Here is a 57,671-nt window from a genome sequence, read left to right as displayed (position 1 = left end):
CATTCTCGCGGGCTTGCTGTTGCCGGCGTTGAGCAAAGCCAAGGCAAAAGCCATCCGCACTTCCTGTCTGTCCAACATCAAGAATCAGGCCGTCGCGTTCCTGATGTACGCCGACGATTACAAAGGCATTTTTCCCACCGCCGACAAGACCACCCGGTACCCTCCACCCGCCGGACCGCTTTACGTCATGAGCAGCAATCAAGCAATCGTGCTGGTCTCCTACGGCCTGGCGAGCGCCAGGTTCACAACAGGCACAAAAGTGGCCGACGACAAACCGCTGACCGTGTGGAAATGTCCGGCGCGCCCCGACCTGCCAAGGTTTTTTCTTGATGAAGGATTGTTTCACATCGATCACTTTGTCGTGCTGACCGGTTTGTCCGGTAACTTTTTCAAAGGAAAGAATTCGCCGTCCAAATCGACCGACCGGGTCGGCCCTCTGACCTCTGACCACACACTGGTGATTGACAGCGAGAAGCGCTGGGCCTCCAACCATGGACCGCAGGGCACACTGGGCACGCCGGATGGCCACAACCAATCGTTCAGTGACGGCCATGCCGAATGGTTTCCACAAAGCAAATTTCTCCGTTCCCCGGGCAACACCTACCCCAACCCGCTTTGGGTTTACCCCTGGCCGTGGAGTTGGACTTGGGTTGAGTGAACCCTGAAATCGACAGTGAAGTTCCTGATATGCCAACGAGGGTTGTACTCCTGACCATTGCCATACTTGGGTCAAGTGCGGTCGCCATTTGGGGACATGAGACGCATTCCGCAAGCCGTTGGGTGGTGTATTTATTCAAGCCGCTGAGCACAGGGCTGATTCTCCTTCTGGCATTGATCGCTCCGGGGCCGGGGTTGGCGCGCTACAAATGGGCGATCGTCACCGGCCTTGCTTTCTCGCTTGCTGGTGACGTCTTCCTCATGTTGCCCGGCAATTTGTTCCTGGCCGGGCTGTTGAGTTTTCTGGTCGCCCACATTGCTTATCTGGTGGCGTTCACCTCCGATGTTCGGTTTGGCAAACGGCCGCTGGTATTTCTCGTCTGGTTCCTGGTCGGTGTGCCCATGCTCCTGCTCCAATGGCCCGGAATTCCCGCCGCCCTGCGGATTCCCGTCGTCCTTTACACGATATTCATCCTGGCGATGGCGGGCCAGGCTACGAGTCGGGCGTTGAGCTTGAGCGTTCCCGGCGCCTGGGCCGCTGCCGTTGGCGCCGCACTGTTCGTCATGTCCGATACCATGCTCGGACTTGACCGGTTTCGACCCGGTGTAAATCTGTCGCCGACTCTGGTGCTGGGCACTTATTACGCGGCCCAATGGCTGATTGCCATGTCAATCCGGCCATCGCGTCCGGCGAGCTGACCGAGCGTTGCGGTGGCGGTTCTGCACCGCGCTGCAAAAAGAAAGCGAGGACTCTTCAGCCCCGCTCGTGTTGGTTTGCTCTCGAATCGGACTCGCCTTACATCGCCATGTGCGAAACCGGATCGCTCCAATCGCTGTAGGCAGTGCTCCCGCCGACGGCGTGGGGCTGAATGTTATAGCTCGTCCCTGGCGTCAGGTTGCTCAGCACGATACGCCGGGCTTGCGTGAAAACCCCTACCGCCTGCCAGAGGTGTAATCAAAGTTTTCGAGCTGAGAAAAAAGTTTCAGGACGTTCCCAGCCAACGAAAATCCTGAGTCGCGCGCTGACCTGGGAATGTGAATCTTGAAAGTTCCCGGTTCCGAGACAGGCAATGTCTAAAGCATCGTTTGGAAATAAGCCAGAGAGAGTTTGATCTGAATCTGGAACTCAGGAAGTCAGCGATGTAGCTAAGATTTTCTGAAAGATTTGTCGTTTCCCTCCGAAAGGGGGTCAGTCCCGCAGAAACAACAGTCTGGCGATTGACAAAGCGCCACGCCGACGCAAGCTCGGTGCATGGCTCGCAAAATCCGAGTCGAGTATCCCGCGCGATCTATCACGTCATGAATGGTGGCGCCCGCCGCGAACCGACCTTCCTCAAAGGCACCGACCGCAATCGCTTGCGTACCACGCCGAAGTAGTTCCATCACGCCCAAGCGGTCACCTACAATTTGGCAGTGGCTTGGCAACTCTCATTCGCCACTCGACGTGCCCCTTTTCTTCATCTAAAACCTTCAGCCATGCCGAATACTTCGCAGCCAGGCTGGCGGTTTGTTTCGTTCAACGAAGCCGAGGTCGAGCAAGTTCCCGGGCGGACGCATCATTGGTATTTCAAGCCGGGCATGGTGCCGGACACGAACCTGTTGTTTGTCCGCGCGCACTTGCAGCCGGGTCAGGCGCATCGGTTTCATTATCATCCGCAGATGGAGGAAATTCTCTACATGCTTTCCGGCACGGCCGAACAATGGGTGGAAAAGGAAAAGCGCATCATGCGCGCGGGCGACTCGCTTTATCTGCCGGCGGGCGTGGTGCACGGCACTTACAACATCGGCAGCGAGGTGCTCGACTTTCTGGCCATCCTCTCGCCCGCCAAAAGCGCCGAGCCGCCCACGGTGGAGGTCGGCGACCAGGAGCCGTGGAAATCATTGCGCGGATAAGCCCGCGAATCTCCGCACGCCGGCATGAAGACATTGCATTTTTATCTGACGCGGCAGGTGCTGACTTCGTTGGTGCTGACGGTGGCGGTGTTTGCCTTCGTGCTGTTGCTCACCAATGTGCTGCGGGAAATCCTCACCCTGCTGGTCAACCGCCAGGCACCGTTGAGCATCGTGTTGGAGGCGATCGGCCTGCTGCTGCCGTACGTGCTGGTTTTTGCGCTGCCGATGGGGATGTTGACGGCCACGCTGCTGACGTTCGGCCGGTTCAGCGCGGACCAGGAACTGACGGCGGTGCGGGCCAGCGGCATCAGTTTGTTGGCGCTGAGCACACCGATCCTGCTGTTGAGCGTGGCGCTGTGCGTCGTCAGCGCGCTCATGAATTTGCAGATCGCGCCGCAGAGTCGCGCCGCGTATCACAAATTGATCTACAGTTTGATCCTCGAGATGTCGAACGTCCTCATGCCGGAGGGACGGTTGGTGAAGGATTTTCCCGGCTACAATTTTTATGTCAGCAAGAATAAGGGAGGAGAATTGACGGATGTTTTCGTGTATGAACTGGACAAAGACGAAAAGGTCAAAACCAGAACCCATGCTGAACGTGGCAAGATTTTGCGTGGCGATGACAAACAGTTGATTCTGAATTTGTTCAATGCTCGCGGCGCCACGATTGATTCAGACGGGAAATGGCACACCGACGCGACCGGCGGAGAGGTATCCATACCGCTCGAATTCAAGCCGCCCAAAGTAAGAAAGCCGCACCTCAGCGACATGACTTTCTTCCAGTTGCAAAACGAGCGACTGGCTTGGGAACAAAAGGGCATCGATGCCACACCGGTGCTCACCGAGATCAACTCGAAAGTCTCTTTTTCATTCGCCTGTCTGAGTTTCACGCTGGTCGGCATTCCGCTGGCGATTCGCGCGCACCGCCGCGAAACGAGCATCGGCGTTGCCCTCGCGCTGATCCTGGTGGTGGTTTATTATGGCTTCACGATTCTGGGAGACGCGCTGGCCACCAAGCCGGAGTGGGGGCCATACCTGATTGTCTGGCTGCCCAATTTTATTTTTCAAGCCATTGGCATGGTGTTGCTCTGGCGGACGAATCGCGGTGGTTGATCCATAGTGACTACCAAAATTAATTTCCGGATTGCCCCTCACCCTTTCCCTCTCTCCATCCGATCGGGAGAGGGTGGCCGAAGGCCGGGTGAGGGGTTTGCCCATTTCTATCCCGAGATTTATTCTGACAACCGGTCTGATTCTCTAATTGTGTTCAGTGCGCAAGCGACTGCAACTTGCTGCCAACCCAACCCACCCCTGTCCCCTCCCAAGAGGGGAATAATCCACCGTGCGCCGTTCCTTTCCAAAGAGGGGCTGGCCGTAGCAGCCGACGTGAGTCGGCTCTGACTTCCAGCGAGTTCAGATGGAGCGGACTCACGTCCGCTGCTACGAGGTCATGAAGCGGGTGGCCGAAGGCCGGGTGAAGGGATCCGAACCGCCCAGGTCTCATTCACAGTTTGTAGATGACGCGGGATAGCACCGCCTGAAGAGCCAGTCCTTCGGTTTTGTCATTGACGCCGGCGATAAGTTCGGTTGCATTACTGCCCATGATCCAAAAAATAAAATCCACCGTGGTTTTTCTTTCGGTCGTTCTGACTCTCACACTTCTCCCCACGCCAAGCGTTCGGGCAGATGTCCGATTGCCCGCGCTCTTCACCGACAACGCCGTCTTGCAGCAAGGGATGCGCGTGCCCATCTGGGGCTGGGCGGATGACGGCGAAGAAGTCACCGTGAGTTTTCGCGGCCAAACAGCCAAAGCCAAAGCCAAGGACGGCAAATGGATGGTCAAACTCACCAACCTCAAGGCTGGTGGCCCGGACACGCTCACGATTTCCGGGAAGAACAAGATTGAGTTGAAGAATGTGCTTGTGGGCGAAGTGTGGATTTGCAGCGGCCAGTCGAACATGGAGTTCCCGTTGAAATCGTCTTTTGAATCGCAGGCGGACATCGCCGCCTCCGCCAATCCAAACATTCATCTGTTCACCGTGCCGAAGTTGAAGGCCAACGAGCCAGTGAGCGATGTCAAATCCAGTTGGGTCGAATGCAACCCGCAAACCACGCCGGGGTTCTCCGCCGTCGCGTATTATTTCGGCCGCGATCTGCAGAAGGCGCGAAACGTGCCTGTCGGTTTGATTCACACATCTTGGGGCGGTTCACCGGCGGAAGTCTGGATGAGCGAGAAAGTTCTTTCCGCCAATCCCGACTACAAAAAGGACATCCTCGACAAATACCGCGCCGACATGAAAAAGCATGAGGCCGCGGTGGCAAAGTTCATTCAGGAAAGCGACGAGTTGAAAAAACAGGGCCAGACCCAGACCAGGAAACCTCCCACCCCGCCGTATTGGAGGCCGACCGAGCTTTACAACGGCATGATCGCGCCGTTGATTCCCTACGCCATCGAGGGCGCGATCTGGTATCAGGGCGAGTCCAACGCCGGTCGCGCCCATGAATATCGGACTTTGTTCGCCGACATGATTCGCAACTGGCGGCGGGATTGGGGGCAGGGTGATTTCACATTCCTCGCGGTGCAAATCGCGCCGTGGGACAAGGGCAAGAAGCGCACGCTGGAACAAATCACCGAGAAACCAGTGGAAAGTGACTGGGCGGAATTGCGGGAGGCGCAAGGCATCGCCACCAAGGTCTTGCCCAAAGTCGGAATGGCCGTGATCACGGATGTGGGTGACAAGGATGACATTCATCCCACCAAGAAGGCGCCGGTTGGCGCGCGGCTGGCGCTCGCGGCGCGCGGCATTGCCCATCGCGAAAAGGTGGAATATTCCGGCCCCCTCTATCAAAACATGAAAGTGAGAGGCGATAAGATCATCCTCAGCTTTAGTCATGTCGGCAGCGGACTGGAAGCGCGCGATGGCGAGTTGAAAGGATTCGCCGTATGCGGCGAGGACAAAAAGTTCGTGTGGGCGAAGGCAGAAATTGAAGGCAACAGAGTGGTGGTAAGCAGTCCCTCAGTCCTCCACCCTGTCGCCGTGCGCTACGGCTGGTCGGACTTTCCCGTCGTCAATCTCTGGAACAAGGATGGGCTGCCCGCGTCACCGTTCCGGACGGACGACTTCCCCATGGTCACGGCACCGAAGAAGTAGATTGCGGCTGGCGAAAGGATTTTGAAGTGGTGCCAGAGGAGGGAATTGAACCCCCGACCAACCCCGACATCCGATGTCGGGGCTGCTCTACCGCTGAAACCATGCCAGCGCACGTTGCGGATTCTTCCAACGCTTGAAGATTCTTTCCTGCTGGCGTGCTTCATCGAGGAATTCAAACTCACGACTGGCGGCGAGTTGCCACGGTCCATCTTTGGCAGCGGTGGCGGTGTGCCCGCGTGCGTGTTGTTCGAGTCGTCTGGCAAGGTCTGTCGTCGAACCGTAATAGTAACGGCCAGTTCATGATCGAAGCATATAAAGGGTCGCAGCCATCGTGGTTGGATGGTGCCAGAGGAGGGAATTGAACCCCCGACCAAAGGCTTATGAGTCCTCTGCTCTACCCCTGAGCTACTCTGGCAGCCGCCCGAAAAACTATTCACGCGCTAGCATTGATCAATGGAAAAACAGTCAGGTTCTTCTTACCCGACCAACCCCGACATCCGACGTCGGGGCTGCTCTACCCCTGAGCTGCTTTGGCAGCCGCCCGATAATATTTCTGAGAAAATCACGGCTGTCAAAAGGAATGGCGACCACCCGGCACGACGGCGCATCCCGGCAATGCCCCTGTGCGCGTAGCGCAGCCGTCCTCGGCTGCGGGTTCGCGGGGTGTCCGCGCCCCGTGAACTGGGGTTTGGCCGCGAGACGCAGCCAGAACTCGCAGGCGTGGACGCCTGCGCTACGCTTCAGACCTTGATCTTCCACGGCGAGCGCATGGGCTGCTGAATGTAGGCGTTGGCTTTCGCGTCCTCGATGAAGCGCTGGGTCTTGGAGTTGAAGCGCAGTGGACGACCAGTTTCGACGGCGATCTTGGCGAGATTGATCAAGGTGCAGGAGCGATGTCCGTTGATTTCGTTGAGAGCGAATTTCTTTCGCGTCTTGACCGCTTGCACAAAATCGGTGAGCTGCGGCTCCGGGTCCGGCAGTTCGCGGAGCTTGGTCGCGAGGTCGGGAATGTCGGACTCGAAGTCCTTGGAGAGTTTGCCTTTCGGGCCGGCAATGAACGCGGCGCTGGTCTCTTTGTTTTCCCCGTCGAGGAGAATTTCACAGCCGTCGGCATACTTCAGCGAAATCTTGCGCCAGGGAAGAACGGCGTCGGCGTCTTGCGGACCGGTATCAGCTTCGACTTTCACCGGACTCTCGTCATCCTTGCCAAGGATGTATTGGATCGGGTCGAGGTAATGCTGACCCATGTCGCCCAGCCCGCCGCCGTCGTAATCCCAATAGCCACGGAAGGTCTGGTGGACGCGGTGCGGATGATAGGGTTTCTTGGGGGCCGGGCCGAGCCAGAAATCGTAATCGAGCTCGGGCGGCACCGGTTGCGGAGTAAGATCGGTGCGACCGCACCATTGATTCTGTTTCCAATCGAAACCGGTCGGACCACCCACCGTGACTTTGAGCGGCCAACCCAGAAGTCCCGCGAGCACCAACTTCTTGATCGGTTTGACTGGAATGCCCATGCCGTAGAAGTTGCCTTCAAATCGGAACCACGTATTGAGCCGGAAAATGCGTTTGTACTTGGCGATCGCCGCCTTCACGGCTTCACCTTCGGCGATGGTCCGGCTCATGGGCTTCTCGCACCAGATGTCCTTTCCGGCTTTGGCGGCGGCGATGGAAATCAGCGCGTGCCAGTGCGGCGGGGTCGGAATGTGAACGATGTCGATGTCCTTGCGGGCAAGGACCTCGCGGAAATCCTTGTAACCCTTCACGTCAGGGCCTGCCGCCGTAAGCGCAGTTTGAAGATGTTTTTCGTCCACGTCGCAAACGGCGAGCAGTTTGCAGGCGGTGTTGATGGACTTGACGTGGCCCATGCCCATGCCGCCGGTGCCGATGACCGCGCGGGTCAGCACTTCACTGGGCGGAGTGAATCCTGGACCGCCCAGAACGTAGCGCGGAAGGACGGTCAGCGTCGTGAAGGAGGCGATGGAAGTTTTGAGAAAGCTGCGGCGGGTGAATTGGTGGCGCTTGTTCATGGCTTTGAGTTAGCAGAAGGAAACCGGAAAGGCCACTGGAAATTTATCTGCCGGCTCAGCGGTTGTGGCTGGTGAGGTCGCGGATGATTGCGGTGAAGATATTTTTGCCGCGGTGGCTGGTTGTGCCGAGGGTCATTTCGACCAGGAGATGTTCGCCGCTTTGGTGACGAGCCGGCAGTTGGACGGCTACCGCTTTCTTGCGGGTGTCGAGGCTGCGCTTCAGGTTCGTGAGTTGCTCGCGGAAACCGTCGCCCGGCAGGAGGAGATTCAGGTTTTGGCCGAGCAACTGGCTGGCCTGGCCGCCAAAGATTTTTTCGGCGACGGGATTGACGTAAAGGATTTCGCCCTGCTCGTCGATCACGATGATGGCGTCGGAGGCGGTTTCGGCAAGCAACCGGTAACGCTCTTCACTGTCGAGCAAATGATTTCGCTCGCGGCGAAGACCGGCGACGAAGGAACTGACCAGTATGGCCACCAGTACGAACCCCACCATCTGCTCCATCCCTTCGAAATCGCCGCCGTAATGAAGCTTGGCCACGGGATGGATGAACAGCAGGCGAATCAGCAGCGAGGACAGGGCCGTGGAAACGAAGGCCGGGGCGAGACCGCCATTGGCGGCGCTGAGCACAATCACGCCGAGGAAAACAAAAAATGGCGTCTCGGTCAGCGCCGATCGCAGGTAAACGACCAACGCAGCGATCAGCGGCAGCACCATGGCAACGCCGTAACGGCGGAGCAGCGACTCTCTCGTCGCTTTGGTGGGCGGCTTCCAAAGTTTCCATTGCTCGTGGTTCATAACCAACCCAAGTTTTGCCGTACGCAGTCTCGCTTAACGAGTACAGCCGGTTCAGGCAAGCATATTTCCAGACACCGCCCGCTCGCGTTCCATCTCGCTTGGGTAAGGCCGTTGGACCGACGCCGGCTCGCAACGCGACTCCCCAATGCGCAGGCACGATGAACAAGTGCCACCGCTATTCGACGACCTACACCGGAGGGCAGTTTCTCTAACACCTAAAACAACCCGCTCGACCGATTCAAATATCTCCTTGACGAAAAAATGTCCGGCGGCAGACGCAGGTTGCAACCTTTGCTTGCTTCGGACGACCAGATGCGCGGTCAACCGGTTTGCACTGATTGAATGAGGACTCCGGGAATTTTCGGCATAAGGTGTACCCCATGTGGCACCCGCACTTGTTATCCACGAATTTAACTCCGACTTCAGCCCGGCCTTGGAACACGTCTCCTTCCCGCAAACCATCGACGCTATCTTTCAGTTCAGCCGGTCCAGCAGTGGGCTGAGGAACATACTGCACGACAACTTAACGCGCGTAATGCCGCACACAGGCCGGCGCCGGGCGAGTAAAGGTGGATGGCCAGACATGGCGCCCGCACTCCCCTTCGCTTCCAAACATTCTTGAAAGATTTCCGGAAACTCTCACGATCTCTTATTGCCATGTCGTCACGTTCTGACCTTTCTCCAAACCGGGAGGTGCTGCTGCCCACCCGCCGCAGCCTGCTCGATCGGCTTCGCGATTGGGAAGACCAGGCGAGCTGGAGGGAGTTCTTCAACACCTACTGGAAATTCATCTACGGCGTCGCCATCAAATCGGGCCTCAGCGATTCCGAGGCGGAAGATGTTGTTCAGGAAACCGTTCTGTCGGTTGCGAAGAAAATGCCGGACTTCGCGTACGACCCGGCCCGGTGCTCCTTCAAGGGCTGGCTTATGCACGTGACCCGGCTGCGAATCATGGATGAGCTTCGCCGCCGCCAACCAGCCTTTCAGCAGGCGCCGGCCGGCGACGCGGATTCCCGGCGAACGGCCACCGTCGAACGTGTGCCCGATCCCTCCGCCAGCGTCCAGCAGGACGCCGCCTGGGACGAGGAATGGGAACGCAACCTCGTGGACGCCGCCATGGAGAGGGTGAAAGTTCGCGTGAAGGCTGAACACTACCAAATCTTCCACCTCAGCGCGGTGAAGGGACTCAAACCGAGCGAAGTCGCCCGGATGCTTCAGGTGAGCATCGGGCAGGTTTATCTCGTCCGCCACCGACTGGCGAAGGAGGTGAAACGCGAGGTCGAACGACTGAAGGAGAAACCACTTTGAACTGGCTCAACAAACTCCGTGAATATCTGCGCCGGCTGCGTCCGTTGCGCTTTGCCAAATATCAACCGGCACCCCGCACCGGCACGCGCCGGCTTGAGCGCCGGCTCCTACGCCGGATTGCATGGGGCAGGATGGAGAGTGTGCGATGAATAGTTGTCGCTCTTACTGGCGTCACGTTTCGGAAAGCGGGACAGGGCTCCCGCAGTCCAAGACGCTGGCGCGTTTGCCGTGTGCCTCCGAACCGCAGCGAGGTCTTGGAGTGCGCCGCCCCTGCGGCGCTTTCGGAAAACGGCGCAAGTCAGTCGCGCTCCAAAACGCTCGCCCGGTGAACCGCCGCTGACCTCCCATGCCGCCTGAGCCTCAACCCAAAGCCACCGACGCCACCAGCGCGCCGTCCTGGATGGCGCCGGTGATGCCGGCTGTGCCCGACCACGAACTGATCCGGCGCATCGGCGGCGGGAGTTACGGCGACGTGTGGCTTGCCCGCACCACCGTCGGTACCTGGCGCGCGGTGAAGGTCGTGTTCCGCGATCGCTTCACCGACGCCCGCCCCTACGAACGCGAGTTCCACGGCATCCAGAAATTTGAGCCGCTCTCGCGCGGCAACGAAGCCTTCATTGACATCCTCCAGATCGGTCGCAACGACGCCGAGGGCTATTTCTACTACGTCATGGAACTGGCGGATGATGCGGCGGAGCCGCAGGTTGAGAGCTCAGAGTTGAGAGTTGAGGGTGAAGCGAAAGACGCGGACAAACTCTCAACCCTTAACTTTCAACCCTCAACCTACATCCCCAAGACCCTCTCCAAAGTCCTGCTCCAGCGTGGCCGCCTGCCGCTCGGCGAATGCCTTGAACTCGGCCTCACGCTCAACCTCGGTCTCGCTCACCTGCACCGCGCCGGCCTGATCCACCGCGACATCAAACCCTCGAACATTATCTTCGTCGGTGGCGTGCCCAAGCTGGCCGACATCGGCCTCGTCATTGAAACCGCCGAGGCGCGCTCCTACGTCGGCACCGAAGGCTTCATCCCGCCCGAAGGACCGAACTCGCCGCAGGCCGACCTCTACAGCCTGGGCAAAGTTCTTTACGAAGCCGGTATGGGAAAGGACCGGAAGGATTTCCCAGAGCCGTTCACCCAGATCATTGACGCGCCCGACAGCGCGCAACTGCTCGAATTCAACGCCATTCTGCTCAAAGCCTGCGCGGCGAATGTGCAAGAGCGCTACCAGTCCGCCGAGGAAATGAACGCCGACCTCGCGCTGCTCCAAAGCGGCGGCTCCGTGCGCCGCCAAAGGAAGCTCGCTGGTCAACTGCGTTTCGTCCAACGCGCCGGCGCCGTCGTAACCGCGCTCGCGGTCGTCATCGCCCTCGGTTGGTGGTGGCAGGCGAAACAAACCCGCGTCGTGCGCAACCTTGCCGCCGAGAAAACCAAGCTGGCCAAAAACCTCACGAAGCTCGGTGATGAAAACCGCACACGCATCGTCCGCTTGCGTGTGGCCAACGGCGTGCGTTTGCTCGACGAAGGCGATCCCGCAGGCGCGTTGTTGTGGTTTGCCGATGCGCTGCCGCTCGTCACCAACCAGCCTGCCGAGGAATCCATCCACCGGATCCGCATCCAACAAACCCTGAATCAGATGCCGCACCTGCTCCAAGTACTGCCCCATGACTCCGGCGTGATGTCCAGCGCCTTCAGCCCGGATGGCCGGTTCATTGCCAACGGCACCTACGACGGCAAACTGACCGTCTGCGATGCGGGTTCGGGTGGGCGGCTCTGGGGGCCGAAAGCGATGGGGAGCTTCATGGGTTACGTCCGCTTCAGCAGGGATGGTGAACGCCTGTTCGCCTGTTCATCGCCGCAACATTTGCCATTCGACGGCCCCGGTCGGATGTCGAACTTCTTCGCCGTCCTGGATGCGAAATCAGGTCGCGAAGTATTCTCGTCCGCCGAGGTGTGGCCCGGCATGTCCACCAACCTGCTGTGGTCCACCTTTAGTCCGGACGAGCGGTGGCTGGCGGTTTCCCAGCGCGGCTCGGTGGTCCGGTTGCTCGATCTCCGCGACGGCCATCTGGTGACCGAACTTCGAGGGCACCAGCAAGAGGTGTGGTTCCTGTCGTTCAGTGCGGACGGAAGCCTGCTGGCATCGGCCAGCGCGGATAAGACCGTCCGCCTCTGGCGACTGCCTTCCGGGGAACCGGTCGGTTCACCGCTGGAACATCGGCTGCCGGTGATGCGGGCGATTCTGACGGATGATGGTCGCCACCTGATCAGCGGTTCACAGGCCGTACGCGAGTGCGAGCTCCAGGCGTGGGAGGTGCAGACGGGCCGGCGGGTGGGCGACCCCCTCAAGGGCGGAGGGCAGATGGTCATGTTTGTAGAGCCGGGGGCGGGAGGACGGTTCTTTGGCTGGATGCATGGTGGCAAGGACTATTTCACCCGCGCCTGGTATTGCGATTCATTCCGAGAAGCGCTGCCAGCATTGGAGATTACCTACGCGCAATGCTGGGCCTTCAGCCCGGACGGGAAGCGCCTCGCCAGCGGCGGCGATGATGGCGCCGCCCTGGTCTGGAGCTTGGAGTCGGGCGAACAGCTGCGCGATCCGATCTGGCAGAATCTCTGGCTGAACTCAGTCCAATTCAGCCCCGATGGCCAGCGCCTGCTGACTGCTGGTGCTGATGGCAACGCACGGGTCTGGGATATGAAATCGCTTCCGACCGAGTCGGCCAGGGTCCAAATGCCGGAGCCGCTCCAGACGGGGACGGCGGAACGCTTCAACGCCTGTGGTCGCAATCCGGGTCCGGTGTCCGTTCCATTGCAGGACGGAACGATGCTCCTCATGGATCCGGATAGTCTGAAGGAGCTATTTCGGCTGAAACCTCCCCATCCCTATCATTCATTTACTGGGTTCCTGGAAGGAAACTCTGGTCGCTGCTGGGCCATAAACCCGGTCAGCCTTACGAATGACGCTCCGGCCCCGGTGATTCTCGTCCGCGAGGAAGGCGGCACGTTGTGGAAATTCAGTCTCGAACACCCGGGCGGCATCGCCCGGATGCGCTTCACGCCCGATGCCGGTCAGCTCGTGACTTGTGGCACGGACCACGTGATCCGCTTCTGGCGAACCACGGACGGCACCCTCGACCGAACCGTAGAGGCTCCGAAGTCAGAAGGTCAGGTGGTGACGATCAGTCCCGATGCCAAAATTGGAGTCTGGACTCGTGGGATGCAAATCAGCCAAGGAGATATCCTCGAATGGCTCGACTTGGACTCCGGGAAGCTCATCGGAGCGCCCTACACCCTCACAGGTTCGATCATCCAGTCCGAGTTCTCCCCCGACGGCAAACGCCTGGCCTTGGCTGACCATGGCGGGCCGGTCACAATTCTCGACGTCCCAAGCGGAAAAGTCGCTGTTTCAGGTATCAAACACACAAGGAATCTCTACTCGGTGGAATGGTCACCGGACGGTCGCCGGTTGCTCACCGCCGGCAGCAACGAAGAGGTCTTGGTGTGGGACGCGGAAACCGCCACGCAACTGCTCGCTCCGTTGCGTCTGCCCGAAGGTCCTGTCCGCGTCGCGCATTGGAGTCCGGATGGCCGGTTCATCATTGGCCGGAGTGACAAGCGGCAGGCTCGAGTATGGGATGCCGCCACCGGTGAAGCCGTCACACCCTTGCTGAAACACCCGGGTGACATCCGGTTCGCCTTCATGACGCGCAGCCATCGCCTGATCACCGCCAGTGATCCCCACCTGCTCCGCGCTTGGGATCTCACCGAATCGCATCTGACTGCTGACGTGATCGCCGACTACGCGAAGCTGGTTTCCGGTCGCCGGCTAAACGCTGCCGGGGTAATGCTGCCGCTGAAGCCGGACGAACTGGCCGCAGTCAGCCGTTCGCTCCGCACCCGTGCGCCGCAGTTGTTCGAGTAACGCCGTAGCCGCCGACGTGAGTCGGCGCAAATCCTCCAAGGGACCCAATCTTGCGCGGATCTCTTTCCAAGTGACGGTGGTTGGCATGTGCTTGGCTGAGTGCCCAAGGAATTCAGCGCGGACTCACGTCCGCGGCTACGAAGAAGGGCAAAAGATTTTTGAAAGATTCGCTGAAACTCGCCCGATTGCTCCTTCGAACACGCAAATGCGGCCCGGTCGCACAAGCGGAACAACCAACGAATTGAATCTCAATCCGACCATGAAAACCAAATCCAATCAGCTCCTCACCCTCGCCGCCGGGGCGGTGATTCTCCTGTTTGCAACCGCGTCCGGCTTTGCCCAGGCGCTTCCCCCGGTTGGAATCGCGCCCGGTGGTCCGGCGTATCTGCCCGACGAACTCTTGGTCCAATTCAAGGCGAACGTCACCGATCAACAATTGACCGGTGCCTTCCAGCAAGCCGGGCTGGGTTTGATCCAGCATCTTCAAACCCCGGCGATGAAAGACCATGGCCGGATCGGCCTCACCCACGCCGCGACGGCCATGGCGGTGCCCGCAGCCGTCCGCTTGTTGAACAATCTGCCCGGGGTGGAATTCGCCGAGCCGAACTGGGTCGTGACGCCGCAAGCCGAACCGAATGATCCGTTTTACACCGACGGTTGGCTCTGGGGAATGTACGGTGACGATCTTCCCTTTCCGATCGGGCCGGGGGGCACGAGCAACTCGTACGGCACGCAGGCGGAGAAGGCATGGGCACTGGGCTTCACGGGTTCACGGGACGTATGCGTGGGAGTCATTGATGGAGGAATCCAAGTGGATCACCCGGATCTGGCCGCGAACGTCTGGACCAATCCCGGCGAGATTCCCGGCAACGGCATTGACGACGATGGCAACGGTTACGTGGACGATGAGCATGGCTGGAATGCCGCCGGCAACAACGGGATGGTTTCATACGAGGACGTCATCGCCGACACGCACGGCACCCATGTGGCCGGGACGATTGGCGCCGTCGGTGGCAACGGCATCGGCGTCGCGGGCGTGAATTGGAACGTGACGCTGATCTCCGGGAAAATCTTCGGCACCAACAACGGCACATCTTTCGGCACCGTGCAGGCGTTGGATTACATGACCACGCTCAAAACTCGGAAAGGCCTGAACCTCGTGGCGCTGAATCATTCCTGGAGCAGCGGCGGTTTCAGCCAGGCCCTGCTCGATTCCTTCACGCGCGCCGCCCAGGCAGGCATCCTCTCGGTTTGTTCCGCCGGGAATAACACCAACAACAATGATTTTGCGCCCAGTTACCCATCGTCATTTGATACCACCGCCTCGGCCGGCTACAACGCAGTGGTATCCGTGGCGGCAATTACCCGGGACGGCGCGCTGGCGACTTATTCCAATTACGGTCAGACTAACGTGGACCTCGGTGCGCCTGGAGGCCAATACCTGAGTGCCACCCACATTCCCGAACTGGAAATCCTTTCCACAGTTCCGCCCAGCACGTATGACTTCAAGCGAGGCACGTCCATGGCGGCCCCGCACGTCACCGGCGCAGTCGCGCTCTACGCTTCTGTTCACCCTGGCACGACCCCGCAGCAAACCCGAACCGATCTGCTCACCGCAGGCGTGCGCCCGCTTGGGGCGCTCAACGGAATCACGGTCACCGGTGGGACGCTGGACATCGGCACACTCATGGCCGTACCGGCCAACACGCTTGCCGCTCCGAACGCACCCGCCAATGTGCAAGCCGTGGTCGGCGCCGGTGGCCGGGTGGACTTGAACTGGGCCGATCAATCCGCCAACGAACTGGGCTTCGCCATCGAGCGGTCAAGCGGCAGCCAACCGTATGTCCTGGTGGATACGGTTGGTGCCAACCTGACGAGCTATTCCGACTGGACGGTTTCGCCCAACACCACCTACTCCTACCGCCTCCGGGCTTACCATGCCGGCGGCAGCTCCGGCTACCCCAATTCGGTCAACGTCACCACGCCGAATGTGGGTCTGCCAGCCGCCCCCGCGAGCCTCACCGCTTCCGCCCAGACTCCGGCCAAGGGCGGGGGAGTCGCGCTGGCCTGGACCGACAAGTCGAACAACGAAGGCGGATTTCAGGTCGAGCGCAAGACCGGCAGCACGGGCACTTGGCAACCGCTGACAACCCTCAGCGCCAACACCACGAAGTTCACGGACCTCACGACGGTTTCGCGGACCAGCTATTCTTACCGCGTCCGTGGCTTCAACATTGCCGGTTCCTCGGCGTACTCGAACCAGGTCAGTGTCACGGCCAAATAATGAAAACACTGGAGCGGCGGCCCACGGTGCCGTTAAGGCGCTTGGGCTGCCGCCGGCTCCACAACTATGCGAACCACAATCAATACCCCCTGGCAAATCAAGAACCGGCTCCGGACGCTGGGCAGCGCCTGTGCCTTGGCCTGGCTCGGCGCAATTCCGCTTTCGGCAGAGGAACCCTACGTCCATTGGGCGAAAACCGTGGCGGGAGGTGTTGGGGATCTTGCCGTGACTGGAGATGGCGGGCTTGTTGACTACCGCTCGGATGGGACCTTGCGGAAATTCAGTCCGCAGGGAGATCTCGAGTTGGCGAACAGCAACTCTTTGGCAGGGGTTTATCGTGCCGCCGTTAAGACTGATGCTTTGGGAAACCAGTACTGGATAGGCCAGGTTTATACAAATGGCACTTTCGATTTTCCCGCGGTCCGGGGCTTTTTCGTGGCGAAGTTTGGTCTCACGAACAATCTCCTTTGGGTCAGGAATAACGAAATACCGGAGGAGAATGGCAGTGTGACTTACCCCACTTGTATCAGTTTGGATAGCGCGGGAAATATCGCCGTTGGCGGGACCAGCAAGGGCGGGTTGAAACTGGGGTCGTTTGAGAGCGATGGCGAGTGGAGTCCGCTCTTCTGCAAGTATGACGCGAATGGCAATCTGCTGTGGGCGAGAAAAGTCGCGAGCCAACCTATCAATTCGTATTCTACATCCTGCTCTGGCATCGCGCTGGACGGCTCCGGAAACGTGATTGCGTGCGGCTCCCTCCGCGAGGGCAGTTCGGACTTTGGAGGAACCACCGTCAATCCGGGGACGGTCCACGGCTACGGCGGTGATTGGTTCATAGCGAAATACGACCTCAACGGGGAGTTACTGTGGGTTACGTTAGACTACGCGAAGTCCCTCGCCGTTGATAAACATGGGGACATATACGTCGTGTTTGAGTGGCCTAAGCAAGACGTGACGGGGATCGCCAAGCTGAATGGCAACGGCGATTTGCTGTGGCAAAGGAATTTGCCAGTTTACGTGATGTCTTACGGGATTGCGCTGGATGAGCAGGGACAGCCTGTGTTCGCCGGCCAGTTCCAAGGGACGGTGCAGTTTGACGCGATCACGCTGCGATCCACACGCGGGTGGGTCGATTTCTTTGTCGCCAAAGCCGACGTTGCTGGGAATGTTTTGTGGGCCATCGCGGGTGGAGGATCCGAGGATGATGGCGGGGCAAGCGTCCGCTGTGACTCTGTGGGGAATGTATTTCTGACTGCGTACATTGGCAGCCCTGGTAGCTTTGACGGGATAAGCATTGTCCCGATCCCGACGGAGCCTTCTTACACCACCGTGGTGGCACGGCTTTCGGAGCGTCCACCGATGCAGATGGCGCGTTCGGCTGGGGGTGTGCAACTTTCCTGGCCGGCGAAGGCGACGAACTATGTCCTTGAAGCTGCCACCTCGCTGCCGGGAATCACCTGGAATCCGGTCACCAATACTCCCACCGTCAGCGGGAGGGAGCGCAACCTGCAACTGCCCGCCACCGGCGCCGCCAAATTCTTCCGCCTGCGCAGACCATGAGCATAAGGGCAGCGTAACGCCGGTTTTCCAACCGGCGAGTTGCCGACTCGAAATTCGGTGTTACGGGGCGCGTCCAAACCTCCGTCAGGTTTTGCACTTCACCGGCAGAGCGCCATGCCGCTTCGCTTTCCCGCGCTGCTCCCAAAACCACTCTGGCCAGTATGCCGTGCCCCAACCGTCGTACCCCTACGCGCACCGCAACGGCATTTTTTCTCACAGTTCCCAGCCCTTGCGGTATTCGTAGTGGAGAAAGCGATTCGCCTCCGGTTCATTCGTCGCGACCTTCGCGCTGTCCCAGAGAAGCTTGTCGCCGCCGTTGCGCACGCAAACCACGCCGAGCAACACCGCTTCCGTCAACGGACCGGCGAAGTCGAAATTGGATCGCGTCGGCGAGCCGGTGCGGCAGGCCAGCAACCACTCCTTGTGATGGCCCACGGAGCGGGGCAGAGTTTTCGGCGGTCGTTGGTAATCCCGGTTGCGCGATTCAGGAATCAGGCGCGGGTTTTCCCCGCCCCAGCCCGTGACGAGCATCTTGCCTTTGTCGCCGACGAAGATGATTCCGTCTTCACGATTCAACTCGCGACCATCTTCGAGTTCCACGGGACGCGGCGGCATGATGCCACCGTCATACCAATGCAACTTCACCGGCGGCAGTTCACCGCGCGCGGCGAACTCATAATGCACGACGTTCGCCACCGGAACGCTATCCGGAAAGATGGGAGTGGAACTCGCTTGAACGCTCGCCGGCGCGCCCAGCTTCAACGCCGAAAATACCGGCGCGAGATTGTGGATGCCCATGTCGCCGAGACCGCCGGAACCGTAATCCCACCAGCCGCGCCATTTGAAGGGCACATAGGCCGGATGATACGCGCGCATCGGTGCCGGCCCCAACCACAAGTCCCAATCCAATGTCGCCGGTACGGGTGGCGTGTCGGTCGGTCGGTCCACGCCCTGCGGCCACCAGAATGGCAACTTGCCGCGATGCGTCGGACGGTCGGACCAGACGTGCACCTCGCGCACCGCGCCGATGGCGCCGTCGTCGAGCCACTCGTTGATGAGCCGGTTGCCCTCGAAGGCCATTCCCTGGTTGCCCATTTGCGTGGCCACCTTTGCTTCACGCGCGGCGAGCGTCAGCGCGCGCGCCTCTTTTACGGTGCGCGTGAGCGGCTTCTCACAATAAACGTGCCGGCCAAGTTTGATCGCCATCATGCTCGCCGGGGCATGACTGTGGTCTGGTATGCCCATTGTGACCGCATCCACGGATTTCTCGGTTTCGAGCAACTTGCGATAGTCCCGGTAGCGTTTCGCCGCGGGGAATTTTGCGCCCGCGCTGTTGAGCCGGTTTTCGTCCACATCGCAAAGCGCAACCACGTTGACATCTTCGGCGCGCGTGACTGAATCAAGGTCCGCGCCGCCCTGACCTCCAACGCCGATGAAGGCGATGTTCAGTTTCTCGTTTGGCGACAGACGCCGGGGCGCACCGGGCGCGCGGCCCGGTCGCAACAAAAGATTTGCCGCGGCAATGGCGGTGGCGGCTTTGGTTGAATCAGTCAGAAAACGGCGACGCGTAATGGAAGCAGGCTTGGTTGACATGATCAAAGTGTTCCAAAGAAATTGGAACGTGGCAAGTCATGGCCGCAGGAGATGGGAAAGGGATCGGGCCGTGGCCGGGGATGAGTATCGTGTCTCCCGGAGCGCGATGCAATCGGCCCGGAGGACTACTCCCGGCGCTAAACCATTTCTTCGGCTATTGTGGCTGCGCGACCACGCGGTAAAACCGGCTCAATCCGGATAGCGGTTGGTTGCTGAGGGAGGTCAGCGTCGTGGGCCATTGGTTGGTCGGCGGCACGGGTGTCCAATTCCCCGAGTTCAACGCATCGCGGTATTCAACCGTGTAGCCGTAATTCGTTCCCAGACTGCGCCAGGTGAGTGAGCATTGACCGGGCGGACCGACCACCATCGACACTTTCAAGAACTGGACATCGTACGTGATGATGCGACCAGCGCCAGGGTCAACGGTGTCGAACGCTCCACTCGACATCGTTAACGTTCCGGCTTGCAACGTGGTCAGGTCGATTGATGCCACGCTGCCGTCAGTAACCGCGTAGAGCAGCAGGTTGAGCATCGGATCAACCACCAAATGCCGGAATGCGCCCGGATTGGCGCCGGTCTGTGCGCTGAACGAGATAATCCTTCCCGTGTGGTTCATGGTGTCCGGGTTCATCTCCCGAAACCAACCGTCGGTCGCGGCGTACCACAACGTCCCGGCGCGCTGATCAGCGGCGAAGTGACGGAATGCCCCCACATTCCCGTCGGTAAAAAAGGTTGCCGGAATGGAGCCGTTAGTCTGCTGGTTTGCGAGATCGTACATTTGAATCGAGCCATCGGTAATCGGTACGAGCAGCTTTCGCCGCGTATAGTCGATAAACACATGCCGGCTGCCTCCGATAATGGCGCCCGGAACGTTCGTGATACCCGGCCCTGCTGTCAGCACATCCACGTGGACCGAATGAATCTGGTTGTCCGTGGCAGTATACCAAAGCAAGCGGGTTTCCGGGTCGAACGCGGTCTCGCGGCCTGCGCCGGGATTGGCCCCGGCGAAGGACGAGGCGGGCACGAGAATGGCCTGCGTCCCGGCGGGGACGTTCAAACCAACGACCGCGCCATCCGTGCGTGGGTAATAAAGAATCCCTGCCGCGTGACACGACATCTGCAACGTCGGTAAAAGACTCGCGACCAAGACAACGGAAAGCACCGGGAAAAAAGCGCGGGTTTTCATAAGCTGGATTGCACGCTTTTTACCCCGGTGTAGAAATGTTCGTCAAGTTCATTGTTCCTGATTACACGACGGAGGGTCATAGGCTGATCTCGATCGGATCGCGCTGGAAATAGTTCTGCCTCCTGCCCATCCCCGATTGCAAGTGCCGCCGCTCACAGCTTGCGCGTGAGGCAGGAGCGCCTCATAGTGTCGGTCATGCTCAAGCCCCTGCGTGCGATCACGATCTTGCTGATGATCTCCGGTCTGGAAACCGTCGCCACTCTCGGCGCAGTCACGAATCACCCACCGGTTCGCAATCCAGTCGCCGTAAGCGAAGTTGCGACCGGGAAACGAACCTCGGCCAACGCCGCGTGGTGGGGTTTCAACCGGGACGATTCGACCGAGGTTCTTCAAGCCGCCCTCAACTCCGGCGCCAAGACGCTCGTCATCCCTTACATGGGCGAGCCTTGGATCGTGCGTCCGCTGCAACTGTGCAGCCAACAGGAGATCATCTTTGAACCGGGCGTTGCCGTCCTCGCCAAGAAAGGTGAGTTCCGTGGCGGGGGCGATAGTTTGTTCAGCGCCGTCGGCCAGTCGAACCTCGTCCTGCGCGGTTACGGCGCGACCTTGCGGATGCACAAGCGCGATTATCAAAACCCGCCCTACACCAAGGCAGAGTGGCGCATGGGACTCGCGTTGCGCGGCTGCCGTCACGTGCTCGTTGAAGGCTTGCGGATCGAAAGCAGCGGCGGAGATGGCGTTTACGTGGACGGCGGAGGCGACCTCGGCTGGAGCGAGGACATTACGCTGCGTAACTGTGTCGCCTATGACAACCATCGCCAGGGCCTCAGCGTTATCAGCGCCGTCAATCTGCTGGTCGAGAACTGCACCTTCGCCAACACGTGGGGCACCGCGCCGGAAGCGGGCATCGATCTGGAACCGGACAGCGAGAACCAGCGGCTCGTCAACTGCGTGATCCGCAACTGTGTGTTCGAGAATAACAACGGCAACGAAGTCTTGATCTATCTCAAGCCGCTCACGACTAATTCCCAACCGGTGTCGATCAAATTTGAACATTGCCTCATCCGGATGACGGACGCCCGGCGCACGCCGCCCGAACCCGGTCCCAAGCAAGGCATCAACGGAGTGGCCGGCATTGCCATCGGCAACGTGCGCGACAACGGGCCGATGGGATTGATCGAGTTTATTGATTGCGTCACCGAAAACACCGGCAAGGAATGCGTGCGGATCTATGACAAATCCCCGGACCGCGCCCGCGTTCGCTTCGTCAATTGCTCCTTCCGAAACCCTTGGATTTCGCCTTACCTGGGCGACGGCGGACCGCGCGTGCCGATTCTCCTTCACTCGCGTAACCCGACCAATGCCAGCCATTTCGGCGGGATCGATTTTGAAAACTGTGCGGTCTATGATACGACCGGCCGGCCGGCCGTGCGGTTGGAAGAGGAGCAAAGTCAAGTTGGCCTTCGCGATGTGCATGGGAAAATCCTGGTCATCGCGCCCGGCACTCCCTCGCTAAAACTGGGCAACAAACTGCAGGACGTGGATCTAACCGTTCGCGCAGAACAAAAAGGCGGTCCTGAACACGGTCCAGGAACCAAGTAACACCAGCTCGACTGCGCCAGATGTTCCGCAAAGCGGCGTTCGACGAGGCCCATGATGGGAAGCAACCAGCCGGTGAACCAGACTGGGAGCATCAGATGACCTCCGGCATTACATCGGGATAAGGACCGAGGAACCGTTCCCCGTTGAAGTGAATTAAATGCTCCGGATCTTCGGCAACCCACACTTCCGTCTCCCAAGAAATCTGTGTCAAGAAACTCCGCATGACATCGCGCGTCGAAAACGCGGTGACGAAAACCAATCCCGCTTTGCAGCCGGCGAACAGATCTTTCAACTCGTTGCGGCGTTTTCTGTCGACAGGCCCGGCGCTCGTTACGGCCTCAATTAAGAGCAACCAATTTCGCTTTGTGTCATGGACAACCACATCCGGCATCTTCGCCGGCGCCGGAATGACGCCGCCGAGCTTTTTCATATAGTCGGCATCCAAGTGCAAAAACTTATCTTCTGCATCGCCGATGTAAACGACCGTTCCAGCCGGCACGAAGCATGGGCAGAACTCCTCGACGACGGTTTTGATGAGCGCCCGCTGCCTTTTTCCAAACCGCTTTATGCTGGCTGCTTGAGGCGGTGAAGACGCACGGATCAAGCCGGCCTCCACAAAGCTATCGAGCGCAAGTTGAACGTCTGCTGTTGTAATTTGGTGTAGCATTCGCGACCGACAATATCCTGTTTTGGGTTATCCATTGCAAGCCGCATATCATCGTCGGGTGTCGAAGACCAGATACACCCAGGCAGACGAAATTTTCCGCGAATTCCTGAAGGAAACGCGAGTCGCAAAGAATCTGACTCAGGCGGATGTGGCGGCAAGTCTGGGTTTGCCGCAGAGCTACGTAAGCAAATACGAGAGCGGGGAGCGCCGCCTTGACTTCGTAGAAACCGTCCTCGTTTGCGAAGCGCTCGGGATGAGGATAGAAGACTTCGCGGCTGCTTATTCTGGTAAGTTGGCGAAAGCCCGGCGAGCAAAAGGTGACTGAAACCATGAAAGGCGAAGTGGCACTTGAGTTTCAGTCCAGCCAGAAAACGGCGAAGAAAGCCGCAGAGATTCTCGCTGCAAAGAAGGTTGGGTTTTCGATTCCCACTGGAAAGCAAAAGCAGAATCTTCTCGTCGCCTTTGCCAAGAAGGGAAAAGTTGTCTATGGCAGGGCATTCGATGTCGTCAAATTGGCTGGCCGGGTGGATTTGAACGACCTAGCCGACGTCGAGCGTAATCTTGAGAGGATTACGATTTACGAAATCAAATCCACCAAGAAAAAACTGGCCTCGGACTTCTCCAAATACTTCTTTGCACTCACCGGTGCAGAGGTGCTCGTTGCCCAAAGCCTGCGGAAGCAGTTTAAGTTCGCCCTGGTGAACACAGGAAATGGCAAATACATCGAATTGAGTTTAGCCGAAATCTTCGCCCGAGCGAAGGGCATCTATCCAACTTGGAGCATTTGCTTTTAGGACTTCGCAACGCGCGCGTCCACTCGTTGCTCACGATGGCGTTTGGATTGCGCGCCTTCTCCTTCGGCCAATGCACAAAGCCACCATTGAAGTGGCAGGGATAGATCAGCGGCGGGGTGTCGTTGCTCGGGTGACAGGAGATGGCCGACCTGATCGTGTTTCTGCAAAGCAGCATCCCCGCCACCTGCAAGACCGCCGATCCCAACCGCGAGCGCGACTTCGGCACGCTGCCGGGATTAATCGAACCGGGGGGAGAAACTCTCTCCGTAGTTGAGGAAACTTCCTAGGTCGTCGGGGACAGCGCCGACAACTTCACCTTGTTTGCCGGAGCGAGGTCAAGGTAATCTCCTTTAATGGCACGAGTGATCAATCTTTGGCGCGGTAACACCCAATTCCTCGTGGCGCTACTGAGAGGCGATCTTGACAAGGAGGATTACGAATGATTGATCCGATGGTTTCCCTTGCTTTTTCGGTTTATTCAAACAAAGGCGCCTACGCTCTCTTACTTGGATCAGGCATCTCACGCGCATCAGAAATTCCCACCGGTTGGGAGGTAGTCCTCGACCTCATTCGGAAGGTTGCAAAGTTAGAGGGAGAAGACTGCGAGCCTGACCCAGCCGCTTGGTTTAAGCAGGAACACGCAACTGATCCCGACTACGGCAAGCTTCTCGATGTGATCGCGAAGACTCCCACAGAGCGGCAGCAGTTGCTCCGGAGCTATTTCGAACCGAATGAAGAAGAGCGAGCGCAAGGCCTAAAATCTCCAAGCTCCGGACACAAAGCCATCGCTCAACTTGTCGCAACAGGATATGCGCGTGTGATCATCACGACGAATTTTGATCGCTTGATTGAAAAAGCGTTGGAGGAGGTCGGGGTTGCCCCAAGTGTCATCAGCACGCCAGACCAGGTCGCGGGTGCTCTCCCCCTGACCCATTCGGGCGCTACGTTGATCAAGCTTCACGGTGACTACCTCGATACTCGCATCAAGAATACCGAATCCGAACTCGCCACCTACGATCCAGCCTTGAGCAGCTTGCTGGATCGTGTCGTGGACGAATACGGCTTGATCGTTTGCGGGTGGTCAGCCGATTGGGATATCGCGCTCCGTGCGGCAATCGAACGCTGCCCTTCCCGCCGATTCACAACTTACTGGGCGACGCGCTCTCCGCTCGCTGGCCAAGCGAAACGCCTTGTGGATCATCGGAAAGCACAGGTGATTCAGGTTCGCGACGGCAATCAATTCTTTGAGGGTTTGTGGGTGAAAGTGCGCGCACTCGGAGACATGGCTGCACCTCATCCGCTTTCAGCCAAGATGGCTGTGGCGGCGGTAAAGCGTTACCTTGTGGACCCAGCCGCGAAGATTCGCCTTCGTGACTTGGTGGTTGACGAAACCGAGAAGACGATCGCCGAAGTAAACGCGCCAACATTCTCCGCCGAAACTCGGCTGCCACCGGCAGATGAACTTAACAAGCGACTAATCCTTTATGAAGGCTTGTGCGAAACGCTACTCGCGATTGTGATCACCGGTTGCTATTGGGGAGATGAAGCGCACGCAAAAATCTGGATGGATTGCCTCGAACGAATCGCCAATTCAGCGAAAAGCGAAAGCGGGTTGACGTATTTACTGAGCCTGCGGCGGTACCCAGCGCTTTTGCTTCTCTATGGCAGTGGAATCGCTGCGATAGCGGCAGGGAATTATCAAAACTTTGCCTCTATCGCGACGCGGGCAAAAGTAAGAAATGACCGAGAGGAAAAAGATTCCATTTGTTCAGTCGTTTACCCGATTCGCGTAATGGAAAACGAGGTCGGCCACCTGCTTCCTGCTTTGGATAAGCATTACACTCCGATCAGCGACTATCTTTTTTCAAAACTCCGTCTGCCGCTTCGAGAATATCTCCCCGGTGAGGAGGAATACCAAACGGCGTTTGATCGATTTGAATATCTCTTCGGACTCATACATGCGGACAAGAACCGTCGGGAAGTTCAAAACGGGTGGTGGGGGCCGGTCGGTCGCTTCGCGTGGCGAGGACAGCGTTTCGGAGGAGACCGCGCCACAAATACAATCCAAGCGGAGATTGAAGCTCAAGGCTCAAACTGGGGACCTCTCAAAGCGGGTCTCTTTGGCGGCTCTCTCGAGCAAGCAAAGCAGGCGAAGGCGAAATTTGACGTGTTCATTAGCATCCTTCCATTTCATTAAAACAAATGCATGTTTAAGATAGCTCAACCAACCCCCACCAAATCTCTCCGTACGCTGGTTGTGCTTGCCTTGCTGTTGTCCCTGACGGCGAGGGCAGGGGATTGGCCGCAGTTCCGCGGGCCTTTCGGGAACGGTGTCGCTCAGGAGGACAAGGCCCCGCTCCATTGGGGACCGACGAATAACGTCCGCTGGAAGGTGACTCTTCCGGGTCCGGGTAACAGCAGCCCCATCGTTTCGCATGGGCGCGTCTTCATCACCTGTGCGGAAGACGCGGGAAAGAAGCGAAACCTTTACTGCTTCGACCGCCGGGCGGGCAAGGAACTTTGGGTGCGGACGGTCGAGTTTCCCACAGTTGAACCCACGCACCAATCGAATCCCTACTGCGGATCAACTCCCGTAGCCGACGGCGCGCGCGTCGTGGTCTGGCACGGTTCGGCCGGTGTCTTTTGCTACAACTTCGACGGCAAAGAACTTTGGAAAACGGATCTCGGTGAAGTGCGCAATGAATGGGGCTACGGCTCCTCGCCGATTCTCCATCGCGGGAAGATCATCTTGAACTTCGGTCCGGGCGAGCGGGCCTTTCTGGCTGCGCTTGACCTGAAGACCGGCAAACTGCTCTGGAAATTCGACGAGCCTGGCGGTCCGAAAACCCTCCTCAAAGGAAATTGGGGCTCGTGGTGTACGCCCATCGTCGCCAAGGTCGGCGGCAAGGACCAGATCCTATGCAGCATGCTCACGCAGTTGGTCGCCTGCGATCCGAAGACCGGCAGGCGCTTGTGGTTTTGCGAGGGATTGGCGGAAGCATTGGCTGATCTGGTCTATCCTTCGCCGGTGGTGTCCGGCGAAATCGGCGTCGCATTTTCGGGATGGGTCAACGGACCGACGTTTGGTTTCAAGCTGGGCGGCGTTGGCGACGTGACTGCTTCCAACCGGCTGTGGCTGGAGAAACAGACTCAACGCGTTGGCTCCGGCGTGGTCGTGGGTGGAAACGTCTTCCTCGTCAACGCCGGACCGGGGACGGCGCAGTGCATGGAATGCGCGACGGGAAAAGTTCGGTGGATCGAGCGGCTCGAAGGCGGAGAAAGCTGGGGTTCGGTCGTGATGGCCGCCGGGCGGTTGTATGTCACGAGCCGAAAAGGTGTCACCACTGTCTTTCGCCCCGACCCGCAGAAGCTGGAGGTCCTGGCGATGAATGATCTGGGCGAATTGAGCAATGCCACGCCGGCCATCTCCGACGGTCAGATATTTCTCCGCACCGACGCGCACCTTTATTGCATTGGGGAGGATTGATTGGTTGAACTCGCACTCTGAAATCGAAAAGGGAGCGCACCCGCCACGGGTGCTGTTTTCCGCGCCCTCGCGGAAAACATCGGGCGCATGGAAATTTCCAAGACGGTTGCGAGTCCCTGCGCGTCGAATGCGGGACGCGAGGGCGCGTCCCGCTACGCCCGGGGCGGGCGTGCTCCCCGCAACATCGGAGTTCGGGTTGAAAAGAATATGACCTCGCGCATCAGGAACGTGTCGATGATTTTGCCATGAACCTCCCACCGACCCACCCATCCCTGACCCCTCCCAAGAGGGGAACAATCCACTGTGCGCTGCTCCCCTCTTTGGAGGGGCTGGGGGTGGGTTCAGGGGCTCGATTCGCCTACTCTCATTCGTTGATTCTCTCCCGAATTGGATTGGCAACTTTGTTGGCTTTGCTCCTGCCGGTGACGACGGCGGAGGTGCAGGCAGCGGATTGGCCACAGTGGCGCGGACCGAACCGTGATGGCGTCTGGAACGAGACCGGTATTCTCAGGACTTTCCCGGCTGAGGGATTGAAGTTTCGCTGGCGAACGCCGGTGGGGCCAGGTTGGACAAGTCCGGTGGTAGTTGCTGACCGGGTTTACCTGACCGACATGCGGTTGGTGAAGCCAAGAGCTTGGGAGCGCATCCAGTGCTTTAAGGAATCGACCGGCAAGTTGATCTGGAGCCGTGAGTACGAATTAGTTTATCCGGATTTTGCCTTCGTCCCTGAACAAGGCGGCGGTCCGGCCGCGACACCGATCGTCGAAGCCGGAAAGGTTTACTGGTCTGGCCGAAGCGGTCAGGTGGATTGTCTGGACGCGCGGAGCGGCAAAGTAATTTGGGAAACACATCTGGACCAGAAATACGAAGTCGGAATACTGAGTGTCCGTGGGTCACCGTTGATTGAAGGGAATCTTTTGATCTTGTTCGCCGGCGCCAAGCCGGGCGGCTGTGTCATCGCGCTCGACAAGCGGACGGGGAAGGAGGTTTGGAAAGCGTTGGATAACCCATTGTCCAATAGTTCACCCTTGATCATCGTGGCTGGCGGCAAACGGCAGTTGATTGTCTGGACCGACACGTCCGTAACTTCCTTGAATCCCGCCACCGGCGAAACTTACTGGCGGGAAATGATGGTGACGAGCAGCAACGATTCAATCCCCACGCCGGTCGTTCAGAAAAACCGGCTGCTGATTTCCGGTTTGATGTTTGAATTGGACACCAACCGACCCGCGGCCAAGGTGCTCTGGCCAGACACGATGGCTCCCTCCAAACGACTCTTGAGCAACACCTCGACGCCAATGTTGCAGGGCGACTACGTGTATTCGGCGAAATCTAGCGGGGAACTGGTCTGTCTGGAGGCGGGGACCGGCAAACAGCTATGGGGGACGACCAACGTGACCGAGCTGAAATTCGGCGCCAGCATCCACCTGACGCCCAACGGTGGTGCCACGTTCCTTTTCACAGACGAAGGGAACTTGATCTTAGCGCGCCTCGCGCCTGACGCTTACCGCGAGATCAGCCGTGTGCATCTGCTCAAACCAACTTCAGTTTTGGGGACGCGAAGGCTTGCGTGGGTTCCGCCGGTTTATGTGAATCGCTGCGTCTTTGCCCGCAACGACGAGGAACTGATCTGCGCCTCCCTGGCAGCGAGGCCGTGAGGGTCACACGAAGTGGCAGGAAAGGCTGAAGTCTAAATGCTGAATGCTGAATGCTGAAAATGACTTTAGCGTTTAGCCTTGAGCGTTTAGCCTTTCGGCCATGAGTGAACGACCGAAAGATTTGAAACCGAGAACAAAGACCTTTGCGATTCGGGTCCTTACTCATCCAAAGCCTTGAACTCACTGCCATTCTTACGACAATCAACAAGCGCTCGAAAGATGGCCTTTAGCCTGCGGCCTTCGGACTTGAGCCTTTCCCCCGGGTCCAGGCTCAGCGCTCTGAATCGATTGCCTGTTGCGCTTGCCTTGCTGTTGTCCCTTACAGCGCGGGCGGAGGATTGGCCGCAGTTCCGCGGGTCCAACCGCGACAGCGTCTGGAACGAAACCGGCATTCTGCAAACTTTCCCGGCTGAAGGATTGAAGGTTCGCTGGCGCGCGCCGATTGGTGCGGGATTCTCCTCACCAGTCGTGGCCAAGGGTCGTGTCTATGTCACAGACTCCAGATTGGAGAAGCCCAAGTCATGGGAGCGCGTTCACTGCTTTGATGAGCGGAGTGGGAAACCGCTCTGGATTTCCTCCAATGAAGTCCATTATGTTGAACGAGCCTTCGAACAACAGAAACAGGGCAGCCCTTCCGGGCCGTGTCCGACACCCATCGTCGAAGGCGGTCGCCTGTTCACTCTGGGAGCGACGGGCGATCTGTTGTGTCTCGATGCGCGCACGGGCAGGCTGATCTGGAAAAAGATACTCACGCAGACCTACCGTTTGGAGGAGTCTCCAGAAATGACCTCCTGTCCTTTGATTGAAGGCGGTCTTCTGGTTGTTCTCATCTGTGGCAAGCCGAGCGCGTGCGTCGTTGCCTTCGACAAACGGACGGGCAAGGAAGTCTGGCGCGCGCTCAATGACCCACCACACGCTTTTAGTTCGCCCATCGTCATCAGCGCCGGCGGGAAAAGACAGTTGATTGTCTGGACGCCCAAAGCCGTGACATCGTTAAATCCGGCAACGGGCAAAACTTGGTGGCGAGAGGAACTCATTACTCGCGAAGATTACGCGGTGGCGACTCCGGTGCATCGCGGCGAAATGTTGCTGGTTAGCGGGTTGATGTTCCGACTTGGTCGCAACAAACCGGCTGCGTCGGTGCTTTGGCCGGAGACGAAAGCGTTGTCGCTCCGCGTCCTGAGCCACACGTGCATGCCGTTGATCCTGGGCGAGCATGTGTTTGCCGGGAAAATGGGTGGTCGCCTGGTTTGTCTGGAAGCGCGCACCGGCAAACAAGTCTGGGAAACCGACAAGGTGACCGGACTCGCCAATGCCGCGACGATTCATTTGACGCCCAACGGTGATTCGGTGCTGATCTTCACCGACCAGGGCAACCTGATCCGAGCGCGGCTGGATGCGGCGGGTTATTATGAACAGAGCCGCGTCCAACTGATCGAACCCGATTACCAATTTGGTGATCGAAAGATAGTCTTTGCCCCGCTGGCTTTTGCCAACCGGCACGTCTTCGCTCGAAACTGCCATGAACTGATCTGCGCCTCGCTGGCAACGAAGCCATGAGCGTCACAGAAACGTCGGACGACCAAGAAAGGCTGAAGTCTAAATGCTGAATGCTGAAAATGACTTTGGCATTTGGACTTCAGCCTTTCCCACGAGTCCATGCTCCGTGCGCTGAACCACATCGAGGCAGAATAAATTCCGCGCTCCCTTGCGCCAGCGGCTGCGCCGTAACTCCGAGGAAATTTTCTACGGCTGCGGAAAGCTACAACAAATCAGCGGCCATCCGCTTCGGGCAGGAGATGGAGCATCGGAACATTGTCCGGCGTGAGTGGGTTGACAGTAAAATGGTTGGACTCCAATTCGCCAAGCCATTGCTCGATCCAGGCAAGCACTGGGACGACTTCAAGCCGCTGGTGAACCGGAGGATATTTCAAGAGATTTGCCCGGGCCAGTTTGAACAAGGCCGCCGCCGGACGCAGGCGATCTTTCTGCAAATGCACAAAAGCCCCGGCCAGTTGGATCAACCCCTTGTAGAACGAATGATTCGGCCCCTGCTTGTCGGCCAGCCAAAGTCCTTCCAGAACATCGTGCGCCTCATAAAAGAGCTGGCGATTGAAACATTCGAAATATCCCAGGTAGTGCGCGTCCAGATCGCGTCCGCGACAATCTTCAATCAACGCCGCGATTTTTCCGCTCTTCTTGCTCACCAGGTCAGCGTAAATCGCGAACCGTGAAACGGAAAGCGGATTACGCCGCCTTCACATTTGGCTTGCGGCTTCGCGTTGACAACTCCCCCACCCTGCGACACTCTCGCGTCATGGCAAAAACAGCTTTGGGCCGCGGCCTCGGCGCGCTGTTGGGCGGGACTTCCTCCGTCGTAACGCCGCCGCCGCCGGCGTCCGCCACCATCGAAACAACTGAACAGGTGCAACGGGTCGGCCTCGACCGTATCCGCCCCTGCCCGTTTCAACCGCGCAAGGATTTTTCCGTGGACACGCTCCGCGAGCTGGCGGATTCGATCAAGGAACAGGGCATCGTTCAGCCGCTCATCGTGCGGGAGGTCGGCGAACATCTGGAATTGATCGCCGGCGAACGTCGTTGGCGGGCGGCGCAGTTGCTGGGGCTGGCCGAGGTGCCCGTCATTGTGCGGACCGCGGATGACGCCGCCGTGCTCGAGCTGGCGCTGATCGAAAACCTGCAGCGCGAGAATCTCAATCCCATCGAGGAAGCGCTCGGCTACGCTCAACTCGTCGAACAATTTCAGCTTCGGCAGGACGACGTCGCCACCAAGGTTGGCAAGAGTCGCGCCGTCGTCGCCAATGCCCTGCGCCTGTTGAAATTGCCCGAGGGCGTCCAGAAGGAGATGCGCGAAGGCCGCATTTCCGTCGGCCACGCCAAGGTCATCCTCGGTCTGGCCACCGAAAAGCAGCAGAAACTCGCGGCGGAACGTGTCATCAAAGATGGCTTGAACGTTCGCCAAACGGAAGAACTCGTGGCCCGGCTGCAAGCCCGGGAAGCGGGCGCGAACCGAAAAACCTCGCTCAGTATTCCGCTCACGCGTGATTCTCATCTGGCGGATCTGGAAGGCCGGTTGCGGGAACGGTTTGGTACCAAGGTTCACTTAAAGTATCACCACGGCAAAGGCGCGCTGGAAGTATCCTTCTTCAACGACGACGATCTGGAGCGCATTTTGCAAATTGTCGGGGTGACAACCGACTGAGGATTTGCGCACCGACCCGCACAAACGAACTTTACCCAACCCAATCAATTCATGCAACCGACGGACCTCCGCGAACAATGCGCACATCAACTCCGCGCCGCCAGCCCGCGCGCCCGCGAACTGAAGGCGTTTATCGGTCTGGATGGCTTTGTCGATGAAATCGTGCACGTCGTGGATAAACGCGACAGCGCCGAATCCTTCCAACGTCTGCCCACCATCGCCCGGTTGTCGCAACGGCTGGCCGCCGCGGCCGGACAGAGCACCAACATCGAATTGGTCAACCAACGCACCAAACTCGGCGGCAACGGCCCCATCATGGCCGACGCGCTCGCCCGCTTCGGACTCCAGGTGACTTACCTCGGCACGCTGGGTTATCCGAATCTCCATCCCGTGTTCGCCGAATTTGCGCGGCGCGCCGAAGTCCACAGCATCGCCGAGCCGGGCCACACCGATGCGCTGGAATTTGCAGACGGCAAAATCATGCTCGGCAAACACACGCCGTTGAAAGAGGTCAACTGGCCGAACATTGAAACGCGGTTCGGTCGCGACAAACTGGCCGCTCAACTCAGCCAGGCCGATCTCATCGGCTTCGTCAACTGGACGATGCTGCCCTACATGAGCGATGTCTGGGCGGCGTTGCTCAAGGAGGTTTGTCCGGGATTGAACGGTTCGCGGCGCAGGATGTTTATCGACCTGGCGGACCCGGAAAAGCGCAACCCCGAAGACATCCGGCGTGCGCTGGAATTGATTGTCGCCTTTGAAAAACATTTTGATGTGTTGTTGGGTCTCAATGAAAAGGAAGCGGGCGAAATCGGCGCGGTGCTGGGACTTTCGACACACGACCGATCAGCCGAAGGACTTTCGGCAACCGCGCTGGAAATCCATCGGCGGGTGCCCGTCAACACCTTGGTTGTGCATCCAGTCTCCTTTGCGCTGGCAGTCAGCGAGGGAAACGTCCAGCGGGTGGACGGGCCGTATCTCGGCGAACCGTTGATCACGACCGGCGCAGGAGACCATTTTAATTCCGGTTTTTGCCTCGGCAAGCTGCTTGGCTTTGAAAACGATCTCTGCTTGTTGACGGGTGTCGCCACCAGCGGACATTACGTGCGCACCGGCCAAAGCCCGACCATCGGGGACGTGGCCTCGTTGTTGTGTCGCTGGCCGGCAGATTAGCTTGCTTCACTTCAGAAAATCGCTCGTGATACTTTCGTGTTAGATGAACCTGCCCGTTCTTAAATATGGCCATCCGACGCTTCGCAAGAAAGGAGCGCGCATTGAGACCATCACGCCCGCCATCAAACAACTGATCGCGGACATGTTTGAAACCATGAACACCAACCGCGGCATCGGTCTGGCCGCGCAACAGGTCGGCCACGCGCTGCAACTGACGGTGCTCGACTTGCGCAACGTGACGGATCGTCCGTCCACTCTCGAATTGAACGGGCGGCTTGCCGACGTCAACGCTTTCATGCCACTGGTATTGATCAATCCGGAGGTCAAGGCCGTGGGCAAACCGCTCGCCGGGCCGGAAGGGTGTCTGAGCTTTCCGGAAATTTTTGCCGACATCACGCGCCCGGAATCCGTGGATGTGATCGCGCTGAATGAAAAAGGTGAACGGCTGGAATTCCGTTGCGGTGGCCTGCTCGCCCGCGCTGTGCAACACGAGACCGATCATCTGCACGGCATCCTGTTTATCGACCGCATGACGACAGAAACCAAAGCGTCCTTCAAAGAGGAACTCGACGAACTGCAAGCCGCCACCAAAGCTGAGTTCAAGAAGAAATAAGGCTCTGCCAGAGGAACAAAACGAAATCAGTAAACCTTGCGCAGGTTTGACGGCAGGATGTTCAACTCGGAGCGATACTTGGCCACCGTGCGTCGCGCCATGACAATTCCCTTGTCGGCCAGCATCTTGACAATCTCCTGGTCCGACAGTGGTTTGGCCGGGTTCTCGTTGCGAAACATCTCCGCCACCATGTCCTTGACCGTGGTATTGGAAACGCCCACGCCGTCGGACGTCTGAATGCCGCCGGTGAAAAAATATTTCATCTCAAAAACGCCCTGCGGCGTTTGCATGTATTTGCCGGAAACAGCCCGGCTCACCGTGGTTTCGTGAACGCCCACGGCCTCGGCCACCGGTTGCATGGTGAGGGGCTTGAGAAATGCCACGCCTTTTTCCATGAATTCGCGCTGCCGTTCCACGATCTGTTTGGCAATGTTCAAGATCGTCATCTGCCGCTGGTGCAGACTTTTGATCAGGAACTTTCCCGCGCGGATTTTTTCCCGGATATAACTGCGGACTTCCGGCGCGTTGTTGCCCGCGGCCATCAGGTCCTTGTAAGCATTGCTGATTCGCAAATGAGGAATCTGTTCATTGTTGTTTGTCACCACGAACTCATCGCCAACTTTTTGAACGAAGATTTCCGGGCTGATGTATTGGTTGTTGTCCGAGAGATAGACCCGGCCCGGTCGCGGTTCCAGGCACGCAATCCGTTCCAACGCTTCCTGCACCTCGTCCACTTCAATGCCCAGGCCGCGGGCGATTTCCGGGATGCGCCGTTTGCCCAGCGCGTCCATGTATTTGCTGATGATCTGGTATTCCAACGTCGCCGTCTGCCCGGCACGCTCCAATTGCAACAGCAAACATTCCTGCAAATCCCGCGCTCCGACCCCCGGCGGATCAAAGGACTGCACGACCTTCAACACTTCCAGGATTTTTTCCGGTGGCAGGCTGGTGGTTTGTGCCAGTTCTTCAACCGTGGCCTTGAGATAACCGTGGTCATCAATGTTGCCAATGAGCATGTCGGCGATGGGGCGCTGGTCCTCGGGAATGTTCGACAACCGGACCTGTTCCAGCAGCGCTTCCTGCAGCGAAGCATTGGCGACGAGCGAATCAAACATGAACTGGCGCTTCTCCTCGTCATCGGCGGTGGACCGTACGCGGAAGTTGGTGTCGGAAAGATTGTCGCGCCATTCCTGATCGAGTTGGACCAGCTTCTCGAACTCGGCTTGAAAGTCATCCACCGGTTCGTCATTCGGTTTTTCCGTGGCGGGATCAAAATTGACGTCCTCCGGCGGCTCGGTGGGATCGACCTGATCGATTTGTTCGTTGCCTTCCTGAGTGACTTTCTCCTGTTGTTCCAGTTCGGCCGGGGGCACTTCCTCCAACACCGGGTTCTGTTGCAGTTCCTGCTCCACCAACGCCTTCAACTCCAGCGTTTGCGCCTGCAACAGGGCCAGCGACTGCAACATCTGCGGTGCCAGCACCTGCGACTGCGTCATTCTCTGGGCTAGGTGTAAGCCTTGTGCCATGCGGCTGACTTTAAGCATGGCCAAGCTTTTGACAAGCCAGAAAGCGGCACCTCGTTTGCTTTGGGCGAATCCTTGGCACCGCACCCGGAGCGCGGCTGTGTCGAAGACCAGCCGCAGCCGTTTCGCAATCAGTGGCCGCTCGTATGAACCGAATGCCTCTGGGCACTTCGACGTGCTGCGGCTGGTCGAGGACGACACAGACGCGCTCCGTTTCAGTTTCGGAGGCAGTATCGAAATGCGCACCTGTGCTTTTCAGAAGTTCCAGTTCAACATCGCCAAATCCTTAAGGAAAAATATTGCCCCGCTACGCCAGCCGTACTAACGTCGCATCGTGGCTGTTCACTTGACGATTCTCGGCAGCGGTTCCGGCGGTAACTGTGCCTACCTGGAAACACCGGATGCCCGCATCCTCATCGACGCCGGATTCAGTGGCCGCCAGATTCGCCAGCGCCTCGCCAGCATCGGCCGCGCGCCGGAAAGTTTGACCGGCATCTTGATCACCCACGAACATTCCGATCACATCCAGGGACTTACCGGCCTCGGGGCAAAATTGAATGTCCCGATCTACTGCAACCGGCTCACCAAGGAGGCCATCGAGTTCCAGCTTCAAATGCGATTTGAATGTTGTGTGTTCAGCACCGGTGCGAGCTTCGAGGTCGGCGATATCACCGTGGACACGTTCACCGTGCCACACGATGCCTCCGATCCCGTTGGATTTCTGTTGCGCACTCCGGCGGGCAACATTGGTTTTCTTACGGACCTCGGTCACACCACCAAACTCGTCATAGAACGCGTCCGCTCCGCCAATGTTCTCCTGCTCGAAGCCAATCACGATGTGAAAATGCTGCACGATGACACGCGCCGTCCTTGGAGTCTCAAACAACGCATCCTGAGCCGGCACGGCCATCTTTCCAACGATGGTGCTGCCGACGCCGCCGAACAGATTGTGTCCGCTGAACTGCGGCACTTGTATCTCGGCCACCTCAGCCGCGACTGCAATCGGCCCGAACTCGCCCATCGCGTCGTCAGCGAACGCCTTCAAAGAATGGGCGCGCACCACGTGCAGATTCAATCCAGCTCCCAGGATGTCCCCTGCTCTACTTTATCGCTCGCCCAATTGGAGCGTCCTGCCGTTCAGCCTCTGCTTCAGTGAATATGATGAAAATGAATTCCGCAAATCGCGCATTGAGTGTCTTCATCTCATTGTCAGCGTCGTTGCTCCCCGCTTTCACCTCCATTGGCGATGAGAACACGCCGCCGCCCGCGCCCGGTTACAAAACTCCCTCCGAGGTGATGGCCGCCATTGCCTCCGGCGACATCAAACTCGTCAAAGCGCCCAAGGAAATGCCCCCCGGTGTGATCGAGCAGAAGAACATCGAATATGGCAAAGTCGGCGAACGCGCGCTGCTCCTGGACCTTTATGCGCCCGAAAAAATATCGAAACCGGTGCCGGGACTGATTTTCATTCACGGCGGAGGATGGTCGGGTGGTTCCCGCGACGTTTACAAACCCTACACGGTAGAGTACGCCCAAAAAGGTTACGTGGCGATGACCATCTCGTATCGTTTCTCCGGTGAAGCGCCGTTTCCCGCCGCCGTGGAGGATGCCAAATGCGCCGTCCGCTGGCTGCGCGCCAATGCCGCCAAGTTTCACGTCGATCCCGACCACATCGCCGCGATTGGCGGTTCGGCCGGTGGACATTTGTCAATGATGGTTGGTTATTCTTCCGATGTTCCCGATCTGGAAGGCAACGGCGGCAATCCGAAAGTCAGCAGCCGCGTGCAGGCCGTCGTGGACTTTTACGGCCCGTACGATTTGACCACCGACTTCGCCCGTAAAGCCGGAGTTGTGAAAAAGTTTCTCGGCGACAAAACCTACGACGAAGCGCCCGGCCTTTATCTGCGCCTCTCGCCGATGAACTACCTGACCAAAGACGATCCGCCCACGCTCATTCTCCACGGCACCATCGACGATGTTGTGCCCATCGAACAATCCGACCGGCTCGCGTCGCGGTTGAAGGCATTGGGCATCCCGGTGGTTTATGACCGATTGGAAGGCTGGCCGCACACGATGGACGCCGCCGAGATCGTCCATCACCGTTGCGAGTATTTCATGGATCAATTCTTCGCAAAATACCTGCCGTTGCCGAAATAAACTCCTTCATTTTTTCCAAACGACGAGTAGGCTGGCTGACAGTGACCCATGATCGCTGGAGCCGATACTTGCAGAACCTTCATCACGCCCAAAAGGACGGAGAACAGGCCGGACGCCGGAATGGAGCGCGGCTCTGTGAGCCGCAGCACGCCGGCAGTTGGTGGGGCGAGCGTCCCCGCGAGCCGGCTCGTCAGTAGCCTTGCCCCACTAAACGCTAATAGAAAATGAAACCGCGCCCTCAGAAACAATTCCAGCCTTTAGCATTCCGCCTTCAGCATTTTCCTACGATGCACAGCAACGCCGTCAACCAACTGCAAAAGCTGCTGTATTCGGCGTGACAAATCTCCATGAAACTCGCCCGCCTACGAATCAGAAACTTCCGCTGCTATAAGAAGGAATTTAGATTTGATTTCGATGACATGACAGCCTTCGTCGGCAAGAACGATGTTGGTAAGTCCTCAGTGATGGACGCGCTCGACATCTTTTTGAATGAAGGCGCGCCAGACAAGCATGACGCGACCAAAGACGGTGAGGGAAAAGACCTCACAATAATTTGCGAGTTCACTGGACTGCCTCTCAGCGTAATCATTGACGAAGACAACCCAACATCATTCCAGGCCGAATATCTCCTTAACGCGGACGGTCGACTTGAAATTCACAAGACCTTCAGCGGCCACCTCGCAACACCTAAATGCACCAGCGTTACGGCTTTCGCCCTTCACCCCACCGCTGACGACGTTGCCGACCTGGTCCAGTTAAAAAACCCAGAGCTGAAGAAGCGGGCTGAGAAATTGAAAGTCAATTTGAGCGGCGTTGACCCCAAGGTAAATGCACAGTTGAGGCAACGCATTCGTGAATCAGTCGGCGACCTGAAACTAAAGACGGTGTTTGTTCCGCTCAATGAAGACAAAACAAACAAGCCGTGGGACAGAATCAAGGCATACGTTCCATTGCTTGCGCTTTTCAAATCGGATCGTGCAAGCACAGACCAAGATCCAGAAGCGCAAGATCCGCTCAAAACTGCGGTCAAGGAAGCAATCAAGCAAAGAGAAGTGGAACTGAACGCCATCGCAAGCCATGTCGAAACTGAGGTTCGACGGATTGCGAAGGCGACGCTCGAAAAGCTAAAGGAGATGGACGAGTCACTTGCGCAACAGTTGAATCCACAGATTACGCTGAAGAAGTGGGAGACGCTTTTCAATGTGAGCATCACTGGTGACGAAGACATTCCCATTAACAAGCGTGGTAGCGGTGTGAAGCGCCTAGTTCTGCTCAATTTCTTCCGCGCAAAAGCGGAGCAACAGGCGCGTGAGAAGAACGATGCGCCAGTGATCTACGCCATCGAAGAACCAGAAACAAGTCAACACCCGCACAATCAGCGGCTGCTCGTCAGCGCACTCCTGGACTTAGCCACGGACAGCCAAGTCATCCTCACGACGCATACTCCTATGCTCGCCCGAACGCTACCGGACACATATTTGCGATACATCCACCTTAAACCGGATAAGACACGAGAAGTTCTTCAAGGCGGTGGCGAAACGAATGCGCTGTTCGCCAAATCGCTCGGCGTCCTCCCGGATAACGCCATCAAGTTATTCATCGGAGTCGAAGGGCGACACGACATTGCTTTCCTCAAGAACATGGCAAGGGTGCTTCGGCAAGCGGGCTGTGACGTGTTTGACTTGGAGAAGATGGAGCTTGATTCGGAGCTGATTTTCTTCCCTCTCGGGGGCTCGTCCTTGGCACTTTGGACCTCGCGCCTTGAGCCTCTGTCCAGACCTGAATTCCATCTTTTCGATAGGGACGAGCCTCCGCCGACAGCCGCGAAGTATCAGGCGGAAGCGGACGCGATTAACGCGCGTGCTAGATGCAAGGCAGTCATCACGGGCAAAAAAGAAATGGAGAACTACCTGCATTTCGAGGCGATCAACGAAGCCTACGCCAGTGTGTGTAACATCGCTCTCGGCTTGGTTGCCAACTTCGCGGAGTTCGATGACGTTCCAGCCAAGATCGCAGAGATGGTTCACGCAGCAACCGGGAGTCCCACGGCATGGGCAGCGCTCGCCGAGGATGTGAAAGAGAAGAAGATTTCAAACGTGAAGCGTAATCTCAACGAACATGCCGCTGTGTTGATGACAAAGGGTCGTTTGGATCAGGTTGACCCAGATGGCCATGTTCTCAGTTGGTTCACTGACATGAAAACCCTCGCAGAGGTTTAACCCAACTCAACTCGTTTAGAAGTTTTGGAATTATTGATGTCAACACCTGTTACCAAACCCACCACCGCCCAATCCCTCGGGACGCTCCTGAAATCCGCGCGCGACACCAACTGGAAAGGCTGAAGGCTGAAAGCTAAAGGCTGAAACAAAATGGATTGGAAATCTAAAAACCACTTTAGCATTCAGCATTCAACCTTTAGCCTTTTTTTATGATGACTCTCCGCCAACTCGCTGCCGAACTTCTGAAGAAAGAGCAGCGGATCGCGGAAATCATGAGGAACATCACCGAACTCCTCGCGAAACACAAAGCATGAATCACTCTGCTGGCAGTCCCAGTTTTTCCAGTGCCTCCCGGGCTTTCATGATCGGGATGCCTGCAAACGATTTCATCGAGAGCAGGTCATCGTCGCCAGTCACGATGGCGTCTGCTCGCGCCGCCACCGCCGCTGCCAACACGATCAAATCCTTCGGGTCGCGCAGGGATGGCGGCAAAGGGATCGGTGCAGGGGAAACCAATTCAGCCTGCCGGGCAAGGCGGGCGACCAGCTTGGCCGGAGTGACATTGTGCAGCGCCAGCCGGCCACCAAGCCGGTCGCGACCGACCACATCGCCAAACTCGGCAAGCAGCGCCGCCGACAACACCAGGGTTGCTCGCCCCTGTTCCACCGCATCAATCAATCGGGAGGGTGGCCCGCTCCAAAGCGTGCCGGAGACGAGCGTGTTGGTGTCAATGACCAGCTTCACGCGCGGCGCGTTCGGTCCGGACTTCTTCCACGATCTGCTGGATTTCGTCCATGGTCATCGGTTCGCCGGGCAGGGAACGAATTTCCCGGGCCATCTGAAAGAAATTGCGGGTGTCCTCATCTTCCGCCAGTTCGCGTGCAATCAACTGGGTCAAATGGGCGGGGTTGAGCAAGCCCTTGGCCCGCGCCTTGGCGACCAGGGCTTCCGGCAGATCGAGTTGGACGGTGATGCTCATAACGGCGACAAGATGCCAGCAACAACCGCATCCTGTCAAATCAGGCCGGAGCGCGGGTGTGTGCGGAGCGCCACCCGCAGCACGTCCGCAGACCGGGGCGCGTTGGAAGGATTCGAGCGCGCTATTCGTGGCGAAGGTGCTGCGGCTGGTCCGCTGGACACAACCGCGCTCCGCTCCCGCAAGGAAGCACGCGCATGACCAAACCGTGGCCAACCGTGCGGCTGGGCGAGGTGCTGACGCCGACAGAACGTGGCGAATCAGTTGACGCCTCGAAGCTTGTCACAAGTCTGCACTTGCGTTTGGCGGGCAGCCGCAAAAGAAAACTTCGCGATTTACTCCATCTTGACGAAGAAGAAGTGCCGGTGCGGCTTGAGGGTTCTTATCCACAGGTCGGGATCAAGAGTTTCGGTGCAGGTTTGTTTGGGAAATCTGCGCTCCCAGGAACGGGGACGCAATACCCAGCCTTTAATCGACTCTACGAAGGTGCTTTGGTTTTGAGCCAAGTTAAAGGTTGGGAGGGAGCGGTGGACGTTTGTCCACCCGAGCTATCTGGGTGGCATGTGTCGCCTGAGTATCGAACATTCCGATGCGTGGAAGCGGAGGCAAGCGCAAAGTATTTAGACCCGCTTGTCAGAACCGAATGGTTCTGGGGACGGTTGACTCACGCGACGCGCGGGGTCGGTGGTCGGCGCGAACGCACCCGGCCAGAGCAATTTCTCGAAATAGAAATCCCGATGCCGGACATCGAGCAGCAACATACCGGCGAAAAGATTTGGAGTGAGTTGGACGCGCTGAAGCGCCTGCAAGCCGAGACCGCCGCCGAGTTGGCCGCCTTGCTCCCCGCCATTCTTGACAAAGCCTTCAAAGGAGAATTATGAACAACCACCAAGGCACCCCAGGCGGGAAATGGGCCGGAATAATCTTCCCAAGCTGATTTGCCAGTGAAACACACGCGCATCATCGTCACCCACTACGGCGGACCCGAGGCGATCAAGGTCGTCGAAGAAGAATGCCCCGGGCCAAAGCCGGGTGAGGTGCGGGTGAGGGTGCTGGCTGCAGGCGTCTCCTTGCCCGATGTAATGATGCGCGAGGGTATTCATCCCGAGACGCCCCCAGTGCCGTTCACGCCGGGTTGGGATCTGGTCGGCGTGGTGGATCGGCTCGGCGACGGTGTCTCTGGAATCGAACCAGGTCAGATAGTCGCCGCCCTGCCAATCCACGGTGCTTACGCGGAATTCGTTTGTCTGCAGCAACGCGAACTGGTTCCGGTGCCATCCGGGTTGGACGCCGTCGAGGCTGTCAGCCTCATTTTGAACTACGTCACTGCCTACCAAATGCTGTATCGCTCGGCAAAGGTCAGTTCAGGCCAGCGGGTTTTGATTCACGGCGCGTCCGGCGGAGTCGGCACGGCACTCTTGCAGCTTGGTCGCCTCGCTGGGCTGGAGATGTACGGCACCTGTTCATCGCGGGGGGAGCCGACGGTTATCAGTCTTGGCGGAATCCCGATTGATTACGTGCATCAAGATTTTGTGAAAGAAGCTCACCGCCTCACAAGCGAGGGCGTTGACGCGGTGTTCGACGGGATCGGAGGCAAACATATCTGGCGGTCGCGCGAGGCTCTGCGGCGTGGCGGGAGGGTGGTGGCTTATGGGCTTACGGGCTCGCTGCGCGGCGGACGGGTGGCTTCCGGTCGTGGAGGTCGGCGCCATCGCTTTCGTGAGATCGGCATCTTTGGGTTGTTCATAGTTGGCGGCTGGCTTCTTCCGGGCCGGAAACGCGTGATTCCTTACAGCATCCAGACGCTCAAGCGGCTGAGACCGGCAGTGTTTCGACAGGATCTGATCGCGTTATTGGATCTCCTTCAACACGGGAAGATCAAGCCGCTGATCGCGCAGCGATTTCCACTTGCTGAGGCAAAACATGCGCACGAATTGCTCGGCAGGGGAGGTGTGACCGGCAAGATCGTGCTCGTGCCAAACCGCGAATGAATTGGCAATCCCAACGGCGGATCGTGGCCGAGCTGGACGCGTTGCAACCGGAGGTGGACGTGCTGAAGCGCCTGCAAGCCGAGAGCAGGCCCGGCCTGCACCCAACTTTGGGCGCTTGCTCCCCGCGATTCTCAATCAAACATCAAAAGGAAAACCATGAACTCAACATACACGATCATATTTGCCGTGGGGACGATGATTCTGGTCATCTTCGTCTTCACCATGGTCTGGGCCAGCCGCTATGTTAAGGTTGGCCCGAATCAGGCATTGATTGTCTCTGGCCGGCAACGTCAATTGGCGGACGGAACTCGCCTGGGTTTCCGCATCGTCAAAGGCGGTGGCACGTTTGTGCTCCCTGTCATTGAAACTGTCGAGGTGCTTTCGCTCGAAGTAATCACCGTCGAAATGCCCGGGTCGAAGGCACAAACCGCCGGTGGACGGGCCGTGGAAACGGATTGTGTCGCCCAAGTCAAGATCGGTGGCGACGATGTTTCGATTGTCGCCGCAGCGGAACATTTCCTGGGCAAGAGCCAGGCTGAGATTGGGAACGTCTTGCGGTCAGTCTTGGAAAAGCATTTGAGCAGCGTCCTGAGGAGTTCGAGCATGGACGACACTACTCAAAACCCGGCAGTGTGCGCCGTCAGGGTGCAATCAGCCGCATCTGCAGATTTGGCCCGGATGGGCATGAGCATCCTCAGCTTCACGATTCGAAATGCCCGCGCTGTATGAAGAACGCGCTGAAGCGCCTGCCAGCCGAGACCACCAAAGAACTGGAAGCCCTGCTCCCCGCCATTCTGGACAAAGCCTTCAAAGGAGAATTGTAACGTATGAGAACACAGTTGATATTGTCGCTCGCCTGCTTGCTTTGCGGTTGCGCGGACATGCCGTCGTCTCGCGTGCGCCTGCCGACGGAAGAGTTGGTGGGCGCGTGGCGCTCGAAAGTTCAATTCACCACTGGCGCTTTTGCCGCAGTTAAAGACCTTGAGTTCATGTACGTCTTCAACGCGGGTGGAACGATGACGGAGTCTTCAAATTACGACGGCGCGCCGCCGGTCCCGCCCGCTTATGGGGTCTGGAAGAAGGTCGGCCCGCGGCAATTCCAGGCGAAGTATGTTTTTTATTCCACCAAGCCCCCGGCGAATTTCGACGAGGTGAGCAAAGGGGGGAGGCTGGCTGCCAGCGGGGCACGGAGTTTTAATCGAGGAGATGGCCTTGTCCGAGGACGGGAAATCCTTCCGGTCGCGCATCCACTATGATGCGTTTGGTCCGGATGGCCAAACGGCCGAAGGCGGCGGCAACGCGACTGCCCAAGGAACGCGAGTAAGTTTCTGAGCTGATGAAGAAAGCCGCCATTCCCGGCCGCGCGTTTAAGAAAGAATTGTGATTCGCAACACGCAACTGTGCGCTGATTTCTGGCGCAGCCACAAAATCGTTGTCGCGTTTGGATTGAGGTGGCAACGTCGGATCATGAGTTTCACGTCCAGTACCGTAGTCAAAAGGCTCATTGCTCTTTTCGCTTTGTCGGTTTCAAGCTTCCTGACTCTCGCAGCCGCGGACCGCCCGGACAACGCAGGCACAATCGCAACGGAGTTGGGTTATTTCCCGCCGCCCGACAGCTCCGGCGGCTGGCGCACGGCGACAAATGCGACCCAGATGCGCGAACGCGCCGGAATGGAGTTGCGAAGGCTGGAGCAGGCGTGGGATTTCACACAGCGCTGCACGCAGAACGGCGGGTTGCTGGTCGCGCGCAATGGGTGGCTCGTGTTCGAAAAGTATTTCGGGCGCGCGAGCCGCAATGCGAATCCCGACATGGCATCCACAGGCAAGGCTTATGCGAGCATCGCTTGCGGCATCATGTTGAAGGAATTCCGCGACAAAATCCCGGAGGGCCTTGATACGAAAGTGTTCACACCAAAGTTTTTGCCGGAAGCATTCTCGCCCGACGGCAAGCTCGATGACGAGCGGCGGGCGGACATCACGCTGGGCCAACTCCTTTGCATGAGCGGCGGTTACACTGGCGAGGGCGGCGCGCCGACGGCGTTGGTGATGGGCAAGGCGTTTCCACTCAAGGCCGTGCCAGGACAGAACATTCGCGACCTCGACATCTCGTCGTTGCGCTGCGCGATGTGGACGAACTCGGGCGCGGGTTATTCCTATTCATCACCGGAGCCGCACGTCGCATCGATGGTACTGCGCCACGTCACCGGAATGGAGCTGGACAAATACCTCGACGAACGGCTGGCGAAGCCGATGGGCTGGGGCGCGTGGGGTTATTGCCTGCATCGTGGCGATTTCACCATGCCGCACGCGAACGGCGCGGGCAGCATCGCAGTTCATGCCACGGATGCGGTGCGCTTCGGTTATTGCCTGCTGCGCGGCGGCAAGTGGGGCAACCAGCAACTCGTGCCGGCGGATTACATCGCGCTGTGCAACAAGATGTCACCGCACAACCCGCATTGTCCTTACACGCTGATGTTCGAGCAGAACTCGGACGGGCATGTGGCCGGCGCACCGCGCGACGCGTATTGGAAATCCGGCGCAGGCGGCTTCGCGCTCATCATCGTGCCATCGCTGGACCTCGTCATCTACAAGCTGGGCGGAAACAACGGGCAGTACGATCCGACGCTCACAGGTTTGCCGCAGCCCGAGCCGGATCAATCGCGGGATGATTGGAAGCCGATCCCCCGCACGCCGTTTCACGAAGGAAGCATGGGCGGCGATGACGGCATTCGCCGCGTGCTGGAGATGGTTTGCGCAGCAGTGGAGGGATGACAAGGATATGGACGCGTTGCACCACGCCAATTTCGACACCGCTTCCTAAGGGCGATCATGATAAAAACGAAATCAGTCTTTTCGCCGATAGAACCTCGCAAAGATGGATTGCGAATTCTGGCGACGCGATTTCGCGGCCGCGGCATGCCCACGTCGCGCTATGACATCTGGATGCCGAACCTCGGCCCAAGCGAAAAACTATTGAAGGACGTGTTGGCTGGCAGAATCAGTTGGGGCGAGTTCAGCCGTCGTTACCGCAAGGAGCTTTTTGAAGGCGGGACGATTGATCAGAGAAACAAGACCATCAAGAATCACGGACAGAAATTCGCCTTGCGTCTGCTCCAGAACCTGGCCGGGCGCGGCAACGTGACTCTCTTGTGTCATTGTTCCGAAAACGAGCCTCACTGTCACCGTCACCTACTGCGCAAAGTCTTGATAGGAAAGGTTTGAGACTTGGGCCATAATGGCGGGCTGCAGCACGTTGGAGATCATTGTGCTTTAGCGCCTGCAAGCCGGAACTGTCGCCACGCTTTACACCTTGCGGTCGGCGATTGTGGCTCGGGCAATCAAAGGCGAATTGAAATCGCCGGAGCTGGAGCAAGACCCGTGCTTTGCGTTTAACCAGAATGTGACGCTCGGCGCATCGCCGTGATGGCCCGCCAGACGCGCCACCCCATTGCAAGCAGCCGGGCGAAACCGAAGCTCAAGCGGCGTCTTCGCGCCACCCAAAGACCAAGGAATGGCGCAACCGTCATGAGAAGCGGTTGCATCCGTCGTATGAAACTGGTCCCGGTCTCGATCCAGGCAACAATTGGCTTGAGCTGCGCCCAGTCCGCCACCAGTCCTTGTCTCAGGGCGTCACTTTCGGCGAGCAAGCTGGCCTTGCGCGCTTGAAGCTGCGTCAGTTCCCGGTTCGCAAACATGCTCGGTCTTTCTTGAATTCACCCAGCGTGCCGGAAAACGGTGTGGACTGCGCCAGCCGCAGCCGCAGTCCGCGCCACGCCAGAATGGTCGCCAGCAGGTAGAGCAGACTCAAAACGAGCACCGCGGCAACGCGGTCTTCAGGCCAAAACAGAATCACAACGAGCAGCGTCAGCAACGCGAGGGTCATCATTCCCAACGCAATGAGCGCCGACGCCCAGAGGAGGGCTTCGATCAGGCGGCACTTTTCTTCGCGCAGTTCAACGGCGAAAAGTTCCACGCGATTCTGGGCGAGGGCCAGTCCCCCGTCGATCAATCCGCGCAGCGAAGTGAAAATGCCGCCCGTTTTTTCTTGAGGTTCGCTCATGGCGTCATTTGCGCGTGACCAGCACCCCAATCAGCAGGCCGATGCCGAAGGCCACGCCGATGGATTGATAGGGATGCTCGCGGATGACTTTGTCGGTGGCTTTGGCGCCTTCGATCGCTTTTTCTTCGAGGCGACGGCAGGCGACTTTGGCCGATTCAAGCGTCGTCGCGAGCCGTTCGCGCAACGCATGGGCCTTGTCACCCACGGCTCCCGCCGAATCCTGGAGGAACACCTCCGAATCATGCACCACCCGCTTCAGGTCGGTCACCAGTTTTTCAGTACTCACATCATTGGCATTCATAATGAGCCTTTCCTTTTGACTTAACTGTTTCGTTTTTTTGAGTTAGAACTTATTGCGGTTGATGTTTCCGCAATGAACCATTCCAGCCAAACGAGCTTGCTGCTCCTCGAATTTTGGCAATGAATGGTCATTTCTTGCAGCCGCGGTGGAAGCGTTTGGGAACGTCCAGGTGCCAGGCCGGCCTCGGGCGGCGCCTGCCGCAGCTTGAGGCGGCTGGGAATCAATCAGTGTTTTATTTCCATTCCATCAAATCCAAAGTAAGAACAAGTCGTGACGACTGTGAAAACAATGGCCCCCGCCACGAACAACCCACCCGCAGCGTCGTCCGCGATGCGGATCGGAAAATCGTGGACGCAACCGGCGCCGCGAGAGCAAAGCCCTGGCGGATGAAACGAATGGCCAGAACTGTGATTGGCGTCACCGTGCTGCTTATCGGCATTGCGCTGCTGGTGCTGCCGGGGCCGGCGGTGCTTGTCATACCGATCGGTCTCGCCATTCTCGCCGCCGAGTTCGCCTGGGCCGAAAGGCTTTTGCAAAAGTTGCGCGGTTGGCTGCCGTGGAAGAAGGTTTCAAAGCCTGGGACTAAAAAAAACACCGAGGACTCCTCATAACACCGGGAGGTTTCCCGCATGGTGGCGGGCGCTGGAATCTGAGGAAGGACAAATCTTCTTCGCCGACGTGTTCGCGTTGGCAGGTGTTCGCTTTTGGCCTATTCGAATTCCAGACCGAGCTGGCCCAGCAAGGAGGTCAGCTCCTCTCCCGACGCGGGCAGGCATTCGGGAATCGTCGCGCCGTGTTCCTTGATCCATGGACTGGCCTTAATCGTCGGTTTCGGCGCGCCTTTGAGTCCCAGCAGATGCTGCCAATCGGCCCGGTGATCGCGGTTGTAAGTCTGCAACAACTCCGGCGAAACTTTTTCGCGCAGAATCCTCTTCACTTTCGCGGCCAGGTCTGCGCCCTCGCGCAAACCGAGGTTCACACTTTGCATCCCGACCGGCCCCGTTTGATGGGCGGCGTCACCGACCAGCCAGCAGCGTTCCCGGCCGAATTCATTCGCGAGCCGATGCTCGAACTGGATGTCCGTGGCCCAGTCGATTTCCTGGATGTTGCCTTCAAACCACGGAGCGCGCTGCTGCAACAAGCGTTGCAAGTGGTGCCGGCTGTCATTTTCACCCGGCGCCTCGCCGATGCTGAATGCGCGTCGATCCTTGACAGGAAAATTGCCGGGCGCATCCGCCGGGAAAATTTGAAAGCTCCACCGGCATTTGTGATGCGAAAACGGCCACATCACATTGGTCGTGTGGTCGCCCAGAACGATGCTCATCTCATGGTCGAGTTTTCCGTCTAACTCAAATTCATAGACGACAAACAACTCGGGATTGCCCACTTGCTCGTATTCGATGCCCAGACAGGCCCGGACCTGGGAGTTGTGGCCGTCCGCCCCCACGACGAAGTCCGCCCGGGTGTGCAGGGTCTTCTGCACCACTCCGGCCCATTCCGGCACGACGTAGCCGGTGGCGGTTTCGGTTAATTTGTCGATGGTGGCGACGATGGCATTGCCGTTCATTTTCAATCCGGACAAGCGACAGTTCCAATCGACCTCGACGCGTCTGGTCAGCCGGAGTCTTTGTTCGAGCAGACTTTCCAGGGCGCTTTGCGGCAAGACCACGACACAAGGATACTTGACGGGAAGTTCGGCAAGCTTCAACTCCGCGCGCCGAACGCGGTCTTCATAAAAAGCGATCGTGTCGATACGGTGGCCGAGTTCCTCGACCTCCTCCGCCAGTCCCACTTGATCCAGAAGCTCCAGTGTGCGCGGGTGCAGAGCACAGGCATAGCTGTGCGCGGCAGTCCGCGATTCCTGGTCGATGATCTTGACTCGAATCCCGCTTTCGGCCAACCAGAGCGCGGTGAACATTCCCACTGGCCCCGCTCCAACCACCAGAACTTCGGTATCCTCGCGTCGATGCATAAAAGCCTTTCTCAAGAAATCCTCAAGTAAAATGGCCTTGAGCTTCACGGGCGTCTTAACCGTTTTTGGCGAATGCTTGGCTCTTTTTGCCGCCATTTGCTGAATGCTCACGAATTCGTCCCAGCATGATCCGGGACGAAAAGCCAATTTTTTTTCCATGAAGCAAGAGGCCACCGGCAAGCCGGTGGCAAAAAAAGGCCAACCTTCGCCAAATCCCGGAAAGTGCCTTGGGCAATCTGCTGCGATGATATCATCACAAATGAAGCGGATCATCTCCACCAGCGAAATCATCGGCTCATTCACACGCAATGACCGCGAGTTTGAAGTCTGCGCATCCGCCGAAGCCGACTTCGACGAGGCCAGGTCACAGCTGCGGTTGGAGCTCGACAGCTTCATCCGCCCGGTGGACATCCGGTCAAAAGAGAAACATCTGGTTGCCGATTGGCTGCCCAAGAAAGAAAGCCTTCAGGAATCAGTGTCGCAGGCCGAGGCTGTCGAACTCGCCAAGGAAATTTTCCATCGCTGGGTTGGCAAAGTGCGCCAATCCGTTCCGTCACCGATCCACAACAACTAACCAGGACAAATCTATGCTGCCCAAATACACCATCGAATACACGACCCAGTTTAAGAAACACGCGCAGACGAACCACTACTCGAGCGACGACCCGGTGGCGTGCGAGGAGTTCCTTGAAGAGTTGCTGGAACGCGGCTTTCGCATTTGCGCCATCAAGCACGACGGACTCGATCTGCCGAAGCATGACTTCGACAAGCTGATCAAGACCGCGGCCGGCGCGCTGGCCTCGCGACGGATCTGCGCATCACTCGGCATCAAATCGGAGGAAGAGCATTACCGGTTTGGCTTTGCCGCCTGAGGCCGCGGCGGCCAGTCGGCGGTGCAAAGAGGCGGGACCTCTGGCCCGGTGCAAGCGGGGTAGCGGGTAGAGGCTTGTGCTAAGAGCCATCCCGGATTGCGCCCCTTCAGCCAGATGGCATTGGGGAGCCTTTCGGATTTTCACGGCGTTGCCGGTTTCCGTGGGAGGGTCCGACTTCGGAATATTCGCTAAGGAATATCCCTACCCCACCCCCGGATTCGTTCGCATCAAGAAACAGTCGCGTCTCCCATTTTCGTCGCTGAGGCCGCTCCCTATATTGCATCCGCCGATAACAACTCCAAGTGCGCACAGATTTGGAAAGGTAAAAGCAATGAATACAAACGTGAACCTGATTGAATCCCTGACCGACTCGCAAATATTCCAGGACTACGAACGCGCCTACAGTGAGGCGACCGGCCTTCCCATCACTCTCCGATCGGTTGAGACGTGGCAATTGCCGCTGCACGGCAAACGCAAAGAGAACGGTTTTTGCGCCCTGCTGGCTGAGAAAAGCCGCACTTGTGGGGCGTGTATGCAGACACAGGAAAGACTGGCCCAAAGTGCCATGCAGTCGCCCGCGACATTGACTTGTTCCTACGGTTTGTGCGAAACGGCCGTACCGGTGCGGCTGGCCGACAAGACGATTGGCTTCCTGCAAACTGGCCAGGTGCTGCGCCAGAAACCCACGGCGGCGCAATTCCAACGCGTCGCCGCACAACTCAAACAAAATGGCGTCAACGGGGATGGTCACAAACTTAAAGATGCGTACTTGAAAACGCCGGTGGTTTCGCAAAAGAAGCTCGATTCGATCACCCATCTCCTTTCCATCTTCGCCGAACATCTCGCACTGAAAAGCAACCAGATCGTGATGCAGCGGGCCAATGCCGAACCACCGGTCATCACCAAGGCAAAGCAATACATTCAGGAACACTTTATCGAAGAACTCTCCCTCGATCGGCTCGCGGCGGCCGTTCATACCAGCACATTCTACTTCTGCAAACTCTTCAAGAAGGCGACGGGGATCAACTTTACCCAGTACGTCGCCCGGACACGGGCTGAGAAAGCCAAGAATCTGCTGCTCAATCCGAATCTGCGCGTCAGTGAAATTGCCTACGAGGTCGGTTTCCAATCACTGACGCATTTCAACCGCATGTTCAAGCGAATCGTGGGCCAGTCGCCGACACAATATCGTGCGCAACTACCCCAGGTCTGAAGAAACCACTCGTAGAAATGCCTCAAACACTCCCATGCGAGCCCGACACCACCAATCATCGTTACGGAGACGCCCGTTGAAACCGAAATCGATTCCGGTCGTTTTTCATCCTTCGCTGTGTCAGACCGTCGAAATGATACATTCGGAGGGCAATCTCCAAACATGCATTTGCCGTTCTCAAGTCTTGCAGAATGCAAAGTGTCCATTGCTTGCATGAATGCAATAGATTCAAGCCGCACAACTTCGCCGCCAGCTTACGGGCGGCATGTTGCCGGCAAGACGACGTTTTGCGCATCACTGTCCACAAGCAAATAAACCAAGAAAGGGAAGAAAATGAAGAAATTGAAACCGAAGAAGAACTCGCCCACGTTGCTCATCGCCGACGGCCCTGGCCGAAAACCGACGCGCGACGAAATCGCCCTCTGCGCCTATTCCATCTGGGAACGGGAAGGACGCAGCCAGGGCCGCGAGCTCCAGCATTGGTTGCAAGCGGAGGCCGTGCTCCGGCAGTCCCCTCAACAGGTTGCAATTCGAACGTAAGCCTCCTGCCATGCACAAGAAACCCCTGCTGACAACGAATGATGGGTTGCCTGGATTGGCAACGCTGCCGGTTTCGGCCTGCCCAGCCGAGGGTTGATCTTGAACAAATCTCGGGCCGCGGGCTTTTCAGTGCCTGCTATGGAAACGGTAAGTGGCTCTAAGTATGAGAAAGGTCGTTTCACTGCGCGAGGTCGTCGTGTCCGTCCGGAACGCCGGCGGTGGATGGGAGTTGTGTGCGACGGCAGACGCGAAATACGATACGGCCAGCTCCACCGTTGTGGTTGAACTGGACTCCTTGGTGCAACCGACGGACCTACCGCCTGGTGTGGACGGGTTTCGCCAGCCCTGGCTTCCGGCGAAGGAAGTTGTGCGGCGGCGCGTGCCGTTGCCCGAGGCCCGCGTCGCCGCGCGGAATGTTTTTCAGCATTGGACCATGAAGGTACGGCGCGCCATTCCTGCTCCATCACAGCACTCGGCCGACTGAGCGGGACGCAACACAGCCGGTATTGATAAAGATGAAACGCTTCGACATCATCCGGCTGGTATGGCTTTGAAAAGAACAGTTTCGCGAAAGACCACCGCCGGGAGGGTGAAGGGAGCAGCCGCGCCTGAACTTAAGCCCACCACCGCCACCACTGAACGCGAGCGGTTGTTGCACGACCGCCAGGTGCGTCAAATCGAATCGGAGATGCGCAACCACGAGTTGCGCGAGGCGCGGCAGGTGCTCGAAGTCTCGCGTGACCGCTACGCCGACCTCTACGATTTTGCACCCGTCGGCTTCGTGACCTTCGACGATCAAGGTGTCATCCGCGAAATCAACCTCACCGCCGCCGGGATGCTCGGTGAGGAACGGACGCGCTTCGTGGGCGTGCCATTTCACCGGCACGTTGCGCGCGAGGACCAGGCACTGTTCCGCGAGCATCTCGCCAAGCTCTCGAGCGCGGAGGAGCGCGTCGTGACCGAGTTGCATCTGACCCGCAAAGACGGCAGCGCGCTCCCCGTGGTGATGCAGAGCGTGCTCTCTTACGATGACGAGCAGAAGGGATATGTCTGCCGCACGGCCATTACCGACATCACCGCACGCAAGCGGGTCGAGCAGGCGCTGCGTGACAGCGAAGCCCGGCTGCGGGCAGTCCTCGACACGGCGGTCGATGGCATCATCACCATCGACGAGCGCGACACCATCGAGTCATTCAACCAGGCGGCGGAAAAACTGTTTGGCTATCGCGCCAACGAGGTGATTGGACAGAGCCTCAGCCTGCTGATGCCATCACCCCATCGTGAACAACGTGACCGTTATCTGGTGCATTACCGCGAGACGGGCGAACGCAAAGTCATCGGCGTCGGGCGCGAAGTAGCGGGCCGCCGCAAGGACGGCAGCGTCTTCCCGCTCGAGCTGTCGGTGAGCGAAGTGCGGTTGGGCGGACGGCGCATTTTCACGGGCATCGTACGCGACATTACGCAACGCAAAAAGGTGGAAGCGGCGCTGAGCGAAAGCGAGCGGCGGTTTCGGCACCTGGTGGAATCGACGAGGATCATTGCCTGGGAGGCGGATTTCGCCACGTGGCGCATTTCTTATGTCAGCGCCTGGGCAGTGGAAGTTCTTGGCTACCCGTTGACGGACTGGTTCAAAGACGGGTTCTGGGTGGATCACATCCATCCCGAAGACCGGGAGGCTGCGATGAAAACTTGCGCGGAAAGAGCCAGCCAGGCCGACGACTTTGAACTGGAATATCGGATGGTGGCCGCCGACGGCCAAACCGTCTGGTTTCACGACATCGTGCACGTCGTGAAGGGCGCAACCGGGCCGGTCAGCATCAAGGGTTTTCTGATTGACATCAGCAAGCGCAAGCAGGCGGAACTCGCTCTGCGGGAGAGCGAGGAACGACTGCGGCTCGCGCTCCAAGCGAGCGCGATGGGGACGTTCGAAATCAACTTCGCGAACGATGAGGAGCACTGGAACACCGTCGAGTTCGAGCTGCTTGGGCTTAAACCTGGCGAGGCGCCAGCGAGCGCGGAAACCTTCTTCCGCTTCGTCCATCCCAACGACATCGCGCGGGTCCGCGCCGAATGGAAGGAGGCACTGCGGACCGGGGAATTTGACTCGGAGTTTCGCATCGTGCGCGCCGACGGACGAGAGCGATGGCTGGCGGGGAAAGGCCGGTTTGCCTTCGAAGACGTGCCCGGAGAAAACGTTTTGGAGGCCAAAGGACGGGCATCGCGGTTTCTGGGTGTGAATTTCGACATCACGGAACGCAAACGCGCTGAACAACGTCGGCACTTGCTATACGAGACGGCGCGGTTGCTCGCCGCCTCCAACTCGGTGGCTGAAACGGTTCCGAAGTTGATACAAATTCTCGCGGAAACTTTTGAATGGGACGTTGGGGAGTTTTGGGAGGCGGTGGCTGCGCCGAAAAAACTGCGCATGGTGCATGTCTGGCATGCGCCCGGAAGAAAGCTGGAAGCCTTCGTGAAGCACAGCCTGAAGCTTTCCATCCCGATGTTCGGCTCTCTACCTGGGCATGTGCTGTCCACGCGCGAGCCGGAATGGATTCCGGAGATCGCACGGCGCTCGCACTTTCTGCGCAAGCGGGAGGCGGCCCGGGCTGGGCTGCGCTCAGCCTTGGCCTTCCCCATCCAACTTGACCAACATATCTTGGGCGTGATGGCGTTCCTGACCCATCGCGTAACCGATCCAGATGAAGATCTGTTGCAGATGTTCGTCACTCTCGGCAGGCAGATCGGACAGTTCATGGAGCGCAAGAAAGCCGAGGAGGCGCTGCGCGAAGCGAATGAGTTCGGCAAACAGGTCATCGACGGGGCGGAGACCGGCATCGTCGTTTACGATCGGGAGGGAAGGTTTGTGGTCTGGAATCCGTTCATGGAACGGCTCAGCGGCTGCCGCGCGGAGGAGGTGCGGGGACGGCGCACGTTGGAGTTGTTTCCGTTTCTGCGCCAGCAGCATTTCGAAGAAATGTTTGCGCGGGCGCTGGCCGGCGAGGTCTTTGAATCCCCAGCCGCGCCGTTCGACGTGCCGGAAAAAGGGAAGCAGGGCTGGAAGGTGGAGCGTTTCGCTCCATTGCGGGATGCGCGGGAACAAATTGTCGGCGTGATCGTCACCGTCCGCGACATCACGGAGCGGCGCCGACTGGAGTCCGAATTGCTCGAAGCCAGCGACCGGGAGCAACAGCGCATCGGCCACGATTTGCACGACGGTCTGGGTCAGCAACTGACGGGGCTGGAGATGAAGTGCTTTCTGCTGCAGGAAGATTTGGCAGCGAACGATTTGACGGCCAACCGGGAACGGCTTCTGGAGCAGGCGCGGCAGATGAGCCAGGCGCTGCGGGAATGCATCACGGTCACGCGTTCGCTGGCCCGCGGCCTGTCGCCAGTGAACCTGAAGACAGAAGGGCTGATGGGCGCGCTCAAGCAATTGGCTCACACCACCCATGTCCCCGGCAGGGTGGAGTGCCGCTTTGACTGCCGCACCCCGGTGTTGCTCGACAGTTCTCAGACTGCGGCGCACCTCTTCCGCATCGCCCAGGAAGCCGTCAACAACGCGCTCAAGCACGCCCGGACGCGGCGCATCGACATTAACCTCGCGCATGACCACGACGGGTTGCGCCTGCAAATCAAGGACGACGGCCGGGGCCTGCCCAAGCGGAGGAGATCGAAGTCAGGAATGGGGCTGGAGGTCATGCGCCATCGTGCCCACGTCATCGGCGCTGCCTTGGAGATTGAATCGAAGCCCGGCCAAGGCGTGAGCGTCACTTGCACACTTCCTTTGAACCATCATGAGCACTAAGCAACACACGAGGGGCCGAACCAAACCCACGCCGAGAGTCGCCGGGCTAAAAACCGCCGACACGAACACGCCAGCCAAACGGCGCGTGCTGTTGGTGGACGACCATCCAATAACGCGGGAGGGCTTGGGCATCATCATCAGTCGGCAGGCCGACCTGGAGGTCTGCTGCGAGGCCTGCAATCCCGCCGAGGCGATGTCCGTATTGTCGAGATCGAAACCGGACTTGATGGTGACGGACATGACGATGCCCGGCCGCAGCGGATTTGAATTCCTCAAAGACGTTCACGCCATGATGCCCGAGCTGCCGATGCTCGTGCTGTCGATGCACGACGAGGTGCTCTACGCGGAACGGGCGTTGCGCGCGGGCGCGCGAGGCTACCTGATGAAGGACGCCGGGGCGGCCAAGGTATTGGAGGTTATCCGCCTCGTGTTGAGCGGGGAGGCGTACGTCAGCCCGCAGATCTCCGCGCGACTGCTGGACGCCATGTCCGGACGCCGCCCGCGTGGCTCCGCTTCCCCCATCGAGAAGCTCAGCGACCGCGAGTTTGAGATCTTCCAACTTGTTGGCCAGGGTAAGAGCACGCGCGAAATCGCGAAACAACTGAACCTCAGTCCGAAGACAGTTGATGCGCATCGCGGTCACCTCAAAGAGAAACTGGAATTGAAGGACGCAACCTCGCTCGTTCGCCATGCTGTCCGCTGGGTGGAAACGCAGGATGCAGCCCCCAGCCAGCTCGTCAAAAAGTAGCAGCCGACGCAACCAGTCTCTGGACGAAGTTTTGTTCGCGGAGCGATCTAAACAGATTGTCCCAGCAGTAACAAATCACCCAGGCCGGTACGGAATTTCCTTATGGAAAAACCGGTTGAACTCCAATTTCAGTGCCCATGCGTTCTGTTACCCTCCGCTCATGAAAAACGAGCTTCCCTTGAATTTAGCGCCCACATTGGATGACAGCAAAGTTGACGCGACCTTGAACGTTGTCATCGCCTACGACGATATTCCCGCCGGGCAACGCGCCATGCGCACACTTGCAAACCTGACGCGTGGTATTGGCGATGAGATCGAGTTTCGTCCCCAGCTCTGGCGGTTCGAGTTTCTGGAAGACCCGGACTGGCGCGCCGTGGCGGCAGCCGAAACAATCAACGCGGACATTCTCATCATCTCGACCAGCAGCGAGACCGAACTGCCTGTCGTAGTCGAGAGTTGGGTGCGGTCGTGCCTGGCCCAGAAACGGGATGACACCATTGCGGTAGTCGCTCTTCTCGGTTCGGCGGACAAAACGGACAAATCCGATTCGCAACGGTATCAGTTCATGCAGCGAGCCGCGCGAGATGGAGGCTTCGATTTCTTTGCACCGTCGGCACGCCATGAAGATTCATCCGATTCGACCATCGAAAGTATTCGTCAGCGCGCTGAAACGGTCACCCCGATCCTCGACGACATCCTTCAGGTGCCGACCCACTCGCTGAACTGGCGCGCGAATCCATGAATCCGATGGCAACAACAATGCGACATCCAACGTCCAAATGCACCCCGAAACCATGACCACGCTGCTTGAACCTTCTCCTGACAAAGCCAGCGACGCACCCACTCGCCGACGAACAAATCCGTCGAACCGCATTCTCCTGGTCGAGGACGACATTTCCATCCTCCAGTTGACAGCTCACGTCCTTGTCCGGTCCGACTATCAAGTGGAAGTCGCTGAAGACGGCGAAGCCGCTTGGGAACTGCTGCAGACCCGTAGCTACGACCTTGTGATAACCGACAACCACATGCCGAGGTTGTCAGGGTTGGAACTGGTCGCAAAGCTCCGCTCCGCGCACATGACAGTCCCCGTCATCCTGGCATCGGGACTGTTGGATGCCGAGGAACTCAGCAAGCATCAATGGCTCCAGCTTGCCGCCACGCTGTCGAAACCCTTTGCCACCGACGAATTGTTGGACGCTGTGAAAGAAGCATTGCGCGCGGCCGCCAAGCACCGAAGCGATGGCAGAATCGGCCCTCCGGTGCCGGCCGAAACCTTCAGTGGCAGCAGGCAGATACGTTGCTGGGGCATCAACGAATGAACCAACCCTCACGAATTGAAAACATGGCCAGTATGCTTCCGCTCTACAGCTTGACTTTTCATGATGATGTTGAAAAGCGCGCCCGGCGGCTTGTTGAGTTAAAGGGCCGGGCGAGCGTGCACAAACTTGATCGGTGTCCGGAGACAGAAGCTGAACTGCTTGAGCGTTTGCGACTCAAACACGGTCGGCCGCCATTGGTGAGAAGCTAGTTACTCTTGTCAACGCTCGCTAGGTTTGCCATCGATCCGCAATCGTCACGACCCGCCGCTCTACGCGTTACGGGCCAAAACTTCATTGCTTCGGTGATTGGAAAAAGTTGGTTTCCCGTCAATGGGGGGACGCCCGCTGTCAACGCTATGGATTCAACGGTGTCGGCTGCGCGA

At 58.4% G+C, this 57,671-nt stretch carries 51 protein-coding genes, 1 tRNA gene and 2 pseudogenes (1 of these 54 cut by a window edge); 40 read left to right on the top strand and 14 right to left on the bottom strand.

The features are described 5' to 3' along the window. From HY298_06925 to HY298_06905, 5 genes and pseudogenes are all read left to right on the top strand, one after another. Positions 1-82 (top strand): annotated as a pseudogene (locus HY298_06925) (type II secretion system protein) (it extends 89 nt beyond the left edge of the window). A 605-nt stretch (positions 83-687) separates the two neighbouring features. Then, a complete protein-coding gene (locus HY298_06920) occupies positions 688-1,356 on the top strand; it encodes a lysoplasmalogenase (protein MBI3850008.1) in 669 nt (222 codons plus the stop codon). A 777-nt stretch (positions 1,357-2,133) separates the two neighbouring features. Further along, entirely contained in the window at positions 2,134-2,550 is a 417-nt protein-coding gene (locus HY298_06915; protein ID MBI3850007.1) for a cupin domain-containing protein, read from the top strand. A gap of 24 nt (positions 2,551-2,574) precedes the next feature. After that, the gene (locus HY298_06910) at positions 2,575-3,663 is read left to right on the top strand and encodes an LptF/LptG family permease (GenBank protein MBI3850006.1); all 1,089 of its coding nucleotides are present in this window, start codon (positions 2,575-2,577) and stop codon (positions 3,661-3,663) included. Between the two features lie 488 nt (positions 3,664-4,151). Next, a complete protein-coding gene (locus HY298_06905) occupies positions 4,152-5,702 on the top strand; it encodes a sialate O-acetylesterase (GenBank protein ID MBI3850005.1) in 1,551 nt (516 codons plus the stop codon). 87 nt (positions 5,703-5,789) lie between these two features. Here the strand turns inward: HY298_06905 and HY298_06900 are convergent. From HY298_06900 to HY298_06885, 4 genes and pseudogenes are all read right to left on the bottom strand, one after another. Then, a pseudogene (locus tag HY298_06900) lies at positions 5,790-5,993 on the bottom strand (GIY-YIG nuclease family protein). 49 nt (positions 5,994-6,042) lie between these two features. Then, positions 6,043-6,117: transfer RNA gene (locus HY298_06895), tRNA-Met, on the bottom strand. Positions 6,118-6,442: 325 nt separating this feature from the next. Beyond that, positions 6,443-7,729, bottom strand: coding sequence for a Gfo/Idh/MocA family oxidoreductase (locus HY298_06890; protein MBI3850004.1), 1,287 nt, complete (start codon positions 7,727-7,729; stop codon positions 6,443-6,445). Between the two features lie 55 nt (positions 7,730-7,784). After that, positions 7,785-8,525: a PAS domain S-box protein gene (locus tag HY298_06885; protein MBI3850003.1), complete on the bottom strand. Its 741-nt coding sequence runs from the start codon at positions 8,523-8,525 to the stop codon at positions 7,785-7,787. Positions 8,526-9,182: 657 nt separating this feature from the next. Here HY298_06885 and HY298_06880 point away from each other — a divergent pair. The 4 genes from HY298_06880 to HY298_06865 all read left to right on the top strand — a co-directional run bounded on the left by HY298_06880 (position 9,183) and on the right by HY298_06865 (position 17,599). Continuing rightward, positions 9,183-9,833, top strand: a complete 651-nt coding sequence (locus tag HY298_06880; GenBank protein MBI3850002.1) for a sigma-70 family RNA polymerase sigma factor — start codon at positions 9,183-9,185, stop codon at positions 9,831-9,833. 346 nt (positions 9,834-10,179) lie between these two features. Then, positions 10,180-13,755 carry a hypothetical protein gene (locus tag HY298_06875; protein ID MBI3850001.1) on the top strand — a complete coding sequence of 1,192 codons (3,576 nt, stop codon included), beginning with the start codon at positions 10,180-10,182 and terminating at the stop codon, positions 13,753-13,755. A 259-nt stretch (positions 13,756-14,014) separates the two neighbouring features. After that, on the top strand, positions 14,015-16,039 hold the full coding sequence (locus tag HY298_06870; GenBank protein ID MBI3850000.1) for a S8 family serine peptidase: 2,025 nt from the start codon (positions 14,015-14,017) through the stop codon (positions 16,037-16,039). 66 nt (positions 16,040-16,105) lie between these two features. After that, positions 16,106-17,599 (top strand): hypothetical protein, encoded by a 1,494-nt coding sequence (locus HY298_06865; protein MBI3849999.1) that lies wholly within the window; start codon positions 16,106-16,108, stop codon positions 17,597-17,599. Positions 17,600-17,812: 213 nt separating this feature from the next. On the opposite strand, the gene HY298_06860 is transcribed toward HY298_06865, so the two are convergent. Together HY298_06860 and HY298_06855 are read right to left on the bottom strand one after the other, a co-directional pair. Continuing rightward, positions 17,813-19,192 carry a Gfo/Idh/MocA family oxidoreductase gene (locus HY298_06860; protein MBI3849998.1) on the bottom strand — a complete coding sequence of 460 codons (1,380 nt, stop codon included), beginning with the start codon at positions 19,190-19,192 and terminating at the stop codon, positions 17,813-17,815. Between the two features lie 154 nt (positions 19,193-19,346). Then, entirely contained in the window at positions 19,347-20,378 is a 1,032-nt protein-coding gene (locus HY298_06855; protein ID MBI3849997.1) for a hypothetical protein, read from the bottom strand. Between the two features lie 195 nt (positions 20,379-20,573). Here HY298_06855 and HY298_06850 point away from each other — a divergent pair, with 195 nt between their 5' ends. Then, entirely contained in the window at positions 20,574-21,980 is a 1,407-nt protein-coding gene (locus tag HY298_06850) for a right-handed parallel beta-helix repeat-containing protein (GenBank protein ID MBI3849996.1), read from the top strand. 91 nt (positions 21,981-22,071) lie between these two features. On the opposite strand, the gene HY298_06845 is transcribed toward HY298_06850, so the two are convergent. After that, positions 22,072-22,596, bottom strand: coding sequence for a hypothetical protein (locus tag HY298_06845; GenBank protein MBI3849995.1), 525 nt, complete (start codon positions 22,594-22,596; stop codon positions 22,072-22,074). 109 nt (positions 22,597-22,705) lie between these two features. Between HY298_06845 and HY298_06840 the strand changes: the two genes are divergently transcribed. The 7 genes from HY298_06840 (at position 22,706) to HY298_06810 (ending at position 30,146) form a co-directional block, all read left to right on the top strand. Next, entirely contained in the window at positions 22,706-22,972 is a 267-nt protein-coding gene (locus HY298_06840) for a helix-turn-helix transcriptional regulator (protein ID MBI3849994.1), read from the top strand. Positions 22,973-22,976: 4 nt separating this feature from the next. Continuing rightward, positions 22,977-23,441: a hypothetical protein gene (locus tag HY298_06835; GenBank protein ID MBI3849993.1), complete on the top strand. Its 465-nt coding sequence runs from the start codon at positions 22,977-22,979 to the stop codon at positions 23,439-23,441. A 140-nt stretch (positions 23,442-23,581) separates the two neighbouring features. Continuing rightward, on the top strand, positions 23,582-23,728 hold the full coding sequence (locus HY298_06830) for a hypothetical protein (GenBank protein ID MBI3849992.1): 147 nt from the start codon (positions 23,582-23,584) through the stop codon (positions 23,726-23,728). A gap of 152 nt (positions 23,729-23,880) precedes the next feature. Next, positions 23,881-25,638 (top strand): SIR2 family protein, encoded by a 1,758-nt coding sequence (locus HY298_06825; protein MBI3849991.1) that lies wholly within the window; start codon positions 23,881-23,883, stop codon positions 25,636-25,638. Positions 25,639-25,647: 9 nt separating this feature from the next. Next, positions 25,648-26,928 (top strand): PQQ-binding-like beta-propeller repeat protein, encoded by a 1,281-nt coding sequence (locus tag HY298_06820; protein ID MBI3849990.1) that lies wholly within the window; start codon positions 25,648-25,650, stop codon positions 26,926-26,928. Positions 26,929-27,329: 401 nt separating this feature from the next. After that, positions 27,330-28,586: a PQQ-like beta-propeller repeat protein gene (locus tag HY298_06815; protein ID MBI3849989.1), complete on the top strand. Its 1,257-nt coding sequence runs from the start codon at positions 27,330-27,332 to the stop codon at positions 28,584-28,586. A 288-nt stretch (positions 28,587-28,874) separates the two neighbouring features. After that, positions 28,875-30,146: a PQQ-binding-like beta-propeller repeat protein gene (locus HY298_06810; protein ID MBI3849988.1), complete on the top strand. Its 1,272-nt coding sequence runs from the start codon at positions 28,875-28,877 to the stop codon at positions 30,144-30,146. A 212-nt stretch (positions 30,147-30,358) separates the two neighbouring features. On the opposite strand, the gene HY298_06805 is transcribed toward HY298_06810, so the two are convergent. After that, a complete protein-coding gene (locus tag HY298_06805) occupies positions 30,359-30,793 on the bottom strand; it encodes a DUF309 domain-containing protein (protein ID MBI3849987.1) in 435 nt (144 codons plus the stop codon). A gap of 110 nt (positions 30,794-30,903) precedes the next feature. On the opposite strand from HY298_06805, the gene HY298_06800 reads away from it, so the two are divergent. Genes HY298_06800 through def form a run of 3 tightly spaced genes read left to right on the top strand, consistent with a single transcriptional unit; the run spans position 30,904 to position 33,592 of the window. Next, on the top strand, positions 30,904-31,806 hold the full coding sequence (locus tag HY298_06800; GenBank protein ID MBI3849986.1) for a ParB/RepB/Spo0J family partition protein: 903 nt from the start codon (positions 30,904-30,906) through the stop codon (positions 31,804-31,806). 51 nt (positions 31,807-31,857) lie between these two features. After that, positions 31,858-32,979, top strand: a complete 1,122-nt coding sequence (locus tag HY298_06795; GenBank protein MBI3849985.1) for a hypothetical protein — start codon at positions 31,858-31,860, stop codon at positions 32,977-32,979. Positions 32,980-33,022: 43 nt separating this feature from the next. Further along, positions 33,023-33,592: a peptide deformylase gene (gene def, locus HY298_06790; protein ID MBI3849984.1), complete on the top strand. Its 570-nt coding sequence runs from the start codon at positions 33,023-33,025 to the stop codon at positions 33,590-33,592. 26 nt (positions 33,593-33,618) lie between these two features. Here the strand turns inward: def and rpoN are convergent, their stop codons facing one another. Further along, positions 33,619-35,118, bottom strand: a complete 1,500-nt coding sequence (gene rpoN, locus HY298_06785) for an RNA polymerase factor sigma-54 (GenBank protein MBI3849983.1) — start codon at positions 35,116-35,118, stop codon at positions 33,619-33,621. A 16-nt stretch (positions 35,119-35,134) separates the two neighbouring features. On the opposite strand from rpoN, the gene HY298_06780 reads away from it, so the two are divergent. The 4 genes from HY298_06780 (at position 35,135) to HY298_06765 (ending at position 39,491) form a co-directional block, all read left to right on the top strand. Continuing rightward, positions 35,135-35,440 carry a hypothetical protein gene (locus HY298_06780; protein ID MBI3849982.1) on the top strand — a complete coding sequence of 102 codons (306 nt, stop codon included), beginning with the start codon at positions 35,135-35,137 and terminating at the stop codon, positions 35,438-35,440. Positions 35,441-35,461: 21 nt separating this feature from the next. Further along, positions 35,462-36,271, top strand: a complete 810-nt coding sequence (locus tag HY298_06775; GenBank protein MBI3849981.1) for an MBL fold metallo-hydrolase — start codon at positions 35,462-35,464, stop codon at positions 36,269-36,271. A gap of 11 nt (positions 36,272-36,282) precedes the next feature. Beyond that, positions 36,283-37,272 (top strand): alpha/beta hydrolase, encoded by a 990-nt coding sequence (locus HY298_06770; protein MBI3849980.1) that lies wholly within the window; start codon positions 36,283-36,285, stop codon positions 37,270-37,272. Between the two features lie 347 nt (positions 37,273-37,619). Beyond that, positions 37,620-39,491: an ATP-binding protein gene (locus HY298_06765; GenBank protein MBI3849979.1), complete on the top strand. Its 1,872-nt coding sequence runs from the start codon at positions 37,620-37,622 to the stop codon at positions 39,489-39,491. A 315-nt stretch (positions 39,492-39,806) separates the two neighbouring features. Here the strand turns inward: HY298_06765 and HY298_06760 are convergent, their stop codons facing one another. Both HY298_06760 and HY298_06755 read right to left on the bottom strand, forming a co-directional pair. Next, the gene (locus HY298_06760; protein ID MBI3849978.1) at positions 39,807-40,235 is read right to left on the bottom strand and encodes a putative toxin-antitoxin system toxin component, PIN family; all 429 of its coding nucleotides are present in this window, start codon (positions 40,233-40,235) and stop codon (positions 39,807-39,809) included. After that, on the bottom strand, positions 40,219-40,470 hold the full coding sequence (locus tag HY298_06755) for a hypothetical protein (GenBank protein ID MBI3849977.1): 252 nt from the start codon (positions 40,468-40,470) through the stop codon (positions 40,219-40,221). The genes HY298_06760 and HY298_06755 overlap by 17 nt, the downstream gene beginning before the upstream one ends. Positions 40,471-40,664: 194 nt before the next feature. Between HY298_06755 and HY298_06750 the strand changes: the two genes are divergently transcribed. The 6 genes from HY298_06750 to HY298_06725 all read left to right on the top strand — a co-directional run bounded on the left by HY298_06750 (position 40,665) and on the right by HY298_06725 (position 45,680). After that, positions 40,665-41,348, top strand: a complete 684-nt coding sequence (locus tag HY298_06750; protein MBI3849976.1) for a hypothetical protein — start codon at positions 40,665-40,667, stop codon at positions 41,346-41,348. Positions 41,349-41,411: 63 nt separating this feature from the next. Then, a complete protein-coding gene (locus HY298_06745; GenBank protein MBI3849975.1) occupies positions 41,412-42,458 on the top strand; it encodes a zinc-binding dehydrogenase in 1,047 nt (348 codons plus the stop codon). Between the two features lie 156 nt (positions 42,459-42,614). After that, a complete protein-coding gene (locus HY298_06740; protein ID MBI3849974.1) occupies positions 42,615-43,187 on the top strand; it encodes a flotillin family protein in 573 nt (190 codons plus the stop codon). Positions 43,188-43,285: 98 nt separating this feature from the next. After that, positions 43,286-43,714, top strand: a complete 429-nt coding sequence (locus HY298_06735) for a hypothetical protein (GenBank protein ID MBI3849973.1) — start codon at positions 43,286-43,288, stop codon at positions 43,712-43,714. Positions 43,715-43,925: 211 nt separating this feature from the next. Further along, on the top strand, positions 43,926-45,230 hold the full coding sequence (locus tag HY298_06730; protein MBI3849972.1) for a serine hydrolase: 1,305 nt from the start codon (positions 43,926-43,928) through the stop codon (positions 45,228-45,230). 57 nt (positions 45,231-45,287) lie between these two features. Continuing rightward, positions 45,288-45,680 carry a DUF488 family protein gene (locus HY298_06725; GenBank protein MBI3849971.1) on the top strand — a complete coding sequence of 131 codons (393 nt, stop codon included), beginning with the start codon at positions 45,288-45,290 and terminating at the stop codon, positions 45,678-45,680. 451 nt (positions 45,681-46,131) lie between these two features. Here HY298_06725 and HY298_06720 read toward each other — a convergent pair whose 3' ends face one another. Beyond that, a complete protein-coding gene (locus HY298_06720; GenBank protein MBI3849970.1) occupies positions 46,132-46,518 on the bottom strand; it encodes a phage holin family protein in 387 nt (128 codons plus the stop codon). 4 nt (positions 46,519-46,522) lie between these two features. After that, the gene (locus HY298_06715; GenBank protein MBI3849969.1) at positions 46,523-46,819 is read right to left on the bottom strand and encodes a DUF883 domain-containing protein; all 297 of its coding nucleotides are present in this window, start codon (positions 46,817-46,819) and stop codon (positions 46,523-46,525) included. A gap of 119 nt (positions 46,820-46,938) precedes the next feature. Between HY298_06715 and HY298_06710 the strand changes: the two genes are divergently transcribed. Beyond that, positions 46,939-47,430 (top strand): PGPGW domain-containing protein, encoded by a 492-nt coding sequence (locus tag HY298_06710; GenBank protein ID MBI3849968.1) that lies wholly within the window; start codon positions 46,939-46,941, stop codon positions 47,428-47,430. Positions 47,431-47,528: 98 nt separating this feature from the next. Here HY298_06710 and HY298_06705 read toward each other — a convergent pair whose 3' ends face one another. Further along, positions 47,529-48,791, bottom strand: a complete 1,263-nt coding sequence (locus tag HY298_06705; protein MBI3849967.1) for an FAD-dependent monooxygenase — start codon at positions 48,789-48,791, stop codon at positions 47,529-47,531. Between the two features lie 244 nt (positions 48,792-49,035). On the opposite strand from HY298_06705, the gene HY298_06700 reads away from it, so the two are divergent. From HY298_06700 to HY298_06660, 9 genes are all read left to right on the top strand, one after another. Then, complete coding sequence (locus tag HY298_06700; protein ID MBI3849966.1) at positions 49,036-49,365, top strand: hypothetical protein; 330 nt, start codon at positions 49,036-49,038, stop codon at positions 49,363-49,365. Positions 49,366-49,378: 13 nt separating this feature from the next. After that, positions 49,379-49,663 (top strand): hypothetical protein, encoded by a 285-nt coding sequence (locus HY298_06695; protein ID MBI3849965.1) that lies wholly within the window; start codon positions 49,379-49,381, stop codon positions 49,661-49,663. 331 nt (positions 49,664-49,994) lie between these two features. After that, entirely contained in the window at positions 49,995-50,876 is an 882-nt protein-coding gene (locus HY298_06690) for a PocR ligand-binding domain-containing protein (protein ID MBI3849964.1), read from the top strand. A gap of 333 nt (positions 50,877-51,209) precedes the next feature. After that, positions 51,210-51,416: a DUF2934 domain-containing protein gene (locus HY298_06685; GenBank protein MBI3849963.1), complete on the top strand. Its 207-nt coding sequence runs from the start codon at positions 51,210-51,212 to the stop codon at positions 51,414-51,416. Between the two features lie 163 nt (positions 51,417-51,579). Next, on the top strand, positions 51,580-51,900 hold the full coding sequence (locus HY298_06680; GenBank protein MBI3849962.1) for a hypothetical protein: 321 nt from the start codon (positions 51,580-51,582) through the stop codon (positions 51,898-51,900). A 60-nt stretch (positions 51,901-51,960) separates the two neighbouring features. Beyond that, positions 51,961-55,221 carry a PAS domain S-box protein gene (locus HY298_06675; GenBank protein MBI3849961.1) on the top strand — a complete coding sequence of 1,087 codons (3,261 nt, stop codon included), beginning with the start codon at positions 51,961-51,963 and terminating at the stop codon, positions 55,219-55,221. Next, positions 55,211-55,969, top strand: a complete 759-nt coding sequence (locus HY298_06670; protein MBI3849960.1) for a response regulator transcription factor — start codon at positions 55,211-55,213, stop codon at positions 55,967-55,969. Before HY298_06675 ends, HY298_06670 begins: the two co-directional genes overlap by 11 nt. A 160-nt stretch (positions 55,970-56,129) precedes the next feature. Then, the gene (locus HY298_06665; GenBank protein MBI3849959.1) at positions 56,130-56,711 is read left to right on the top strand and encodes a hypothetical protein; all 582 of its coding nucleotides are present in this window, start codon (positions 56,130-56,132) and stop codon (positions 56,709-56,711) included. 37 nt (positions 56,712-56,748) lie between these two features. Beyond that, positions 56,749-57,288, top strand: coding sequence for a response regulator (locus HY298_06660; GenBank protein MBI3849958.1), 540 nt, complete (start codon positions 56,749-56,751; stop codon positions 57,286-57,288). Positions 57,289-57,671: the final 383 nt, after the last annotated feature.

The organism is Verrucomicrobiota bacterium (assembly GCA_016200005.1).
In the GTDB taxonomy this organism is placed as follows: domain Bacteria; phylum Verrucomicrobiota; class Verrucomicrobiia; order Limisphaerales; family PALSA-1396; genus PALSA-1396.
The sequence above is the reverse complement of the archived record's forward strand: the minus strand, read 5'-3'. Positions and strand labels throughout refer to the sequence as shown.

Excerpts from the sequence above, each read along its gene's own strand:
- HY298_06795 (MBI3849985.1), top strand. The coding sequence starts at position 31,858 with ATGCAACCGACGGACCTCCGCGAACAATGCGCACATCAACTCCGCGCC.
- HY298_06880 (MBI3850002.1), top strand. The coding sequence starts at position 9,183 with ATGTCGTCACGTTCTGACCTTTCTCCAAACCGGGAGGTGCTGCTGCCC.
- HY298_06675 (MBI3849961.1), top strand. The coding sequence starts at position 51,961 with ATGGCTTTGAAAAGAACAGTTTCGCGAAAGACCACCGCCGGGAGGGTG.
- HY298_06875 (MBI3850001.1), top strand. The coding sequence starts at position 10,180 with ATGCCGCCTGAGCCTCAACCCAAAGCCACCGACGCCACCAGCGCGCCG.
- HY298_06800 (MBI3849986.1), top strand. The coding sequence starts at position 30,904 with ATGGCAAAAACAGCTTTGGGCCGCGGCCTCGGCGCGCTGTTGGGCGGG.
- HY298_06695 (MBI3849965.1), top strand. The coding sequence starts at position 49,379 with ATGCTGCCCAAATACACCATCGAATACACGACCCAGTTTAAGAAACAC.
- HY298_06920 (MBI3850008.1), top strand. The coding sequence starts at position 688 with ATGCCAACGAGGGTTGTACTCCTGACCATTGCCATACTTGGGTCAAGT.
- HY298_06765 (MBI3849979.1), top strand. The coding sequence starts at position 37,620 with ATGAAACTCGCCCGCCTACGAATCAGAAACTTCCGCTGCTATAAGAAG.
- rpoN (MBI3849983.1), bottom strand. The coding sequence starts at position 35,118 with ATGGCACAAGGCTTACACCTAGCCCAGAGAATGACGCAGTCGCAGGTG.
- HY298_06725 (MBI3849971.1), top strand. The coding sequence starts at position 45,288 with ATGATAAAAACGAAATCAGTCTTTTCGCCGATAGAACCTCGCAAAGAT.
- HY298_06660 (MBI3849958.1), top strand. The coding sequence starts at position 56,749 with ATGCACCCCGAAACCATGACCACGCTGCTTGAACCTTCTCCTGACAAA.
- HY298_06865 (MBI3849999.1), top strand. The coding sequence starts at position 16,106 with ATGCGAACCACAATCAATACCCCCTGGCAAATCAAGAACCGGCTCCGG.
- HY298_06685 (MBI3849963.1), top strand. The coding sequence starts at position 51,210 with ATGAAGAAATTGAAACCGAAGAAGAACTCGCCCACGTTGCTCATCGCC.
- HY298_06910 (MBI3850006.1), top strand. The coding sequence starts at position 2,575 with ATGAAGACATTGCATTTTTATCTGACGCGGCAGGTGCTGACTTCGTTG.
- HY298_06825 (MBI3849991.1), top strand. The coding sequence starts at position 23,881 with ATGATTGATCCGATGGTTTCCCTTGCTTTTTCGGTTTATTCAAACAAA.
- HY298_06905 (MBI3850005.1), top strand. The coding sequence starts at position 4,152 with ATGATCCAAAAAATAAAATCCACCGTGGTTTTTCTTTCGGTCGTTCTG.
- HY298_06870 (MBI3850000.1), top strand. The coding sequence starts at position 14,015 with ATGAAAACCAAATCCAATCAGCTCCTCACCCTCGCCGCCGGGGCGGTG.
- HY298_06780 (MBI3849982.1), top strand. The coding sequence starts at position 35,135 with ATGGCCAAGCTTTTGACAAGCCAGAAAGCGGCACCTCGTTTGCTTTGG.
- HY298_06915 (MBI3850007.1), top strand. The coding sequence starts at position 2,134 with ATGCCGAATACTTCGCAGCCAGGCTGGCGGTTTGTTTCGTTCAACGAA.
- HY298_06735 (MBI3849973.1), top strand. The coding sequence starts at position 43,286 with ATGAGAACACAGTTGATATTGTCGCTCGCCTGCTTGCTTTGCGGTTGC.
- HY298_06740 (MBI3849974.1), top strand. The coding sequence starts at position 42,615 with ATGAACTCAACATACACGATCATATTTGCCGTGGGGACGATGATTCTG.
- HY298_06755 (MBI3849977.1), bottom strand. The coding sequence starts at position 40,470 with ATGAGCATCACCGTCCAACTCGATCTGCCGGAAGCCCTGGTCGCCAAG.
- HY298_06720 (MBI3849970.1), bottom strand. The coding sequence starts at position 46,518 with ATGAGCGAACCTCAAGAAAAAACGGGCGGCATTTTCACTTCGCTGCGC.
- HY298_06860 (MBI3849998.1), bottom strand. The coding sequence starts at position 19,192 with ATGTCAACCAAGCCTGCTTCCATTACGCGTCGCCGTTTTCTGACTGAT.
- HY298_06730 (MBI3849972.1), top strand. The coding sequence starts at position 43,926 with ATGAGTTTCACGTCCAGTACCGTAGTCAAAAGGCTCATTGCTCTTTTC.
- HY298_06855 (MBI3849997.1), bottom strand. The coding sequence starts at position 20,378 with ATGAAAACCCGCGCTTTTTTCCCGGTGCTTTCCGTTGTCTTGGTCGCG.
- HY298_06680 (MBI3849962.1), top strand. The coding sequence starts at position 51,580 with ATGAGAAAGGTCGTTTCACTGCGCGAGGTCGTCGTGTCCGTCCGGAAC.
- HY298_06715 (MBI3849969.1), bottom strand. The coding sequence starts at position 46,819 with ATGAATGCCAATGATGTGAGTACTGAAAAACTGGTGACCGACCTGAAG.
- HY298_06850 (MBI3849996.1), top strand. The coding sequence starts at position 20,574 with ATGCTCAAGCCCCTGCGTGCGATCACGATCTTGCTGATGATCTCCGGT.
- HY298_06830 (MBI3849992.1), top strand. The coding sequence starts at position 23,582 with ATGGCCGACCTGATCGTGTTTCTGCAAAGCAGCATCCCCGCCACCTGC.
- HY298_06770 (MBI3849980.1), top strand. The coding sequence starts at position 36,283 with ATGAATTCCGCAAATCGCGCATTGAGTGTCTTCATCTCATTGTCAGCG.
- HY298_06690 (MBI3849964.1), top strand. The coding sequence starts at position 49,995 with ATGAATACAAACGTGAACCTGATTGAATCCCTGACCGACTCGCAAATA.
- HY298_06885 (MBI3850003.1), bottom strand. The coding sequence starts at position 8,525 with ATGAACCACGAGCAATGGAAACTTTGGAAGCCGCCCACCAAAGCGACG.
- HY298_06890 (MBI3850004.1), bottom strand. The coding sequence starts at position 7,729 with ATGAACAAGCGCCACCAATTCACCCGCCGCAGCTTTCTCAAAACTTCC.
- HY298_06820 (MBI3849990.1), top strand. The coding sequence starts at position 25,648 with ATGTTTAAGATAGCTCAACCAACCCCCACCAAATCTCTCCGTACGCTG.
- HY298_06665 (MBI3849959.1), top strand. The coding sequence starts at position 56,130 with ATGAAAAACGAGCTTCCCTTGAATTTAGCGCCCACATTGGATGACAGC.
- HY298_06700 (MBI3849966.1), top strand. The coding sequence starts at position 49,036 with ATGATATCATCACAAATGAAGCGGATCATCTCCACCAGCGAAATCATC.
- HY298_06750 (MBI3849976.1), top strand. The coding sequence starts at position 40,665 with ATGACCAAACCGTGGCCAACCGTGCGGCTGGGCGAGGTGCTGACGCCG.
- HY298_06670 (MBI3849960.1), top strand. The coding sequence starts at position 55,211 with ATGAGCACTAAGCAACACACGAGGGGCCGAACCAAACCCACGCCGAGA.
- def (MBI3849984.1), top strand. The coding sequence starts at position 33,023 with ATGAACCTGCCCGTTCTTAAATATGGCCATCCGACGCTTCGCAAGAAA.
- HY298_06710 (MBI3849968.1), top strand. The coding sequence starts at position 46,939 with ATGAATGGTCATTTCTTGCAGCCGCGGTGGAAGCGTTTGGGAACGTCC.
- HY298_06835 (MBI3849993.1), top strand. The coding sequence starts at position 22,977 with ATGAAAGGCGAAGTGGCACTTGAGTTTCAGTCCAGCCAGAAAACGGCG.
- HY298_06705 (MBI3849967.1), bottom strand. The coding sequence starts at position 48,791 with ATGCATCGACGCGAGGATACCGAAGTTCTGGTGGTTGGAGCGGGGCCA.